A 51,892-nucleotide genomic window follows, 5' to 3' on the forward strand; every position below is an offset into this window, starting at 1 on the left:
GCTGGTGATGGGCGACGTCATGGGCCACGGCGTGGAGGCGGCGGTGGCGATGAGCCACTACCGGTCCATGATCCGCGCACTCGCCGTCTCCGGGCACCCGCCGCGCGAGATCCTGCGGTACGCGGACGCGATGGTCGCGCGCTCCGGGTTCGACCGGGTGGCCACCTGTCTGCTGGTCAGCGTGGACACGCGCCAGGGGCTGTGTACGTACGCCAGCGCGGGCCACCTGCCGCCGGTGGTGCTGCGGCCGGAGGAGGCGTCGGTGCTGGTGCCGGTGGAGCCGGGGCCGCCGCTCGGTTCGGGCCTGGGCGAGTACGCGGAGATCCGGTACGGGCTGCGGCCCGGGTGCGTGCTGCTGATGTTCACCGACGGCCTGGTCGAGCGGCGCGGGGAGGACATCGACCGCTCGCTGGCCCGGCTGGTCGGTCTCGAGGTGGCCCCGGATCTGCCGCTGGCTGAGGCGCTCGACCGGGTGCTGGCCGACCTGTCGGCCGCCCGGGCCGAGGACGACATCGCCGTGCTGGCCGCGCGGGTCACAGCGTAGTCAAGGACCGCACCCCGCCCGGGATCCTCGATCAGGATGCCCCCATGACGCCACCGCCGCACCGGGCGCCCCAGCCGCCCCGCCTCCCCGAGCCCTCGCTGCCGTCCCGCTCGTCCCTGCCGTCCCCCTCATCCGGGGGCGTCGGCGGCCCCGGGGCACCTGCCACGTCCGCCGCCGACTCCCGCCGGCTCGATGTGACAGGTGACGTGTTCCTCCGCGGCGGCCGGCCGCACCGCATCGTGTCCGCCGCGATCCACTACTTCCGGGTGCGCCCCGAGCTGTGGCGGGACCGGCTGCTGCGGCTGCGGGCGATGGGCGTCAACACCGTGGAGACGTACGTCGCCTGGAACTTCCACCAGCCCGCGCCCGGGCGCGCCGACTTCGACGGGGACCGCGACGTGGCCGCCTTCGTCCGGCTCGCCGGCGAGCTGGACCTGGACGTGATCGTCCGCCCGGGCCCGTACATCTGCGCCGAGTGGGAGGCCGGCGGACTCCCCGGCTGGCTGCTCGCCGACCCGGCGGTCCGGCTCCGCCGCAGCAACGGCCCCTACCTGGCCGCCGTCGACGCCTGGTTCGACCTGCTGGTGCCCCGCCTGCTGCCGCTGCTCGCCTCCGCGGGCGGCCCGGTCGTCGCGATGGCGGTCGAGAACGAGTACGGCAGCTACGGCAACGACACCGGCCACCTGGAGCACCTGCGGGACGGCCTGGTCCGCAGGGGCGTGGACTGCCTGCTGTTCACCGCCGACGGCGCGGCGGACGGCTTCCAGCTCGGCGGCAGACTGCCCGGGCTGCTGACCACCGGTACCTTCGGCTCGCGCCCCGACGCCGCGCTCGACTGCCTGCGCCGCCACCAGCCGCGGGGCCCCCTGGTCTGCATGGAGTTCTGGCACGGCTGGTTCGACCACTGGGGCGGCCCGCACCGTACCCGGGACGCCAAGGAGGCCGCCGGCGTGCTCGACCGGCTGCTGTCCGCCGGTGCCTCCGTGAACATCTACATGGGGCACGGCGGCACCAACTTCGGCTGGTGGAACGGCGCCAACCACGAGGACGGCCACTACCGCCCCGACACGACCAGCTACGACTACGACGCGCCGGTCGGCGAGGCCGGCGAACTGACCGAGAAGTTCCACCTCTTCCGCGAGGTGATCGCCCGTCACCTGCCGGGGGCCGCACACCCGTTGCCCGAGCCGCCCGCCCGGCTGGCCCCGGCGTCCGGCTCCGTCACCGGCAGCGCCCCGCTGGGCGGGGCGCTGGACGCGCTGGCCGACGTACACCACCGCCTCGAACCGGAGCCCATGGAGGCCTTCGGCCAGAACCTCGGCCTGATCCACTACCGGACCCGGCTGCGCGGACCGCTCGGCGGGGCGGAGCTGCGGGTGGACGGGCTCGCGGACCGGGCGCTGGTCTTCCTGGACGGGCAGCCGCTCGGCGTACTGGAGCGGGACCGGCCGGAGGAGGCGCTGCCGGTCGCCGTGCCGGAGGGCGGCGCGGTGCTGGAGCTGCTCGTGGAGAACATGGGCCGGATCAACTACGGGCCGCTGCTGGCCGACCGCAAGGGGATCACCGGCGGGGTGCGGCTGGACAACCAGTACCAGTTCGGCTGGGAGGTACGGCCCCTCCCGCTGGCGGACCTGTCCGGCCTGGAGTTCGGTGCGCCCGGCGCGGTGGCGGGGCCGGCCTTCCACCGGCTGGAGCTCGACGTCGCCGCGCCCGCCGACGGGTTCCTCGCGCTGCCCGGCTGGACCAAGGGGGCGGTCTGGCTCAACGGCTTCCACCTGGGCCGGTACTGGGACCGCGGGCCGCAGCGCACGCTGTACGCGCCGGCCCCGCTGTGGCGGGCCGGCGTCAACGAGCTGGTGGTGCTGGAGCTCCACGAGCGGGGCACGCAGGTGGAGCTGCGGGACCGGCCCGACCTGGGTCCGGAGGAGGCGGCCGACATCCCGGTCTGGTGAGGTGGGGCCCTCCGCCCGGGCTTGGCAGCCCGGCCGGAGGCGGCCCGGCCGGGTCCGGCCCGGGCGAAGGCGGCCCGGGCGAGGGCAGCCCGGGCGAGGGCAGCCCGTCCGGGTCCGGCCGGGGCGAGGGCAGGCCGTCCGGGTCCGGCCCGGGCGAGGGCAGGCCGGCCGAGCGGACGCAACCCGGGCGGAGGAAGCCGGCGTCGGTCAGACGGAGATGACGATCTTCCCGTGGACGTGTCCGGTCTGGCTGAGGGCGAAGGCGTCGGCCAGTTCCTCCAGCGGGAAGACCTGCGCCACGGGTACGGTCAGCCGTCCGCTGTCGGCGAGTTGGCCGAGTGCTTCGAGGTCCTTGCCGACGGGACGCACCCACATCCACTGGCCGCCCTCGGCCAGTACCGCGTGGTCGGCGATGGAGGCGTGCCGGCCGCCGTCGGCGAGCACGGCGCGCGTCACGTCCACCACCCCGCCGACGAAGTCGGCCACCACGCTCACCCCGTCGGGCGCGAGCGCGCGCACCCGGCCGACCAGGCCGTCCCCGTACTCCACGGGCTCGGCGCCGGCCTCGCGGAGCCGGTCGTGGTTGCGGGGCGAGGCGGTGCCGATGACCCGGGCGCCGAGGGCGCGGGCGATCTGTACGCCGAGGTAGCCCACTCCCCCGGCGGCGCCGTGGATCAGCACGGTGTCGTCCCTGCCCACGCCGAGCCGGGTGAGCAGCTGGAACGCGGTGAGCCCGGCCAGCGGCAGGCCGGCCGCCTCCTCCCAGCTCAGCGCGGCGGGCTTGGGCGCGAGGGCGCGGACCGGGACGCTGACGAACTCGGCGAAGGTCCCGCCGTGCACGTAGTCCTTGCGGGCGTACGCGATGACCTCGTCGCCCGGCGCGAACTCGGGCACGTCGATGCCGACGCGTTCGACCACCCCGGCCACGTCCCAGCCCGGCACGACCGGGAAGAGGGTGTCCATGGCGCCGTCGAGGCCGCCCGACATCAGCTTCCAGTCGACCGGGTTGACCGCGGCCCGGCGCACCCGGACGAGGACCTCGCCCGGTGCCACCTTGGGCAGCGGACGCTGCGTCAGTTCCAGTACCTCCAGGCCTCCGAAGCGGTCGTAGGTCATGGCGCGCATCGTGTCGGTCATGGTGGGGCGGCCTTTCCTGGTGCGGGGCGGCGGCGGGCGTCGCACGCCGCCCACCCTATGCGCGGGGTGCGGCTTTCGCAGGGCGGCGCTCGGCGGGCCGCGCGATCCGGCCGGGCGCACGGGGCGGCCGGGCGCGCCCAACAGCCGGTCCCAGCCGCCCCATTGACGCGAGCACGCCACCCCCACCAGACTGACAGGAAAGTTTCCTGTCAATCACCGGAGGTACGCGTGACAACCCCCCACCGGCGCCCGAACCCCTCCCGTCGGACCCTGCTCACCGGAGCCCTCTTGGGCGCCACCGCCCTCGCCGTGCCGGCCACCGCCCTGGCGGCCGGCACGAGCACCCCGCAGGCCGCCGCGCTCGGCCTCGACGACCCGGCGAAGAAGGAGATCGCCATGAAGCTGGTCTCCAGCGCCGAGAACTCCTCGCTCGACTGGAAGGCCCAGTACAAGTACATCGAGGACATCGACGACGGCCGCGGCTACACGGCGGGCATCATCGGCTTCTGTTCCGGCACCGGGGACATGCTCGACCTGGTCGAGCTGTACGACCGCCGCAAGCCCGGCAACGTCCTGTCCCGCTACCTCCCCGCGCTGCGCGAGGTCGACGGCACGGACTCCCACGACGGCCTGGACCCGAACTTCCCGCGCGACTGGCGCACCGCGGCCCAGGACTCCGTCTTCCGCAAGGCCCAGGACGACGAGCGCGACCGCGTCTACTTCAACCCGGCCGTGCGGCAGGGCAAGGCCGACGGCATCGGCGTACTCGGCCAGTTCACGTACTACGACGCCATCGTGATGCACGGCGACGGCTCGGACTCCACCAGCTTCCGCAACATCCGCAAGCGGGCGCTGCGTTCGGCCAAGCCGCCGGCCCAGGGCGGCGACGAGGTGACCTGGATCGGCGCGTTCCTCGACGCCCGCGTCTGGGCCATGCGGCAGGAGGAGGCCCACAGCGACACCAGCCGCGTGGACACCGCCCAGCGCGTCTTCCTCCGCAAGCGCAACCTGGAACTGCGCACCCCGCTGGACTGGAAGGTCTACGGGGACAGCTACCACCTCGACTGACCCCGCCCCGCCCGAGCCGGCCGCCGCGCGAGACCGGCGGCGGCCGGCGCGGCGACCTGCTCGGCGGCCGGCGCGGTGGCCGGCTCGGCGAGCGGCGCGGTGGCCGGCTCGGCGAGCCGCGCGGCCCGCGGCGAGTGCCCCTTCCGCTCAGCCGCGGTAGGTCTCCAGGAGGCGGAGCCAGACCTCGCTGACGGTCGGGAAGGCCGGGACCGCGTGCCAGAGGCGGGACAGCGGGACCTCGCCCGCGACCGCGATGGTCGCCGCGTGCAGCAGTTCCCCGGCACCGGGACCCACGAAGGTCGCCCCCAGCACCGTCTCGCGGTCCAGGTCCACGACCAGCCGGGCGTGCCCGCGGTAGCCGTCGGCGTACAGTCCCGCACCGGAGACCCGGCCGAGGTCGTAGTCGACCGCCCGCACCCGGCGCCCGGCCTCCTCGGCCGCCGCGAGCGTCAGGCCCACCGAGGCCACCTCGGGGTCGGTGAACACCACCTGCGGCAGCGCCTCGGTGTCCGCGGTGGCCGTGTGCGCGCCCCAGCGGTCGGTCTCCAGGACCGGCACCCCGGCCGCCCTGGCGGCGATGGCCGCGCCCGCGATCCGGGCCTGGTACTTGCCCTGATGGGTCATCAGAGCCCGGTGGTTGACGTCCCCGACCGCGTAGAGCCAGTCGTGGCCCGGCACCCGGCAGCCGTCGTCCACGGGCAGCCAGTCGCCGGGCGTCAGGCCGACCGTCTCCAGCCCGATGTCCTCGGTGCGCGGGGTGCGGCCGGTCGCGAAGAGGAGTTCGTCCGACTCGATCGTCTCGCCGCCCGCCAGGACCACCGTGACGGGCCCGGTGCTGCCGTCGCGCACCACCGCCTCGACCGTGGTGCCGGTCCGCACCACCGTGCCCGCCTCGCGCAGGCCGTCCGCCACCAGCTCGCCCGCGAAGGACTCCATCCGGGGCAGCAGCCCGGAACCGCGGGCCAGCACCGTGACCGCGGAGCCCAGCGCCTGCCAGGCGGTGGCCATCTCGACGGCGACCACCGAGCCGCCGACGACCGTCAGGCGCCCCGGCACGTGCTGGGCGGAGGTCGCCTCGCGCCCGGTCCACGGCCGGGCTCCGGTCAGGCCCGGCAGGTCGGGGAGGCGGGCGCGGCTGCCGGTGGCGACGACCACCGCGTGCCGGGCGGAGAGCACGTGGTGCTCGCCCTCCGGGCTGGTGACGGCGACCTTCCTGGTGCCGTAGAGGCGGCCGTGGCCGCGGTAGACGTGGGCGCCGATGGAGGCGAGCCAGTCGACCTGGCCGTCGTCCTTCCAGTGGCCGGTCCAGTAGTCGCGGTGGGCCAGCGCGGCCGCCGCGTCGAGCGGTCCCGAGACCGCGTCCCGCAGCGCCGGCACACGGCGCGCGTCCGCCCGCGCCAGGGCGGGGCGCAGCAGCGCCTTGCTGGGGATGCAGGCCCAGTACGAGCACTCGCCCCCGATCAGTTCCGCTTCCACCAGTGCGGTGCTGAGCCCGGCGGCGCGGGTCCGGTCCACCACGTTCTCGCCGGCCGGTCCCCCGCCGAGCACCACGACGTCGTACTCCACAGCTTCCGACATAGACACCTTCCAGGGGTTCCAGGAGGTCCACCAGGACCCTAAGGAATCCCGGTCAGGGGCTCATAGCCCGTCACCTTACGTGTGGTCTGTGAGACATGCGTGAGACGCGGGCGGCCCCGGCGTGGTGACGCCATCACCCGCCGGGGCCTTGATCCAGATCCTTCTGTGTCAAGGAGTCCAGACCCATGCCTGAAGCTACACGTCTGCCCGACGCGGACACCCGCGTCCTTCTCCTCGCCCTCGCGGCCCGCCTGAGCGCCGAGCGGCCGACCGAGCCGATGCGCCGCAGCGTCCTCGATGCGCTCGCCCTCACCTTCGCTGTCCGCCGACACGGCCAGACGCACCGGGCCGACGTCGCGGAGGCCAGCCTTCTGAAGCACGCGCCCGACGTCCCGGACGGAGCCAGCCGGGGCCAGTACGCCCGTCTCCTCCGCCTCGCCGCCGGCGGTGAGGGATGACCGCTCCCCGCACCGTCGTGGTGGCGACCCTCGACCATGGCCCGGTCACCCTCACGTGCCCGGCCTGGTGCGTCGAGCCGCACACCACCCCCGAGTGCCGCGCCGACATCGCCCACACTGGCCCCGAGCACCGGTTCGCCTTCGGTGGGACCCCTCTGCTGGTGGCGATGCTGTCCGCCGACCCCTTCGGGCCGGCCTGGCGCCGCCCTACGGCGCTGTACGTCGAGCAGCAGGACTTCGCCCGGACCCTCGACCCGGACGGCCTGCGGCAGCTCGCCGCCGCGTACGCGGTCCAGGCGCATCGCCTGCGGACCCTCGCGGATGAGCTGTCCGTCCTGCTTTCCGGCGGTGGCCAGTGACCACGCCAGCGGAGATCGCCAACCGGTGCGCCAAGGTGCGCCGCCTGGCGCAGGGTGGCGCATCCACGCGCCAGATCGCGGCGCAGCTCGGCGTGTCGAAGGACACCGTCCGCCGGGACCTCGTCAGGCCGGGCGCTCCACCGCAGACGCCGGCGGAGCGACGGGCGGCCCGGGTGGCGCAGTCGGAAGCGGCGGTGCGCCAGGCTGGCGACGCAGTTCAGGCGGTTGCCGCCGCTCAACCGGCGTACACGATCGCTGACGACGCGACGGCGCAGCGCTGGTGCGCCGAGCTGCGCGCCGCGGGCGAAGAGCTGCTGGCGCACGCCGCGCGGTTCGCGGACTACTACCCGTCCGCCACCGCCTGATGGTCACCGCTCTGTTCGCCGCTGCGACGGTTGGCGGGTTCGCGGGGTTGGTCCTCGCGGGTCCGCCCCGCGGCCGCGGCCTCTACGCCGCGCCTGCCGTCGGCACGTGCGCCTTCATCGTCCTGCTCGCCGCGCTCGGCGCGGCTCTCCTCCCGTGAGGACCCCCTCATGAACTTCCCCACGTACGGGATCGTCTCGCTCGGCGGCGTCACGGTCGGCCTGTCCCTGCTCGCCTGGGAGGTCACCCGCTGGTGGCCGGGCCTGAAGAGCGCCGGCAAGCCCAAGCAGCTGCTGAAGCTGGCACCGTTCCTGATCGTCTGGCTGTACGGCATGCTGCTGGTGCTGTCGGCCGGCGGACTCCTCGGTGCCGGGGCCGACTGGAGCCTGTGGGGCTCCTCGGCCATCGGGGACGCCGCTCTCGCCTACGGTGTCGGCGGCGGCACTCCCACCGTCACCCGGTCCTCGCACCTCGTGTTGTCGGACGGCGGGCACGCGGTCGTCATCATCGCCACCGTGGCTCTGATCGCTTTGTGGACCAAGCGGCGCGGCATCAACTGGATGGTGGTCCGGGCGCTGCTGTCCGGGATCAGCCTCGGCCTGGCCTCGGGTGTCGCCGGGGCCGCCGGGTACGTCCTCTCGCCGGTCGTCTCCACCGCCGGCGACTACGTGGCGGGCCTGCTGTGACCGCGGCCCGCCAGGCGAGGAAGGACGCTCGGGCGGACGCGGGGCGGCGCCTCGCTCATGGGACCGGCCTGCTGGTGGGACTGCCCTCCCGCTGGTTCGACGTCCACACCACGGGCGCGCTCCTGGTGCGCCTGGCCGTGCCGGTGCCGGTCCTCGCCTTCGCCGGCAAGGTGCTGGAGCGTGGCCCTCACCTGATCTACGCCGTGCCGGTCGTGTGGTGCCTGGCCGCTTGGCAGCTGTCCGATTCGTCCGCCACTCCCCCACCGGAAGCGGCCGCCCCTCTTGGCGACGAATTCGCAGGTGAGACGGGCGAGATCGCGAGAGTGGTGCGCTCCCTAGAAGGGGTCATGTGCACCTACCACCCGGTGAGCGAGGAGGTGTCCCAGCCCGGCGCTTGACCGGCATTGCATCGAGTTGCACAACGGCTCCCGGCGCGGGTTGTACGCGTCGGGAGCCGTTGGGGCTTCACTGCTCAGCCGTCAGACGGGCTGCACGCTCCGCACGCGACGTTCAGGGGCGTGCGGTTCACCGGGTCGACCATGAGGGTCACGCCGAGCCCGTGCGGACAGACCCGGCGGGGCCTCCTCCCGCGGCGTCGCTCAACTCGGGTCGTGGCCCAGCTCGCTACGACGGCACTCAGCCGCGGGTCGACCCAGCTCTTTCCGGGATTGCTCACCGCAACGTCCTCCCTCACGGAATGCAGTCGACTGTAGCGAAGCGGAGTCGGGCACGGCAGCGTTCTACGCGGCCGGCGGCGCAGTGCAGGCCGATCCGCCCTCGGTGCACTCGCTGTGCATGCAGTCGCCCGCGTGGATCTCGGCGTCGGCCAGTGGCCCCCACAGGTAGGCGTCCGGCTCGTAACCGGCGTCGCGGATGGCGTCCATGGTGAGGTCGAGCGTGTCAGCGTCGCGGCGGAGCGTCTCCGGCCCCTCGGGCCGGTGGTCCACGAACCGGCCGAGCGACGCGCACAGCGAGCGGTACATCGCGGTGTGGAGGATGAGCGCGTGCCAGCCCATGTCAACCGTCTTGGAGGGGCGCAGGTGCCGACCCGTCGTCGTCGCGGCGGCCGCGACGAACTTGAGCGCCTCGTCCACGATCCGCACCGCCACCGGTTCATCAACGCCGTCGTTGTCGCGCATCACGAGGTGGACGACTCGGTCGAAGCCCTCGTCAGAGAGCAGCTGCCGGGCGGACGTTTCCGGGATAGTGGGAGTTGCCATCGGTCCTCCAGTAGTTGGTGCTGGTGGTGTGGCCCGCTCCGGTCGTGGTCCTGGCAGATGCGCGGCCGGAGCGGGGTGTCGCCCGGCTCTCCCGGTCGGCGTCACGGGAGAGCCGGAGATCAGTGGATGCCTGCCGGGTCCTGACTGGTGATCGGCCGGCACCTCGGGTCGCCCTTGGGGTGGGCGTACACGTCCGGGCGGGCGCCGGACGCGGACTGCGGGGTGCTCACGCGGGCCTCGCCGCGGATCGTGCGCTGGCAGTAGCAGCAGATGCGCATGGCTCTACCGGACCTGCTGCCAGCAGCTCACCGGGTCGTGCTGGATGCCGAACCCGTGCTGGCACGGGGTGCAGTAGACGAGGTTGGAGCCCCACCGCTGTTCGAGTCTGCCCGGCCGGCGGCAGACCGGGCACGGCAGGGTCGTGGCGCGGCAGACGCCTCCGGGGTGGGCCAGCGACGGGCGGACCTCCAGGCCGAGGCCCGTCACATGAAGGTTCACTGCCTCGGCCTTCATCTGGGCCAGGCTCCGCCACCCGCTCACTGGGCGGCCCGCACGGCGTCGATCGCGGTGTCGAACTCGCGGTGATCGTCGCCGCGGATGTACGCCACCCGCTTGCCGTTCTCGACCAGGACGGCCGCGAGGATGCCCTCGCGGAGCGAGCGGGTGTCCACCACACGCCGCTTCAGGAGCGGGTGGTCAACGTGGTTAAAGGTCAGCGCATCGGCGGCCATCCTCGGTGCTCCCTACCGTCGTCTGCCATGGTGAGGCGAGCGTGTCGGCGTTGGGGACAGCCCCTGTGCCTCTCGCCATGCCGAGCACCGTAGGAAGGCGGGCGCAGGCCGGTACGGCGGATTGCGCGCGATTGCTCGGGCTCTTCGACGGGTTGGGGCGGGTTGCTCACGCGGGCGTGATCGCGTGCCTGGCGCGGGCGATGAGCCGGTGGGCTTGGGGCCCGTGGACGGCGGCCGAGTGGAGTCCGTCCCATACGCGCGTGTACAGCGCGAGGTCGTCGGCGGAGTCGTACGACAGCTCGGTGTTGACGGTCTCCACGATGACGCGTTGCTCGTCGAAGATCCAGAACCCGTGCTTCGGGGTGAGAGGTAGCGGGGCGCCGAGCGGCACGATGCCGAGTTCCACCGTGCTCATTCCGATCAGCCCGACGAGGCGGTCCAGCTGCCCGGCCATGACCTCGCGCGGGCACACGAGGACGTGCAGCGCGGCTTCCCACAGCAGGACCCGGAACAGCTTGCCCGGCTCGTACAGGACCTCTTGGCGGCGCATTCGGGCGGCCACGGCCGCCTCGGTGTCCCGTGGGGACTGCATGAGCGTCGTGTTCGCGTCGATCAGGTACCGAGCGTAGTCGGGGGTCTGGAAGAGGCCCGGGATGACCGTGGCTTCGTAGCCGCGCATCGTCGCGGTCTGCTGGTACTCGACGACGTACCGGTCCTGGACTGGCCGGTGCCCGGCCGCCAGTTGGCGGCGCCAGGAGCGCTGTTGCGACTCCAGGCCGCGCAGGCGGCTCCGGAGGTCGGGAGCCTGCTCGGGTACGCCGGCGGCCGCGGCCCACGCGTCGGTGTCGGCCTCGGTGGCGGTCTGCTTGCCGTTCTCCAGCCGGGACACCTTCGAGCGCTGCCAGCCAATCCGGGTAGCGAAGTCCTTCCCGTTCAGGCCGGCCTCGGCACGCAGTTCCCGCAGGCGCGCGCCGAGGGCCACCCGGGCGTTCTGGAAGTCCGTGGTCACGCGGACGAACGTACCTGCGCCCACACCTCGGCTGAAGGTGTGGCGGCGGGCCAGGCGCGATCCCGGGCCCGGCATGCGGCAAGCACCTCGGCAGGGTCCGTGACGACTTCCACGCCGATGGTGGTGTCGGTGTGGTCGATGTCGAAGCGGACGAGGGTCCTGGAGTCGAAGAGCCAGAAGTCGTAGGCCGGCAGCTCCAGTCGCTCGGCCTCGGCGCGGGCAAGGACGCGGATGTCCTCGCCGGGGTTCGCGGCGGCCGCGGCCATGAGGAAGCGCTGCCCGTCCGTGGGCGGCTGGTCGATGATGCGCACCCGGGAGAACTGGGCGCCCTGCTCTGCCTTGCGGCGGACGTTGACGTGCCACGGGTTGTCCGGCTCCGGGGCCGGGTCGGTGCCGCGGGTGAAGGCCTGGAAGCGGGCGCCGGCCCGGTCGGAGGCATACCCGCGGCGCGTCTCCAGCCGGAAGGCGGTGTGCTCGAACTCGGCGAACAGGTGGGTGATGTCCTCGAAGGGGACGAGCACGGGTTACTCCTTCGGCGCGAACCGCGTCAGCAGCTCACGCGGGATGACCACGAACGTCTCGTGTTCACCGACGTCGCGCAGCTGGGCCAGGTGCTCGGGGTCAGTGAGCTGGTCACCCTGGACGACGATGTCGCCGGTCTCGACGACCTCGTAGAGGGTGGGGCAGTTGCCGTACTCCGAGGTGGTGCCGATGAACCGCAGGGTCATGACTGGCTCCGTTCAGACTGGTCGGGGAACCCAGCATGCGGCGAAACATTGTTGCCCGGGTGCTGGTTGCGCAAGATTGCGCGGCAAGCAGGCACGGCCAGCCGCGCGCAGTCGCTAACGCCCGGGACCCGGGCTGAAATAGCAGAGCGTCAGAGTCTCGCCGACCGTGAAGCCATCGCCAGGAACTTTGACCGTCCGACTCGGAAGTGATCCCTTTGGGCAACCGAGAGGGCCCTCGATCACGTAGCTCCCCACGAGGGTGGGCACCGTCTGGCGGACATCGGCCTCGCTGATGGCCGGGCCGGCCGGGCCTTGCGGGCCAGCGGGCCCCTGCGCTCCCCGCTCGCCAGCGGGCCCTACCTCCCGTTTGCCGTCGAGCAGGGAGACAGCGCCCGCCATCGTCAGCAGGGACCCGACGACTCCACCGAGGATGGCCGATATGAGGTGCACGCGCGCAGGTATTCCAGTCATGGCCGGATCGTAGAGCGTCTACGTCGACTGCAACGCCGACCAGCTGTGCGGAGGCTAGGTGACTGACTACCCTTCCTGGGCATGAGCAGCTACCGCGGTCCAGCCATACTGATAACGGACGAAGGCCGGGAGTTCCAGGTCACCGCGAACCTCCAGGGTATGTCAGCAGGCCTCCGAACTTCGTGGGCGGGGACTCTGTCCGTCCCAAACATCAGCCAGCCAGCCGAAATGACCAACCTGCCTGCCGGACGGATCCGCATCGGCGAGCACGAGGGGGCGTTCATCCGCCCCAACATCCGTGACTGGCTGGGGTCACCGCCCGGAACCTTCCAAATCACCATCGAGGGGAACGGCGACGCGCCGTTCTGACCGCTGTCGTAGCCGTGCCCGGTCCCTAGGGTGAGGGGCCCGGCACGGGGGCACACGCCTTACTGCTTAGGTGGGTTACCTTCCCTGCCCCACCGAGTCGCCCAATAACGGTCTCGAAGCGGGACGTAGACGGCCAGCGCCTGGTGGACCGCGTTGTACGCGTCGCGTTCTTCCTTCGTTATGACCGGCGGTTCACCCGCGCCAAGCGGCTTCGGATCGCCGACTACTTCTCGCAGGTCCGTGTAAGCCTTGCTGACGCGATTCGTGGCGTCCTTGTACTGCTGCTCAAGCACTTCGAATGACTCGCTCATGGCGAGGATGCTAGGCCCCCCGCCAAGGATTCGCCGAGGATTCCGACAGGCACTTCGAATGTCCCGATGCTCAGGCGAGGCGGCCGGGCCGGGGGAAGCGCGAGTGCGAGGCCGCATACGCCTGTGAGGCAGCGGAAGAACGCTGTCCCGCGGTCTGAGCGGCGCCCCGCATGGCCAGCAGCCGGGGCAGCTCGACCACTTCGGCTGGCGGGCGGACGGGGGAGCACTCGCGGACGGCGAAACGGGCGGTCGTCTCACTCGAGGTTCCGGTTAGTGCCGAACGGAGAGCGACGACCTCCTCGACGTAGCCGGCGGTGGTCAGGTGCTGTTGCGCCCATGCCTTGATCGTGTGCCAGTCGGAGGCGTCCACGATGGCAGTGAGGGCGCCGCGGCGGGCAGCGTCGTCGTCCCAGCGCTCGGCGTCGTGGAGCATCTTCGCGCGGCCGGCCCGGTCGAGTGCCTCGGCGCGCTCCAGGGCGGCGCGGAAGGCGGTCATGAGAACGGCGCAGTCTGCGGGCGTGGCGTCGGCGGGGATCCCGGGGCCGATCGGTACGAGGTTCTCCAGGTGCTCCAAGCGCGCCTTGCGGCGGCCCTGGATGCGGTCCCATGCGCCTTGGAGGGCGGTGCGGTACGTCGTGTACGCGGCGTCCACGGCCTCGGCCTTGGCAAGGTCGGACAGGCGGTAGTCGGCGCGCGCCGTCTGGAGGGCTTCCAGGTACTGAGCCTGCGCTTCGCGCGCGGCTTTGATGTCGGGGTCCTGGTCGTGCGTGGGCATCGGCTCGGGTGCCATCAGGCGGCCTTCCGGTAGGTGCGGACGAGGTGCTCGGCGTCGTCGGGGTGCCACAGCCCACGGGCGGCGGGCCGTACGTCCTCGGCGGTGGCGAGCCGTCGGGCATGTCGTCCGGTCACCCCGAGGCGGCCGGATAGCTCCGCGGTGGTGACCAGGTCACGTGTCGAGGATCCGTCGGTGTCCGCCGATGTCCGGTTGGGATGTCCGTTCGCGGTCTCGCGGGTGAGGTGGTCGAGGCCGGCGGCTCGGAGCGCGTCCAGGGCGGCGGCGATCTCGGGCCGGATCTGCCCGCCGTCCGCGCGGCGGCCGGCGAGGTGTGTGCGCAGGGCCAGCCAGAGGGGGTGGCAGACCTCCGCGGGCAGGAACACCCCGCCAGCAGCGATGACCGCGGGCGGGGTGTGCGGTGCGTCAGAGCGCGGGCTCATGGATGGATGCTCCGAGCGGGGCGCGGCGGGTGGCGACGGCGCGGCTCTGCTCCTTGCGGTCCATGGCCGCCCACTCCTCGTCACTGTGGCGCCACTCGTCGGCGAGGGCCGGCACGGCCTTGAGGACCCGGGCGAGGGTGGCGTCGGGGTGGTTGAACGCCTCCATGACGTCTGCTTCCGTGACGTCCCGCAGGCCGGTACCGAGGCGTACGGCAGCGGCGACCAGCTCGGCCGCCGAGAGGTACACCACGCGCGTGGGGGGACTGTTCACGATGATGCCTTCGGGATGCCGGACGATGCCGTAGGACGACAGGGGCCGCGATGCTCCGGCCACGGTCAGTTCGTGGTCCAGGTCGCGGACGGCGTTGCCGATGCTGCGGATGCGGTCGTTACGGGGCAGGGCCACGGCGACCAGGCCGGCAACAGCCTCGGCCAGCGTCCGCACGGCGGAGGCGAGGGTCTCGGGGTCATCCTGGTCGGCGACCTGTCGGGCTTGGGCGGCGAGGTGGCGGGCTCGGGCCTGGCGGTCCGCCTCTGCGGCTTCCTCGGCCTTCCGCTGTGCCGCAGTGACCCTCAGGTCGGCGAACTCGGCCAGCTGGCGGGCTTCGGCGAGCTGGGCGGGGGTGACCGTAGCGTCTCCGCCGCGAATTCGCTCGGCCAGGGCCTCGGCCAGGGCTCGGGCCTCGCCGGTCTCGGTACGGGCCTGCTCCAGGTCGGCCAGCGCCCTTGCGGGGGTGAGGGTGTCGGGGTTGGTCATGACGTCGGCTCCTGCTGTGCGGTGCGGGCGGTTTCCAGGGCCCGGGCTGCGAGTCGGTCGCGGTACGCGGGCGGGAACGCGTCGTAGGCAGGGGTTCCGTACAGCGCGGCGTCCGCGTCGAGGCGGGCCAGGAAGCTCGCGTCGGCCGGCCGTGCGGCGGCCCTGTCCTGGTCGGCCTTCAGGTGAGCGCCGACGGCTTCGCCGAGGCTGGGACGTTCGTTCGTGCTGGGGTCCATGGCTTGCCCTTTCGGTAGGCGTCCAGTGACGCGGCATCTACGAGCCAGACCGGGCCGACACGGCGGGCATGCAGCCGGCCCAGCCGGGCCAGGCGCCGCGCGTACTCGGCGCTGCACTCCAGGAGTTCAGCGGCCTGCTGCGCGGTCACCTCCACCGTGGCAGGGGCCTGCTCGGGGGTTCCGTTGCCGGAACCGGCCTGCCGGCCGTGCTGCTCGTTCGCCGCGTGCAGGGCGTAGAGGAGGAGGCGGACCCCCGGGGAGACCTCGCCGCCGTCGGCTCGCACGCGGGCGGTGAGGTCCCGCACCAGCGCCCGGAGCACCTCCCCGGCAACGGCCGCCGGGACGAGGACCGCCCCGTCCGGGCGGAGCAGGCCGGCCAGTGGCTCGTTACGCGGCGCCGTCACCGTGCTGCCCGTGCTGCTGCTCGCGGCGCCGCTGCCGCTCATCCAGGCGGGCCAGCAGAGCAAGTGCTCGCTGATCACCGCGGCGGGCCTGCGGCCGGAGTACGCGACGCATCTTGTCCTCAGCGGCGGCCAGCTCGCGACGGTTCCGGACGCTGCGGCCCTCCGCCACCTCGGCCGCGCCGGCGAGCCGGTCGAGGTGCTGCGCCGCCTCGGTGACGATCTCCGACAGGGAAGGCATCAGCTCGGGGTCGTGCCGGACGGCCTCCTTCAGGAGGCGGGTCACGGCACGGCGGAAGCGGGCGTTCGCGGTGTCGAGTTCGGCGCGGCCGGGGTACGGGCCGCGCTTGGCGGGGGTGTCGGGCATGGCGGTGTCCTCTCGTACATGTACGCGCGCGATGTGCGCGAGGGGCTAGGAACCGGATGCGCGGCGGTCAGCGGGCCCGGAAGGCGTCGGGGATGCCAGCGGCGCGGAGCGTGTCGGGGATGGCGGGGAGGGTGCCGGCGAGGACGGGGCATCCGTCGTCGTGGTGGATGGTCAGGTGGGGATTGCCGTGCTGATCGGTCCAGGCTTCGGTGTCGCTGTTGCAGTGGCCGCAGCGGTAGTTGGCGGTGATGCGGTTGATCAGCTCGGTGGGTCCTGCGGCGTAGGTGGTGCGGTGGGGCTGCATGGGTTCTCCGCTTCAGCACATGACGTGTCGGTCGTGGCCCTGGCGGGCCCATTCGGCGTCGAGTTCGTCGCCACACGTGACGCAGACCGGACCCGGGTGCCCCACCTGCCCCCTCCTTAGAGAGAGGGAGGGGGCAGGCAGGTTGGACAGCTCCTGCCTTACGCCTGCCTTCGGACCTGCGGGGCGGGTCCTACCTGCGGCAATGCCGCTAGCTGCCCCGGCCTTGGGGGCAGGTTGGCTGCCGTCGTCCAGCATGGGCGGGGGCAGGCTGGGGGGCAGGTTCTGCGTGCGTGCCTTTCGGACGCGGGCGACCTCCTCCAGCTTCGTGGTCCCGGCCTCGATCTCCAGCCGCGTGCACTCGCTGCGGAGCCGGTCCCGGCCGTACGATGTGGGCACGCCAGCACGGTCCAGCTCTCGGATGATCCAGTCGACGGACCCCCTCACCGGCTCCCTGTCGGGAACGGCGCCCAGGGAGACCAGCACCAGCGAGGTGACCGGCCGGCCGTCGGGCTTGAACTCCCCGTCGATGGAGATCTTCTGGAGTCCGAACGTGTGGGCGTCGCCCTCCTCCTCGTCCTTCTGCTTGCCGCTCTGGACACTCAGCACGAAGTTGCTCAACCGGTCGCCCTTGCGGTTGATCTTCAGTTCGGATTGGAGGGCTCCTTTGACGGCGGAGGCGCCGCGGCCGTGTTCGCCGAGGTGTCCGGTGTGGTGGACGAGCGTGACGCAGGCGCCGGTGACGTCGCGGAGCCGGTCAAGTCGGGCGACAACACGGCCCATCTCGGTGTTGGAGTTCTCCTCGATGCCGACCGTGACGCGAGCCTGGGTGTCTACCACGATCAGGACGGGCTCCATGCGGCGCATCAGCTCGGTGAGGACATCCCACTCAGGGTCCATGGCCTGTACTGGGCGGGGTAGGAAGCGCACGTTGTCCATGCGTACGCCGTGGTGTTGCTCCCACGCCCGGACGCGCTTGCGGATGCCCTCGGCGCCCTCGGCGACGAGGTAGACGACCAGCCCTTGGCGCACGTATTGGCCGTGCCAGTGGAGGCCGGTGCCGACGTGCCCGCACATGTCGATCATCACGAACGACTTGAAGGTCCCGGACGGGCCGATCACCCGAGCAAGCGTGTTCAGGTGGAGGAGGTCCCCGACGAGGGGTTGCAGAGGGCGGATCTTGTCCAGCCCCTCGGTGTCGAGGAGTTCACCAGCCATGGCGACCACGCGCTGCTCGAAGTGCTCTTCTGAGGTCAGCTCGCCCCGCGGCTCCGGCACCCACAGCTCCCCCGCTGGCAGCGCTGCGGTGGGCTCGCTGGGGAGCCACAGGGGCGCGAGGTCATGGGCTTGCCTGGAAACGCCCTGGAGGCCCGCCGCGCGGATGTGCTCCGGCGGCAGGCCAACGGGGCCGTGCATGGTGGTCACTCGGTGGCCTCCTGGCCATGGACGAGGTAGCGGCCGGGCTGGCCCGGGATCGCGATCGGCGGCCACCCCGGGGTGGCCTTGAGGACGTGAGCGGGCCGCGGCCGGGCGCGGGCGTCCCGGATCTCGCGGGCGGTCCGTACGCGGCTGGTGGCGGCGACGACGCGGGCGGCGAGGGCCCGAGCGTCGGCGTAGACCGCAGCGCACCACTCGGCCGGCGGAAGATCGGGGTCTACGTCCTGCCGTCGAAACTGCTCGGCAGCTTCGAGGGTGGCCGCGTAGGTGCGCGGGTCCTCCGGGGCCATCTGGAGCCAGGCGGCGGAGCCGTAGGGCGGCCAGGTGGTGACCCGGAGCGCTGCGATCTGCGCCTCGGCACGGAGGGCGGTGGCCTGTCCGGGAGTGATGTTGTCGGGTACGACGCGGAGGGCCCGCGCCCGCCCGGCCGACACCGGGCGGGGGCGGTCCTCGGAGCGGCTGGTCACCGGATGGCCGAGGTCTCGGCGGTGTCGATCAGGGCCTCGACCGCGTCGAGGTGGGCGCGCAGCTTGGCGACCTTGCCGCGGGCTTCGGCGGGGGTGAGGTCGAGGTCCAGGAACCCGATCACCGGTGCACCGCCGTTCAGCTCCTCGTACGCAAAGATCGCCGCGTACAGCGGGGAACAGCTGCTCGGTCCCTCCAGGCCGAGCTGGTCCGCGGCCTCGACGTATGCGGAACGGTGCTCCTTGTGGGCGCCCCGTTCTGCGCACCAGCCGAAGCGAGCGCAGGGCTCTGCGGCAGGCGGCTCCTCGGCGCCGGAGAGGAGCGTGGTGACGCGGTCGAGGACGGCGGCGGAGTCTCCGGCCTTGCGGATCTGGCGGGCGACGGTGTCCCAGAAGGTGCAGACGTTGCTGGGCTGTCCCTGCTTGGCGTCCTCGATGCCCGCGAGGACGCGGGCGGCCCTCGGGGTGAGCGCCGGGGTGCCGGCGGCCAGTTCGTCGGCGCGGTGGCGGACCCGGTCCACGGCGTCCGCGGTGAACGTGTGCTCCCCGATCGAGACGGGGGCCGTAGCCATGCGGGCGATGGCCTCGCAGGCGGGGAGTCGGCGGCGCTGGTCAGCGTCGAAGATGTCGAGTTCCGTCCTCGCGAGGACGGGCAGGGAAGAGGTAGCGTTGTTCATCGAAGCTCCTTCACGGCCGCGCACATGGGATTGCGACTCCCGCGCGGCCGTCTGGCTGTTCCGGACAGGACGGCAGTGCTTCGGGCCCCCAGCGACCGGTGTTAGCGCACCTGCTGGGGGCCGTTCTCAAGCGGCTTCGAGCAGCCGCACCAGCGAGGCCGTAACGACTCGCTTCGACCCGAAGTCGAGGACGCGCACGGGCGCCTCGTTCCGCTTGATCAGGGCGTAGAGCTGACTGCGCGAGATCCCCAGGGCCATCGCGGCACGGTTCACGTCGACCGTGGCGGGCCATGTGCGCAGTTCGTCGAGCGTCGGGGACATCAGACACCCTTTCGATTGCGTGATCATTCCACATTTTCGATGTCCGGCTCATCGCGCAGACGATCTGGAAGCAGGGTGCACCATATGGAATGTCGAGTCAACCGGCAGACGAAAAGCCAAGCCGGTGCGTTGTCATTACGCAAGCGATGTGGCAGGCTCGGGGCATGGCAGAAGACTCGGAAGTACCTCCCACGGTGGGGAAGGTCGTGGGGGAGAACCTGAAGGCCCTACGGCAGGAGCGTCACATCACGCAGGGGGCTCTGGCCGCTGAGCTGATGCGGGCTGGCCTGAAGTGGAAGCGCACCCAGATCTCCGATCTGGAGAGCGAACGGCGCGAGACGGTAGACCTCGGCAGTCTCGTCGTGCTCGCGCAAGCCCTCGGCGTTCAGCTTCGCGACTTCTTCGCTGGCGAGGGCAACGTGATGATCACCCCACGGTCGGAGTTCCCGCAATCCTGGGCGCAAGCCACGCGAGCCGAGCTGAGAGCGTGGCTGTCAGCGGAGGACGCCAGCCTCACGGTCATGGGCACCGAGAACGTCAAGGCGGCCCTCGACCATTTCCGATGGCAGGGGCGAGACATCCCAGTCGAGGCCGACCGCGCCTTCGCCGAGCGTCACGGCGTCCACGTCCGGGATGTCGTCGCGGCCGCCGAGCAGATGTGGTCCGGCAGCCTGACGGAGGAGCGCGACCGTCGCGTTTCGGCTCTTGGGCAGCTCCCCGTAGGAGAACGCCAAGCCAAGCAAGGGCACATCACGCGCCAGCTGACCGCCGCCCTCGTGAAGTGGATGCGGTTGGACAGTCCAGCTAGCCCCGAAAGCTAGCCAGTCACACGAGGGGAGGGGTGGCGTGGCGGAGATCAAGAAAGTCACGCTGAAGAGCGGCAAGACGCGGTACCGGTTCGTCATCGACGTCGGCACCGACGAGAACGGCCGGCGCAAGCAGCTCACCGTCACGAAGGACACCGCGAAGGAAGCACGCGACGAACTCGCGCGGCTACAACACCAGCGGAGCACCGGCCAGCTGGTCATGCCGAGCAAGGTCACCGTGTCAGAGATGCTCGACTTGTTCATCGCGAGCAAGGCCGACGATCTTGAAGAGACCTCCATCGTCGGATACAGGAACTCGCTCATCCACGTGCACGCTTACCTGGGCCACAGGCGTCTCCAGGAGTGACCGAGGACGACGTCGAGTCGCTCGTCGCGTGGCTGCTCGTCAGCGCGCGACGCCGCGGCGGGAAGCCGGGCACTGGCCTGCGGACCGTCACGGCGAGCGGGGTCCTTGGTCGCCTGCGCTCGGCGCTCAACCTCGCGGTGCGGCGGCGGCTCGTCGGCCGGAACGTCGCCGAGCACATCACCATCCCACGGAAGGCCCGCAAGGCCGAGAAGCGGGACAGCCCCCGCGAGAAGCCGTGGAACGTCGTCGAGGTCAAGGAGTTCATCCTCGGCATTCGCGACGACCGGCTCTTCGGCCCGCTCCTACTCAGCCTTATGGGCCTGCGGCCGGCCGAGGTCTCGGGGCTGCGGTGGGACGACGTCGACTTCGAAGAGGGCACGCTCAGCATCACCAACACCCGGACCCTGATCGGGAACACCCGGGTCGTCGAGAAGGACACGAAGAGCGAAGCCGGGGAACGCACGCTCCCGTTGCCGGACCCGGTCCGCCTGGCCCTGCTGAGCTTCAAGGTGCTCCAGGCCGCTGAAGCCGCTACGGCGGGCGAGGCCTACACGGCGAGCCCGTACGTGTTCGTGGACTCGCTCGGCCAGCCCATGAACGGCCGGCTGTTGCGCGAGCACGCGTACCACCTCATGACGGGTCTCGACCTGCGCAAGGTGCGGCTGTACGACGCGCGGCACTCCTGCCTGACGTTCCTGGCCGTGAACGGGGTGCCGGACACGATCCTCGCCGCGTGGGCCGGCCACACGAACGCGAACTTCACGAAGCGCGTCTACGTGCACCCGACGGCGGCCGACATGCGGTCGGCGGTCGTGCATCTGAACGCACTGCTGGGGGTCGGAGGCGACGCCTCCGACCCCTCTGTGTGAGATTTTGTGAGACTTCCGCTTTCCAGCGGAGCAACAAACAGCCCCTGACCAGGGAAGCAGCCGGACGCCGTAGAACACAGCTTCGGTCATACGGTCAGTCTGGCGGCCGGGGCCGGCCGGCGGGGGCACAACGCGCCGCCGCCGGGGGCCGCGGCGGGGCGCGGGGCGGGGTCGGGTCTCGGCGGGCGGGGTCAGGCCTCGGTGGTGCCGCCGCCCGCGCCCGCCTGCTCCGCCTCGATCTTCTTGCGGACCTCGTCCATGTCCAGGGCGCGGGCCTGGCCGATCACGTCCTCCAGGGCCGCCTCGGGGAGCGCGCCGGGCTGGGCGAAGATCGCCACGCGGTCCCGGACGATCATGAGGGTCGGGATGGAGGAGATCCCGAAGGCCGCGGCCAGCTCCTGCTGGGCCTCGGTGTCGACCTTGCCGAAGAGGAGGTCGGAGTGGGTCTCGGAGGCCCGCTCGTACACGGGGGCGAACTGCCGGCACGGGCCGCACCAGGACGCCCAGAAATCGATCAGGACGAAGTCGTTCTCACTCACGACCTGGTCGAAGTTGTCCTTGGTCAGCTCTACGGTGGCCATCGCGTCGTCCCTGCTTTCGTCAACCGCGGGCCCCGTTCCGGGGCCCTGCTCAGGCGTCCCCGTCAACCACTGGCGGGTGCCGGGTATTCCGGTTCGTCCCGGGGGTCGCCCGGCACGCCCCGTACGGAGCTCTCCTCAGAACGGGTACCCGGCCGGCTCGCGCCTCATCGTGGTCCAGCGCAGTTCCGTGAAGGCGTCCAGGTTGGCCTCGCCGCCGAAGCGGGCCCCGGTGCCGGAGGCGCCGACACCGCCGAAGGGCGCGACGGCCTCGTCGTTCACCGTCTGGTCGTTGACGTGCGCGATGCCGGTGGGGATGCGGTCGGCCAGCTCCAGACCGAGTGCGATGTCACGTGTGACGATGCCCAGCGACAGCCCGTACGGGCCCGCCGAGGCCAGCTCCGCCGCCTCGTCCAGGGTCGCGAAGGACCGTACGGGTGCGACCGGCCCGAACACCTCCTCGCGGTAGGCGGGGGTGTCGTCGGTGACGCCCGCCAGCACGGTCGGCCGGTAGAACAGCCCCCAGTACGTGCCGCCCGCGACCAGCTTGGCGCCCTGGGCGGCGCTCGCCTCGACCAGCGCGTGCACCCGGTCGAGCTGGCCGCGGTCGATCAGCGGCCCGAGGTGGACCTGCTCGCGGTGCGGGTCGCCGACGGCCAGCGACTCGGCCCGCTCGGCGAGCCGCTCGACGTACTCCGCGTACAGCGACTCGTGGACCAGGTGGCGTCCCGCGGTCATGCAGATCTGGCCCTGGTGGAAGAAGGAACCCCAGGCCGCCTGGCCCACGGCGGCCTCGACGTCCGCGTCCGCCAGCACGACGAGGGCCGAGTTGCCGCCCAACTCCAGGTGCGCGCGCTTGAGTTCCCGCCCGGCGGCCGCACCGACCGCCCGCCCGGACTCGGTGGAACCGGTGAACGACACCACCCGCACCCGGGGTTCGGACACCAGCGCCGCCCCCGTGTCCCGCCCGCCGGGCAGCACGTGCAGCAGCCCCTCGGGCAGGCCGGCCGCGGCGAGCACGGCCGCCAGGGCCAGGCCGCCGGAGACGGCGGTCCGCGCGTCCGGCTTGAGCAGCACCGCGTTGCCCAGCGCCAGCGCCGGCGCCACCGAGCGGACGGCCAGCACCAGCGGCACGTTGAACGGGGCGATCACCCCGACCACCCCGGCGGGCACCCGCCGCGTGTACGAGAGCCGGGGCTCGGCGGACGGCAGCACCTGGCCGCCGGGACGGGAGGCCAGGGCGGCCGCCTCGTAGCACTCCTGGGCGGCGGTGGCCAGCTCGAAGTCGGCCTTGCCCGGTATGGAGCCGGTCTCCCGCACGATCCAGGTGCGCAGCTCGGCCGCGTGCTCGGTGAGCAGGTCGCCGGCCCGGCGCAGCACGGCCGCCCGCTCGGTGTACGGGGCCCGGCCCCACGCGCGCTGCGCTGCGGCGGCGCGGCCTGCCGCGGCGGACACGTCGGCGGGGGCGGCGAGTTCGACGGTGGCCAGGGTGTCGCCGGTGGCGGGCTCGACGACCGGGGCGGTGCCGCCCGTGAGCGGAGCGGCGGACTGCCAGGTGGCGGGGTCGAGCAGCGGCATGACGGCGCCTTTCGGGGGTGGGCGCCCGGGCGGCGGGGGCCCGGCCGGGCTGCGGGCACGCGTCATGCTAGCCACGGCCGGTCCCCATATCAGGCCGGTTATCAGGCAGTTGGTGACCGGAAACGTTCGCCGGCCGGTCGCCTGCCGGTCAGCGTTCCAGGACCAGCGCGATGCCCTGGCCGACGCCGATGCACAGGGCCGCGAGGCCGGTGCCGGAGCCGGCCGCGGCCAGCTGGTGGGCGACGGAGCCGGCGAGCCGGGCGCCGGAGGCGCCGAGCGGGTGGCCGATGGCGATGGCGCCGCCGCGCGGGTTGACCAGGGCGGGGTCGAGTTCGGGCCACTCGGCCAGGCAGCCCAGGGCCTGGGCGGCGAAGGCCTCGTTCAGCTCGAAGGCGGTCAGGTCGCCGAAGCCGCGGCCGGCCTTGGCGAGGGCGCGCTGGACGGCGTCCACCGGGCCGAGCCCGAACAGGTGCGGCTCGATGCCGGTGACGGCGGAGGTGCGGATGCGGGCGAGCGGCTCGCGGCCGGTGGCCCGCAGCCCCTCCTCGTCGGTCAGGAGCAGGGCGGCGGCCCCGTCGTTGAGCGGGGAGGCGTTGCCTGCCGTCACGGTGCCGTCGGGACGGAACGCGGGCTTGAGCCGGGCGAGGGCCTCGGGGGTCGAACCCTCCCGGATGCACTCGTCGCGCACCAGCTCGACGCCCGGGTACGGGACGACCTCGCCGTCGTACAGGCCAGCCGACCAGGCGGCGGCCGCCTTGCGGTGGCTCTCCAGCGCGAAGGCGTCCTGGGCCTCGCGGGTGATGCCGTGCTTGTCGGCGACGAGCTCGGCGCCCTCGCCGAGGGAGACGGTCCACTCCTCGGGCATCCGGGGGTTGGTCATCCGCCAGCCGAGGGTGGTGGACCACAGCTGCTGGTGGCCGGCGGGGAAGGCCCGCTCGGGCTTCTGCACCACCCAGGGGGCGCGGGTCATCGACTCCACGCCGCCCGCGACGGCCACGGAGGCGTCGCCGAGGGCGATGGCGCGGGCGGCCTGGACGACGGCCTCCATGCCGGAGCCGCACAGGCGGTTCACGGTGACGCCGGGGACGGACACGGGCAGGCCGGCGAGGAGCACGGCCATCCGGGCCACGTCGCGGTTGTCCTCGCCGGCGCCGTTGGCGTCACCGAAGACGACGTCGTCGATCCGGGCGGGGTCGAGGTCGGGCGTACGGTCCACCAGAGCGCGTACGACGTGGGCGGCCAGGTCGTCGGGGCGGACCCCGGCCAGCGCGCCGCCGAACTTGCCGATCGGGGTGCGGACGGCGTCGACGATGTACACGTCGCGGATGCTCATCGGGGTCTCTCCTGGGCCGGTCCGTGCGGGGACTGCGGGGCGCGTGCGGGGGTGCCGCTGCGCGGGGGCGCGTCTGGTCAACGCGCCCGCAGTCTCCGCCCGCCACCGCCGCGTGTCAACGGTGACCCCCGCTGACCTGCGGGTTCAGCTGGATTCGCGGGGGACCAGCCGGGCGGCCATCAGGTCGTGGCGCTCCTGGGGCTCGGCGGGTTCGCGGACCACCCGGTCGACCAGCTCGGCGAGGCTGTCGCCGGTGGGCATCTCCAGCCGGACGGTGCTCAGCCGGGGGCGCAGCAGCCGGCCGATGAGGAGGTCGTCCGCGCCGACGACGGCCACGTCCTCGGGGACGCGGAGGCCGGCGTCCTGGAGGGCGCGCATGAGGAGCATGGCGTACTCGTCGTTGTAGGCGAAGACGGCGTCGAGGGCGGGCCAGCGGGCGGCGAGGCGTTCGGCGGAGACCTCGGTGTAGCTCATGGGGAGCGGTTCGACGTGCACGCCGGTGGTGGCGGCGACGGCGCGGACGCCTTCGAGGCGGGGGGCGGAGAAGAGTTCCAGGCCTTCTTCCTCGGGGACGACGACGCCGATCCGGCGGCGGCCGCGCTCGGCGAGGTGGGCGGCGGCCCGGGCGCCGACCTCGGTCTGGTCCATGAGGAGGGCGTGGGCGCCGGCGACGGTGCGGGGGCCGAGGGTGATGACGGCGCGGGCGCCGGCGCGCTTGAGGGTGGCGACGTTGCGCGGGGAGAGGGTGATCTCGCCGAGGGAGATCACGGCCACCGGGCGGAGCTCCGCCCAGGCGCGGGCGGCCTGGTCGCCGCTGAGGCCGAGGCTGCCGTACTGCACGACGGTGTAGTCGAGGCGGCGCAGGGCCCACTGGAGTTCGTTGAGGAACCGGCTGTAGAGCGGGCCGATCGGGATGTGCGAGGTGGGCAGCAGGACGATCCGGGTGTGTCCGGCGCGGAGGCTGCGGGCGGCGGCGTGCGGGACGTAGCCCAGTTCCTCGGCGGCCTCGCGGACCTTGCGGCGGGTCGGTTCGCTGATCCGGACCGCTTCGGCGTTGTTGAGCACGTACGAGACCGTGGCGCGGGAGACGCCGGCCAGGCGGGCGACGTCGGCGCTGGTCGGAACGGAGGGGGCGGCGGCGTCGGCCGGCTGCGGCTTCGATGACTGTGACATTGCGCTGGCATCCTTCCAGACCGGTCGGGTCCGGGGTCTAGCGGATGGCCGGAAACGAATGCTACACAGTGGTTACACGAGTCATTGACACGTGTAACCAACCTGTGGACCGTGGCATACCCCCGCCCCCGCCACCACGCCTCCCCGTGCCATTGCAATGTCACCCATGACCCGGCAGCGGCACGCCCCTCGTCCGCACACTCCCCCCTGCCCTGGAGGGCACCGTGGCCCTTTCCTCCCCCGGCACCGGCACGTCCGAGGCCGGCGCCACCCCGTCCCGCCCCGCACGCGGGCTGCTCCCCCTGCTCCTGGCCGGCAACACCGCGATGTACGCCCTGTACGTCGGCGTCGCGGGCGTCCTGCTCGCGCTCCAGGTCGCCGAGATCGACCCGGCGCACAAGGTGGCCAACTTCGGCCTGATCGGAGGGGTCTCCGCGATCTTCGCGACCGTCTTCAACCCGGTCGCGGGGGCGCTCTCCGACCGCTCGGGACGGCGCAACCCCTGGATCCTCGGCGGCGGTCTGCTCGCCCTCCCCGCGATGTTCCTGCTCGGCCTGGTCGACACCATCCTGCTGATCATGATCGCCTGGTGTCTCGGGCAGGCGGTGATGAACGTCTACCAGGCCGCCCTCACCTCCGTCGTGCCCGACCGGGTGCCGGTCTCCGCGCGCGGCAGGGCCTCCGCCGCCGTCGGGCTCGGCCTGCCGTTCGGCTCCACGATCGGCGCACTGCTGGGCGCCGCGTTCTCCGACGACTACCGCACCGGCTACCTGGTGTTCGGCGCGATCGTGGCCGGCGCCGCCGTCCTGTTCACGGCCTGCACCCGGGAGGAGCGCCTGCCGGCCCGCGTGCCGGTGCCGGTACGGGCCCAGCTCGCCGCGTTCACCGCGGCCCTGCGGGACCACGACTTCCGGTGGGCGTTCATCGGCCGCGCCCTGCTGGTGCTCGGGTACTTCGCGGTGAGCGCGTACCAGCTGTACATCCTCCAGGACCACACCGTGCTGCCCGCGGGCATGGAGCCCGAGGAGGCGGTGGCGCTGCTGATGCCCCTCAACAGCGTGGCCATGGTGGTCTCCACGGTGCTCGGCGGCTACCTCTCCGACCGCTTCGACCGGCGCAAGCTGTTCGTCGGCGCCTCGGCCCTGCTGTCCGCGCTGGCGCTGCTGATCCCCGCGTTCTCCTCCGGCTGGACCGCGATGCTGGCCTTCTCGGTCGTCAACGGCCTCGGCTTCGGCTGCTACATGGCCGTCGACACCGCGCTGGTGACCATGGTGCTGCCGGCCGCGGAGGACGCCGCACGGGACATGGGCGTGCTCAACATCGCCAACGCCGGCCCGCAGATCGTCGCCCCGTTCATCGCCTCGGTGGTGGTGTCCGTGAGCGGCGGCTACACCGCGCTGTTCCTGGTGGCCGCGGTGCTGTCGGTGGCGGGCGCACTGGCTGTGAAGCCGATCCGCTCGGTGCGCTGACGGCCCGGCATCCCCCCGACCGCACCCACCACCCCACCCCCCCCAACACTCCACCCCAACCCACCCCAACCCACAACAACCGGAAGAGGCACCACGGTGCAACTGCACACCCACACCTGGGGCGAAGGCGACCGCGTCGCCCTGCTCGTCCACGGCATCATGTCCGACCACCGCACCTGGCGGCGGGTCGGGCCCGCACTGGCCGAACACGGCTACCGGGTCATCGCGGTGGACCTGCGCGGGCACGGCCGGAGCGGGCGCGGCGAGTACGGCCCGGCGCTGTTCGCCGACGACCTGGCCGAGACCCTGCCCACGGGCGCGGACCTGGCCATCGGCCACTCGCTGGGCGGCCTGACCCTGCACCTGGCCGTCGAGCGGCTGGCGCCGAAGCGCGCCGTGTACTCGGACCCGGCCTGGCACCTGGCGCTCCCCCGGGAAGGCTTCGGCCCGGAGATGTTCGCGCGGTTCAAGACGGAGGCCACCCGGGAGTCCGTGCGGCTGATGAACCCGCGCTGGGAGGAGACCGACGTCGAGGTCGAACTGGCCACCCTCGCCCTGTGGGACGAGACCACCGCGCACTGCCTGGGCCCGCTCGCCGGCACCGACCTGCTGCCGGCCGCACCGGTCGTCCCGTCACTGGTCCAGCTCGCGGACCCGAGCTTCCTGGTCGACGCCGAACGGTCGGCGCTGCTCGAGGAGCGCGGCTTCGAGGTACGTACGGTCCCGGGCGCCGGACACACCATCCACCGCGACGACTTCGACGGCTTCATGACCTCCCTGGCCGGCTGGCTCTGACGGCCCCCGCCCGACAGGCCCCAGCCCGGACCGGCCGGTCCCCCCACCCACCCCGCCAGGGACCGGCCGGTCCGTACCGTGCGGCGCCCGGGCCGCCGAGCGGGACGCCCGGGGGAGGCGCTGTCGGCTCCCGATCGGCCTCACCGCACGGCCTCGTCAACGCCGCCCCGCGGTTCGCAGCTTCCATAAATTGCAGAAGTCTGCAATTTCATAGATGCTGTGATTGCTGTGTCGAGCCGCGGATACGGCACCAGGCGTTTGCCCCGTTCGGGGTGGTGAGAAGGGTGCGAGACCGTGCCGGTTCCGCTGTACCAGGCGAAGGCCGAGTTCTTCCGGATGCTCGGGCACCCGGTGCGGATAAGGGTTCTGGAGCTGTTGCAGGGCGGGCCGATGCCGGTGCGGGACCTGTTGGCGGCGATCGAGGTCGAGCCCTCCGCGCTGTCGCAGCAGCTCGCGGTCCTGCGCCGTGCGGGGATCGTCACCTCGACCCGTAACGGTGCGACGGTCCTCTACGCCCTGGCGGGCGGGGACGTCGCGCAGCTGTTGCTGGCGGCGCGACGGATCCTCACCGAGGTCCTGACCGGGCGGAGCGAGCTGTTGGAGGAACTCCGCGAGTCCGAGGTCCCGGCCTCGTGAGCGTGAGCACGTCTCTGGCGGCCGTGCACGGCCGGATCCGTTCCGTGCTGCCGGCCCGGGCCGACTATGCGGTCATGGCCCGCAGCCCGCGCCGGGATCTTCTGGCCGGTCTCACGGTGGCGATCGTCGCCCTGCCGCTGGCCCTCGGTTTCGGGGTCTCCTCCGGGCTGGGTGCGGAGGCGGGGCTGGCCACGGCCGTGGTCGCCGGCGCGCTCGCCGCCCTGTTCGGCGGGTCGAACCTTCAGGTGTCCGGGCCCACCGGTGCGATGACCGTGGTGCTGGTCCCGATCGTCGCCCAGTACGGGCCCGGCGGCGTCCTCACCGTCGGTCTGATGGCCGGAGTGCTGCTGATCGGGCTCGCCCTGCTGCGGGCCGGACAGTACATGCGGTACGTGCCGGCGCCTGTGGTGGAGGGCTTCACCCTGGGAATCGCGTGCGTGATCGGCCTCCAGCAGATACCCAACGCGCTCGGCGTCGACAAGCCGGAGGGCGAGAAGGTCCTGGTGGTGGCGTGGCGGGCGGTCGTGCAGTTCGCCGCCTTCCCGAACTGGACGGCGATCGGCCTGTCGCTGGGTGTCGCGGCGGTGATGCTGGCCGGCGCCCGGTGGAAGCCGGCCATCCCGTTCTCGATCGTCGCGGTGATCGCCGCCACCGCACTCGCGCAGCTCTTCCAACTGGACCGGGCGACCCCCATCGGTGACCTGCCCGCCGGGCTCCCCGCACCGTCCCTCGCCTTCCTCGACCCGTCCGCGTTCGGCTCGCTGCTGGCGCCGGCGGTCGCGGTCGCGGCGCTCGCCGCGTTGGAGTCCCTGCTGTCGGCTACCGTGGCGGACGGGATGACGGTGGGGCAGCAGCACGACCCGGACAAGGAACTGTTCGGGCAGGGCGTCGCCAACCTCGCAGCCCCCCTGTTCGGCGGCGTCCCGGCCACCGCCGCGATCGCCCGCACGGCGGTCAACGTACGTACGGGCGCCTCCTCACGACTCGCCGCCCTCACCCACTCCGCGATACTCGCGGTGATCGTGTTCGCAGCCGCCCCCCTGGTCTCGGCGATCCCCCTCGCCGCGCTGGCCGGCGTACTGCTGGCGACGGCGGTCCGCATGGTCGAGGTCGGCTCGCTGCGCGCGATGGCGAAGGCCACCCGCTCGGATGCCGTCGTCCTCGTCCTGACCGCCGCCGCCACGCTGCTCCTCGACCTCGTGTACGCGGTGATCATCGGCCTCGTCGTCGCCGGTGCGCTCGCCTTGAAGGCGGTGGCGAGCCAAGCCCGGATGGAGCAGGTCGACTTCCGCCCCGACCTGCCCGGCGAGCACAGCGACGAGGAACACGAGCTCCTCGCGGAGCACATCGTGGCCTACCGCATCGACGGCCCCCTCTTCTTCGCCGGCGCCCACCGCTTCCTCCTCGAACTCTCCGAGGTCTCCGACGTCAGGGTGGTCATCCTGCGCATGGCGCGGGTGACCACCCTGGACGCCACCGGCGCACTCGTCCTCAAGGACGCGGTCGAGAGACTGAACCGCCGCGGCATCGCGGTCATGGCCTCCGGTATCCGGCCCGGGCAGCGCCAGGCCCTGGACGCCGTCGGCGCCCTGGAGCTGCTGCGCCTGGAGGGCCGCGAGTACGCCACCACCCCGGAGGCCATCGCCGGCGCCCGCAAGCAGCTGGAACAGGCGGGCCTGCTGCCCCGACCGCACCACCGACCCCACCGCACCCGGAGAGCACGATGACCGTCCCCGCCGACCTGCGCATGACCGAGGTCTCGGGCACCGAGGCCCTCTGGCTCCTCGAAGGCTCCACCCAGGGCCGACTCGTATACGTCCAACGGGAGCTCGCCGTCATCCGCCCCGCCACGCACGTCATGGAGTACGGACGCCTCATCGTCCGCGCCCCCGTGCAGGCCGCCACGGTCCCCGGCCGGGCCCTGCTGACCTACCAGGTCGACGAGATCCGCGCTCCGGCCGGGACCGGCTGGACGGTCAGCGCCCACGGCCCTGCCGACGTCATCACCAACCGGGACGAGGCCGCCCACTACCGGCGCACTCTGCGCGGCTGGGCCCACGGTCCGCACGACACCCTGCTGCGGCTGCACCCGCAGCAGGTGTCCGGGTTCCGCCTGGCCCGTCCGGCGTCCGGGGCGGGCCGGTGAGCGTCCAGGCCCCGGCGATGCCGTACCGGCACGTGCTGGACGTACCGGCCGTGGGCTCGGCCGTCCGCATCGCCCGCGAGACCACCGAACTCGTCCTCGTCGAATGCGGGGTGGGCCTTCGTCATCCGAACGTCGGTCCGGCGCTGCTGATCCTGGCCGAGCTGGTCACCAACGTCGTCCGCCACGCCGCCGCGACCTCGCCGATGATCACCGTGACCTACGCTCACGGGCCGGGGGCGTTCGCGTTCGCCGTGCACGACCGGCACCCCTACCAGCCCGCCCTGCTCGGGGCGCTCGCCACCGCCCCGGGCAGCGGCCTGGCCATGGTGGTGGAGCTGACGATGGAGCTCGGAGGCACCGCCGTCGTACGGGCGGACGCGGACGGGCGTGGCAAAGCCATCTGGATCACCCTTCCCCTGTGAAGCCGAGGAGCTGACGATGACGATCGAATGGCGCTACACGACACGCCAGGAGCTGAGTGTGCTGTCCCTGGCGGGGTATCTCGGCGCGGATGCCACCGACCGGTTCAACGGAGCCGTCGGCTGGGCCCTCGCCCGGGGCACCGGACCGGTGATCCTCGACCTGACCAGGCTGCTGGGCTGGTCGGCCGGCGGGCAGATCGCGGTCGCCCAGGCCGCCCGCCGGCTCGCCGAGCGCGGCCGCCGGCTCGAACTCGCCGCGATACCAGCCGACGGCTCCCTCGTGCCCGACGCCACCTGCCCGCCCGTGCCCGTCCACTGCGACCTCGCCCACGCCTTGGCCGCCCACGGTGCCCGCGGCACGGTCAGGCAGTGGACCACCGATGAGTGGCCTGCCGAGCAGTCCCCCAAGGCGCACGCCCGCACCTGAGACCCCGCTCCGGCGCGGTCGCGTGCACCGCCAGGAAGGTCGAGGGCCTGGTCCCCTGGTCCCGAAGGCCGAATTCCGCAGGAAAGCCCGACCGGCGCCCGCAGGGGGAGCCGAACGTCATGAACGGCGCCCCGCAGGGCGCGCGAGTTGCAGGCATCTGCAATTGTGGAGGTCACAAGGCGTGAAGAGGGGCAGACAGATGCCCCGGCGAAGGAGCGGTTCCGGGTGGGCGAGATGGGCAGTCACGGCAGGGCTACGCAGGCGAGCACACCGCTGTACCAGCTGAAGGCGGATTTCTTCAAGACGCTGGGGCACCCGCTCCGCATCCGCGTGCTGGAGCTCCTGTCCGTACGGGAGCACGCCGTCGCCGAGATCCTGGCCCAGGTCGAGGTGGAAGCCGCGAGCCTGTCGCAGCAGCTGGCCGTCCTGCGCAAGGCGAACCTGGTGGTCACCCGCCGGGAAGGTTCGAACGTGTACTACAGCCTCACCCACCCCCAGATCGCCGAGCTGCTGCGGGTCGCCCGCGGCATCCTGTCCGGCCTCCTGGAGGGGCAGGCGGAACTCCTGGCCGACCTCAAGGCCGGCCGCCACGGCTGAGTGACGGGCCGGCACCCCCCACACGGCGGCCGTCTGCCGTCGGTGCGGGTTCAACGCGCTGCCGGCACCGGAAGACGGCCGCTCCCGCCACGCGCCGAAGCTGCACCCCCTGCGGCGGTACCGGTGTCACTTCTGGGCGTGCTGCCCGAGCTGGAACAGCAACCAGACGAACCCGGCGAACAGATGCGTGCCGAAGATGTAGAAGAAGGCCCGCATCGCGACGCCCCTCTCCTTCCACTTCTCGTGATCCGCGGCCGTGTCCTTCTCGGGCAGGTTGTCCGTCATGACGCGTCTTCCTTCCTGGTACCCGGCTGGACGGCCGTCTGGGCCCTGCTTGCTCACGGCGTGCCCTCCGGCAGGATGAGGCGGACGACCACCGTCTTGCCGTTCCTCCACACCTGGGCGGCCGACTGCCCGCCGGGGTGGCGGGCCATCACCGGCTGCTTTGCCACGCCGCGCCCTCCGCCCACCACATCCAAAACTAGCAAATTGCATAACTCTGCAAGTTTAGCCGGGTGTGGGCCCGCCGGGAAGTTCACCGGCCGCGGTGCGCGGTCGGGCAGCCGGATCCCCCGCCGCGCCCGGCCCCCGGAACCGGCCCCGGGGCCGGTCAGGACACCTCGTGCACCCGCCGGCTGGTCAGCTCGTACCGGGCGCCGACCACCGCGAGGCGACCGTGGGAGATCCGGGCGGCGAGGTCCGGCTCGGCGGCCAGACGGGCCCGCACCCGGCGCACGTGTTCGGTGACCGCCGCGTCCACTCGCGCCTCGCCCTGGAGCCGGTGGTCGATCGCCGGGCGGATCCGGTCCGCCAGGAAGCGGATGTGGGCCGGAAGCTCCGCGCCGTCGTCGGCATGGACGGCCGCAGCCCACCGCCGGCCGCCGGTTCCGTCCGCGCGCCGGACGCCGCCGGCGGCCCGCACACCAGCCCGGCAGCCAGCGCCGCCGCCCCGCCGAGCCCCGCACGCGCCAGACGGCGCCGTCCCCCGAACACCCCGGATCCGCTGTCACGATCGACACTCATGTCCGGACAAACCAGCCCTAGCCCGAGTCCGGACTCCGCGCTCCGGGCCGGCCTTGAGCAAGATTCGGCAGGGCCGTTCCCGGACGGTCGAGAACCATTGCGAAGACGCGCTACCACAATCTCCCGTAAATCATCACGAAGACTGGGATTCCGGCTCCACCCTCGCCCACGGTGCGTAGTCTCTTCGTCGCACAACCGGCAGGCACTTGCCGGAAGCAAGTGCCACGAGAAGTGAGGAAGAAGTCATGGCCAACATAGAAACCTCCCTCAAGGAGATCGTGACTTCGATCGAGGGCAGCCTGGGCGCCGCCCTGGTCGACTACACCAGCGGCATGGCGCTGGGCACGATGGGAGGCGACAAGGACCTCGACCTGGCGGTAGCCGCGGCAGGCAACACGGACGTGATCCGCGCAAAGACGCGCACCATGGAACTCCTCGGTCTCGACGACGAGATCGTCGACGTGCTCATCACGCTCGGCAGTCAGTACCACCTCATCCGGCTACTCAAGGGCCGCGGCAACAACGGGCTGTTCCTCTACCTCGTCCTGGACAAGGCGAAGTCCAACCTGGCCATGGCCCGCCATCAGCTCGGCCGCATCGAAGCCCAACTGGAGTTCTGACCGGCCTCGACAGTCCGGGCTCAGCATGCCCACAAGTTGAAGACTTCTTCAATTAAACACATGCCAAATTTGCGTGTGCCGGTACGGGCGGGCGGGGTCCGATGACGCCACGTGCGGCGGCCACCGCGGCCGCCGCACTGCAGCACGGCCCGGCTCGAACCACAGCCGTGGGGTGCGGCCGGTGAATGCGGAGTGTGACCGCGGCGGCTGTCCTGCGCGCCGGGAAACCAGTAATCTCCCCGCAATGACGGCACTTTCACAGCAGAGCAGCGACCACACGGAGCAACCGGGCCGGGGTGACCCCGCGGCCACCGCCGAGGTGGACCCCGTCGCGATCGGGCCCGTGCGGACCGAGTACTCCCCCGCGTACGACGGGGATCCGGACCCGGGCGAGATCGTGTGGACCTGGGTGCCGTTCGAGGAGAACGACGGGCGGGGCAAGGACCGGCCGGTGCTGGTGGTGGCGCGGGAGGCGGGCGGGACGCTGCTGGCCGTGCAGCTGTCCAGCAAGCGGCACGACCACGACCGGGAGTGGGTGGCGATCGGCGCCGGGCCCTGGGACCGGGAGGGGCGGGAGTCCTGGGTGGACGTGGACCGGGTGCTGCGCGTGACGGAGGCCGGGATGCGGCGCGAGGCGTGTGCGCTGGACCGGGGGCGGTTCGACCGGGTGATCGGGCGGCTGCGGGAGCGGTACGGCTGGTCCTGACGGGCCGTGTACCGGCGGTCCGGACGGGCCGTATGCCGGGTTCGTCCTGTGCCGGTCCTGCGGGGTTCCTGAGGGGAACCTTAAGTACGCTTCCCGGGGCGCCCTTTGGCCGGTCGGGGTCCTAGGGTCGGGGGAACTCCCCTCCACTCCTCCCCCTTTGAGGTGCGACCGGCATGAGCCCGAGCAGAACTTCCGAACCGCTGTCCCGAGCCGAGGCCCGGCGGAAGCGGCGGATGCGTACGCGCGTCGTCCTGTCCGTCACCGCGGCGGCCACGGTCGTGGCCGTCGGGGTGGCGGTGGCCGGGGCCGGCGGGGACGGCGGGGCGGACGCGCGGGCCGACGGCGCGTCCGGGCCGGCGTCCGCGAAGGCCGCCGCCGGTGACGCGGCGGGGGCGGGATCCGTGCCCGGCGCCGGCACGTCCGGTGCGGGCGGCGGGGCCACACCGGGGGCCGGCTCTTCGGCGACGCCCGGAGCCGCGGGGGTCACGCCGACGGCTTCCGCGACTCCGGGCACCGCCACTCCGACTCCGTCGGCCGCGAACCCCGCCAAGCCGTCGAAGTCCGCGAAGCCCACCCGCAAGCCGGCCGGGACCGTGGGCGGCGGATCGGGAAGCTCGGGTGGTTCCGGCAGTTCGGGCGGGTCCGGCGGCTCGGGCGGGACCGCCGACGGCGCGACCGAGTCCGCCGTGCTGGCGATCGTCAACAAGGAGCGGGCGGCGGCCGGTTGCGGCGCCCTGACCGCGAACGACAGGCTGACCGCCGCGGCACGCAAGTACAGCGACACCATGGCCCGCAGCGGGGTCATGTCCCACACCGGCCCCGACGGGTCCACCATGACCAGCCGGGTGGAGGACGCGGGGTACGCCTGGTCGGGCCTGGGCGAGAACATAGCCCGCGGCCAGTCGGACGCGGCCGAGGTGATGAAGGCGTGGATGAACAGCCCCGGCCACCGCGCGAACATCCTCAACTGCAGCTTCCGGGAGATCGGCATAGGCGTGCACAAGGGCGACGGCGGCCCGTGGTGGACGCAGGACTTCGGCACCCCGCGGTAGTCCCGGGCCAAGGCCCTCATCCCCCAGACGTTCCCTGGCGCCCGCAACACCCCGAGGCGCGCTCCCCCACGTCCTCCGGCCCCACCGCGGGCCGGGGGACGTCGGCGTTCCGGGCGTTCCACGTTCCGGAGGGGGGCAGGTGACGGGACGGCCGGGGCCTCGGCCACTATGGGGCCGTGCCCCGTTTCCCGCGTTACCTGCTCATCTGGCTGTCGTGCACGGCCGCCAGCGTGACGGCCGTGCTCGCCACGGTCCAGTTCGTGGTCGGCACGACCCGGCACACTCCGCCCGTGGCCCGCTCCGCGCCCGGCGTCATCGAGACGCCCCCGGCCGTCCAGGCCGGCCTGGACGGCGCGCCCGCGTCGGTGTCGCCGAGCGCCCCGGTCGGCGGCACGCCCACGTTGACGCGGCGGCCCTCCCCCTCGTCCGCCGCCCCCACTCCGGGCCGGCCCACGCCCAGGCCCGCCCGTTCCGCGACCCCCGGCACCCCCGTGGACTGCACGGGCGGGGCCGGCCTGCACACCGTGCCGTCGCAGGGCGGCAAGGTCACGGTGCGGTACGGCTCGAAGGGCGTCTGCCTGATCTCGGCGGTGCCCGCCCGCGGCTTCAAGGCGGCCACCTCGCAGCAGGACGACGACACCCTCACGGTGACGTTCACCGGTTCCGACCACGAGTCGGTGGTCACCGCGACGGTCGACCCCCGGGCGCGGGCGAGCGTCCGCGAGTCCTCCTTCTGACCCCGGGCACCGGCGCCGTCCCCTTTGCCCGGTTCACCTGCGTACGCACCACCCGGTCCGGGCCCGGGCGCGCGCTCCGGCGAAGCGGAATCTGAGCTGTTCCTTAGGGCAAGCTGAAGATCGCTCCGAGGCGGTTGCAGGGGCGTCCGGCGGTCCTATGCTCGCCGTCAGCCGAGCGGCCTCCGTTCGCCGGGTACGACACCCCGGCGCACCGTCGCACCGCCGGCGCCACGTGCCGGAGGGCCGTCCCGCTCTCCCCGCGTCCCACCGTCCCACCGTCCCCTGGGGTGCTTCGCCATGAGTTCTCGCCGTTCCCGCACGCTCCGAGCCGTCCGCGCCGCTTCCGGCGCCCGTACCCGGCGGCTGCCGCTGGTCGCCGCCGCCGTGGTCGCGGCGGCCCTGACCGCGGCGTGCGGTCCGGCCTCGGAGTCCGCCGGTTCCGCGGCACCGCCCGCGGCCGTGGAGACCTCGGACGACTCGGGCTCGGCGGCCGGCGCCGCGGCCGGGTCCACGCCGGGGTCCACCGAGGCCTCCCCGAGTGCCCCGGCTTCCGCGCCGGCGTCCGCCTCGGCGTCCGCGGCCCCGTCCGTACGTCCCTCCTCCCCCGCGCCGAAGCGCGCCCCGGCCAAGACCGCCGCCCCGGCGCCCAAGCCCGCCAAGCCGGCCCGTACGAGCGCGGCGCCCGAGCCGGCGCCGGTGCCCGGCTCCGGGTACCCCACGGCCGACGCGACGGCACGGATCGACGCGGCGCTGCGCGCGGCCAAGAGCGACGGGCGGATGGTGCTGCTGGACTTCGGCGCGAACTGGTGCGGCAACTGCAAGGCCGCGGACCGGGTGTTCGCCCAGTCGAAGACCTCGTCGATCCTCGGGTCCTCGTACCACATGGTGAAGATCGACATCGGCGGCGACAGCTCCGCCAACTCCCGTCTGCTGCGCACGTACAGCCCCTCGGGCGGCACGTACAAGATGCCCGTCCTGGTCGTCGTGTCGCCCTCCGGCACGGTGCGCACCGACACGCACGTCACGGGCAACCCGCCGCTGACGGCCGACGGCCTGAACTCCTTCCTCCGCCAGTGGGCGTCGTGAGACGGTCGCTCCGCTCCTCCGTGGCCGTCCCCGTCGTGGCGGGGCTCGGGGTGACGGCCGGCCTGGTGCTGGCCGGCGGGGTCACGGACTCCGGAGGCACGGACGCCGGCGCGGGGCCGCGCGCGGGGGTGAGGACCGCCGCCACCGCGGCGGTCCTGGACCCGGCCGACCGGCAGCGGGCGCCGGACGTGGCGGGCGACGACCTCGACGGGAGGCCGGCCTCCCTCGCCTCGCTGGAGGGCGAGGTGGTGGTCGTCAACGTCTGGGGCTCGTGGTGCGCGCCCTGCCGGGCGGAGGCCGACGGCCTGGCCCGGCTGAGCGGCCGGGTGCGGGGTGACGGGGTCCGGTTCCTGGGCATCAACACCCGGGACCGGGACCGGTCGGCCGCGCGGGAGTTCGTACGCGCGCACGGCCTGGGTTTCCCCAGCATCCACGACCCCGCCGGGGACCTGCTGCTCCGCTTCCCGCCGTCGCTGCTCAACCCGGGTGCGATCCCGTCGACGCTGGTGGTGGACCGGCGGGGCCGGATCGCCGCCGCCATCGGGGGGCCGGTGACCGAGGCCCAACTGGAGCCCCTGGTACGGCGCGTGGCGGAGGAGGCGTCGTGACGGCCCTCCCCCTCGGGTACGCGCCGGCGGGGGTCGCCGGCTCCTCCGCCGCCCTGGCGGTCGCGGACGCCCCGGAGCTGCTGAACGGGACGCTCGCCGTCGCGGCCCCGGTGGCGTTCGCGGCGGGTCTGGTCTCCTTCCTCTCCCCGTGCGTGCTGCCGCTCGTGCCGGGCTACCTGAGCTACGTGACGAGCCTGTCGGTGGCCGACCTCGCCGACGCGCGGGGCGGCAGCCGGGGCCGCATGGCGGGCGGTGCGCTGCTGTTCGTCCTGGGCTTCACGGCCGTACTGGTCTCCGGCGGCGCCCTGTTCGGCCACGCGGGCCGGGCGCTGCTGGCCCACCAGGAGACGGTGAACCAGGTGCTCGGGGTGTTCACCGTGCTCATGGGGCTGTCGTTCATGGGGCTGCTGCCCGGTTTCACGCAGCGGGAGTTCCGCAGTCACCGGCGGCCCGCGCTGGGGCTGGCCGGGGCGCCGCTGCTGGGTGCGGTGTTCGCGGTCGGCTGGACGCCGTGCATCGGGCCGACGCTGGCCGCCGTGCAGGCCCTGGCGTGGACCGAGGCGAGCGCGGGGCGTGGTGCGCTGCTGATGGCCGCGTACTGCCTGGGGCTCGGGCTGCCGTTCGTGCTGGCGGCGCTGGCCTTCCGCCGGGCGCTGGGGGCCTTCGGGCTGGTCAAGCGGCATTACGCGTGGGTGCTGCGGGCCGGCGGCGGGATGCTCGTGCTGGTCGGCGTGCTGCTGGCCACGGGCGCGTGGGGCGGGCTGGTGTACCGGCTCCAGGTGTGGAGCGCGAACTTCACCGCCGTGCTGTAGGGCACGCCTTCGATCCTTTTCCATCTCTTTCGCCCTCTTTTGATCCTTCTCGAACCTTCTCGAACCTTGAGGCAGGCAGAACAGACATGAACATTCCGATGCGGGCGCGGCGTTCCCGGACGGCCCGGGTGGCGGCCGGGCTGGTGTGCCTGGCCGCGCTGGCCGCGCTGGCGGGCTGCGGGGCCGAAGGGACCGGCGAGACCGGCGGCTCCGGAGGGTCCGCCGGCGGTGAGGCCGCCCCGGCCCCCACCACGCGCTTCAGCGAGAACGGCGTCACCGTCACCCTGACCGTGACCGACTGGCGGGACTCCGCGGGCACGCTCAAGGCCGTGTTCACGCCCGAGGAGCCGGGCTTCCACCTCTACAGCACCGCCCTGCCGGCCTCCGGCGTCGACGGGGTGGGCAGGCCGACCTCGGTGACGGTGTCCGGGGCGCTCCGGGCGCGGGGCGCGCTGACCGCGGGGGCGCCGGTGCGTTCCGTCCGGCTGCCCGGGGTCGACGCCCCGGTGCCGGTGTACCCGGACGGGCCGGTCACCACGACGCTGCCGGTGCGCGCCGGCGCGGAGGGCGAGGCGACGGTGCTGGTCGGGTACGCAAGCTGCAGCACGACGGAGGGGTGCACCATCCCGGTCGCCGACCGCCCCGTACGCCTGCACGTCACCGCGGACGGCCCGGCCTTCCACGCCCCGTAGACCCCGTGGACCCTGTAGCCCCGTGTCCCCCGTAGACCCGTGTCCCCCGTGGACCGGGGCTCGGCCCGGCCTCCCCGCGTCCGCGACCCCGTCCCCGCACGGCCTCCCGTGCACCCGGGGCCGGGGTCCCGGCGCACCGGGCCGGGCCCCCACGAGCCCTCACGAGCCCCCCACGAGCCCCTCATGGGGGCGCCGTCGGCACCTTGCGGGCACCCCCTAGGGTGTCCCCCATGCCCAGCGTCCTCGTCGTGGAAGACGACCCCAGCATCCGCCAGTCGCTCATCGAGGTCCTGGCGGAGCACGGGTACGCCGTGCGCAGCACGGGCGACGGGTTCGGTGCCCTCCGCGAGGTCACCCGGACACCGGTCGACGCGGTGGTCCTCGACCTGGGACTGCCCGATCTGGACGGAGGAGACGCACTGCGCATGATCCGGGGCATTTCCTCCGTGCCGGTGCTGGTGGCCACCGCGCGCGACGACGAGGCCGAGATCATCTCGCTGCTCAACGCGGGGGCGGACGACTACCTGGTGAAACCGTTCTCCGGGGGGCAGCTCGTCGCCCGGCTCTCCGCCGTGCTGCGGCGCAGCGGCCACGTCCCTCCCGGTTCCCCGCTGGCGCCCGTGCACCCCGTGTCCCCCGTGCGTCCGGCGCACCCGCTGCCCTCGATGCCGCCGGGCTCCCCGGTGCCGTCCGCGCCCCCGGTCCCCCCGGCCGCGGGCGGCGGGCCGCGTGCCGTCACCGTCGGCGAGCTGTCGGTGGACCCGGGGGCGCGGACCGCGCACCTGGCCGGGGTGGAGCTGCGGCTGACCCGGCGCGAGTTCGACCTGCTGGCGTACCTGGCGCTGCACACGGGCCAGGTCGTCTCCAAGCGGCGGTTGCTGACCGAGGTGTGGCGGGAGCCGTACGTGGACGACCAGACCGTCGACGTTCACCTGTCGTCGCTGCGCCGCAAGCTGGGCGAGCGGGCCGCGGCGCCGCGCTACCTGCTGACCGTCCGCGGGGTCGGCATCAAGCTGGTGGCGCCGCGGTGAGACGTTCCCTGGCCGGTGTGGCGCTCGCCGCCACCTCGATGGTCGCCCTGTCCTTCCTGATACCGCTGGCCGCGCTGGTGATGTCGCTGGTGCGGGAGCAAGGGGTGACCGTGGCCGAGCAGCAGGCCGCCGCGCTGGCTCCGGTCCTCACCCTGACGACGGATCCGGCCGCGCTGCGGGAGTCCGCCGCGAGCCTGGACGGGGCCGAGCACCTGGTCGTGCACCTGCCGGACGCCGGTGCGCTGGGCCGGTCGCGGGCCCCCGCCGACCTGCTCGAACGGGCCCGGGAGGGCCGGGAGTCGATCTCCCAGGAGATCCCGGACGGCTGGATCCGGCTCCAGCCGGTGGTGCTGCCGGGCGACCGGGTGGCCGTCATCGAGAACTTCGTCCCCGAGGGGGAACTGACCCGCGGGGTACGGGAGTCGTGGGCGGTGATGACGTTCCTCGCGGTGGGGCTGATCGGCGGTTCCGTGCTGGTGGCCGACCGGCTCGCCGGCAAGGTCGTACGGTCCTCCAAGCGGCTGGCGCAGGCGTCGCGCGCGCTGGGCCAGGGGGACCTGGAGGCGCGGGTGGAGCCGATGGGCCCGCGGGAACTGCGGGACGCGGGCGTCGCCTTCAACGCGATGGCCCAGCGGATGACCGAACTGCTCGCCGTCGAGCGGGAGCTGGTGGCGGACCTGTCCCACCGGCTGCGGACCCCGCTGACCGCGCTCCACCTGGCGTCGGAGCGGATGGCGGGCACCCCGGAGTCGGCCCGGGTGGAGGCGGCGGTCTGCGCGCTGGAGCGGGAGCTTCAGGCGATCATCGCGGCCGCGCGCACGCCGCTGGCGGTGGGCCCCATGGGCCAGGGCATGCTCGGGACCCCGCCGGCCGGGGGCGCGGACGGTGCCGGGGCGGGCCGGCCGAGTGGCGCGGGGGGCGACGGGCCGCGCAGCGAGGCGGCCGAGGTGGTGCGGCGGCGCACCGCCTTCTGGTCGGTGCTGGCCGAGCAGCAGGGCCGGGACTGCGCGCTGGACCTGACCGGGGAGCCCACGGCCGTGGGGCTGTCCGAGGACGACATCGCGGCGGTCGTGGATGCCCTGATCGGCAATGTGTTCCGGCACACCGCGCCCGGCACCCCCTTCGGGGTCCGGGTCGTGCGGACGGCGCAGGCGGTGGAGCTGGTCGTGGAGGACGGCGGGCCGGGCATTCCGGACCCGGAGCGCGCCCTGTCCCGGGGGAGCAGCACCGGTTCGACCGGGCTGGGGCTGGACATCGCGGCCCGGGCCGGGGGCGCCACGGGCGGGGCGATGCGGATCGGCCGCAGCGAGCTGGGCGGGGCGCGGATCTCGGTGACGTTCGCGCTGGCCACGGCGGCGGCCGGGGCGGGCCGCCGCCCCCGCATCTCGCGCCGCCGCACGGCCCGGGTGCGCAAGCACTGACGGGCGGTCCCTGCGGCCGGTACGCGGGCTGTCCCTGCCGCCGGTACGCGCACGGGCGGCCGGAGCCACCGACCCCGGAGCCACCGACCGGCCCGGGACCGGCACCGACCCGCCGGGGACCGACCGGGCCCCCGGCGCGCCGCTACGCCTCCTCGCCGCCCTCCGGGCGCACCGCTTCCGGGAAGGCCGTCGCGAAGGCGGTGCGGGGGGGCCGGGGAGCGGTCCAGTACGGCGAAGACCACGCGGTCGAAGGTGTCCCCGAAGCGGGCGCCGGGGGCGAGGTGGGTACGGAAGGCCGCCGCGACCCGTGCCGGTTCGTTGCGGAACACCCCGCAGCCCCAGGCGCCGAGCACCAGCTGCGGGTAGCCGTGGCGGGCGGCGACCTCCAGCACGCGTTCGGCGCGGCGGGTGAGGGCCGCCGGGATCTCCCCGGCCCGCTCCGGCTCCTGCTCCCGGATGACGCCGGCGTTGGGCGCGGCGGCGGTGAGGAAGCCGGCCTCGAAGGGGTCCTCGAAGAGGGTGCCGCGGTCGTCCCGGAAGACCGGCACCCCGGGTGAGTGGATCACGCGGTCGCTGTAGAAGGCGCTGCGTTCCGCGCGGTGCACGGCGTAGTAGTCGGGGGCCCGCAGCAGCGTCTGGTAGAGGGCGGAGGCCCGGCAGAGGGCTTCCTCCTGCGCCTTCGCGCCCCGTACGTAGCCGCCTCCGGGGTTCCGTGCGGACGCGAAGTTCAGCACCGCCACCCGTCCGGCCGATGCCAGCCGGCGGGCCGCGTCGGTGCTGGACTCGCCCGTGACCTCGAAGGCCGTGGGGCCGGGCACCGAGCGTGGCGCTCCTTCACCAAGAGCGACAGGTTCGGGGCCATATATCCTGGTTTGCGCCATGGCTCCCGCCACGGCGGCAGCGAGGGACACCTCACGCCCCGACGGCGCCCGGTACCCGCCGGACGCCACGATGTCCGCGTTCTCCTGTGCGATTGCCCGAAGCCGACCGCTCACCGATTTCCCTCCACGCGCTCGTCGTTCCGGCGCCATCGTCCGAGACCAGATCCGGAGGCCGCAAACCCTTTAACACCCGGCGGTTGCCGCCCGCTTGGCGCAAACGGATCTTGTGAGGGTTCGTTCGCACCGGCTTGGGTAGCCGTGGCCCGTCGGCACACGGCCTGCGACAGGAGGATCCGGCCATGCCACAGGAGTCCCGTCCGCGCGGCGCACCCGCGCTGCGCGAGTCCGAGACCGAGGAGCTGGTCCGCGGCATCTGTTTCAAGACGGGTCCGCCCCGGTACCTCGGCGCCGAGCTCGAGTGGCTGGTGTACGACGCGGAGGCGCCCGACGAGCCCGTGCCGCCCGGCCGGCTGGAGGCCGCCCACGCCGCGGCCCGCGCCCTCCCCCTAAGCTCGCGGCTCACCGTCGAGCCCGGCGGACAGCTGGAGCTCAGCTCGCGGCCCGCCCGGTCGCTGACCGAGTGCCTCGACGGACTCCAGGCCGACCTGACCGCCGTACGGGCGGCCCTGCGCCACCAGGGCCTCTACCTCTGCGGCCTGGGCCAGGACCCCCGGCAGGAGCCCCGCCGACTGCTCCGCGAGCCGCGGTACGACGCGATGGAGCGCTTCTTCGACCGCACGGGTCCCGCCGGCCGGGCCATGATGTGCTGCTCGGCCTCCGTGCAGGTGTGCGTGGACGCCGGGTACGAGGAGCCGGGCCCGCTCGGTCACGGGCGGCGCTGGCTGCTCGCCCACCTGCTGGGCGCGGTCCTCGTCGCCGCCTTCGCCAACTCCCCCGGATCCAGGGGGCCTTACGCGGGCTGGCGGTCGGCCCGGCAGGGCGTGTGGAGCGACCTGGACGGCCGCCGCACCCTCGCACCGCCCCTGGACGCCGAGCCCCGGGCGGCCTGGGCCCGGCACGCGCTGGACACCGACGTGATGTGCGTACGGCAGGACGGCGAGGGCCCCTGGGAGGTGCCGGAGGGCCTCACCTTCCGCGAGTGGACCCGGGGCGCGGGCCCGCGGCCGCCCACCCGCCAGGACCTCGACTACCACCTGACCACGCTGTTCCCGCCGGTGCGGCCCCGCGGCCACCTGGAGCTGCGGATGATCGACGCGCAGCCGGGGGACGACGGCTGGCAGGTGCCGGTCGCGGTGACGGCGGCGCTCTTCGACGACCCGGAGGCGGCGGAGACCGCGTACCGCGCGGTCAAGGTGCTGGCCGACTCCGCCGGGGCGCCGGCCGCGCCGCGCAACCCGCTGTGGCGGGCCGCGGCCGTGCACGGGCTCGCCGACCCGGAGCTGCGGGCGGCCGCGGAGGTCTGCTTCCTGGCGGCCCTGGACGCCCTGCCCCGCATCGGGGCGCGCCCCGAAGTCCTCTCCGCCGTCGCCGGGTTCCACGAGCGCCACGTCGCCACGGGCCGCTGTCCCGCCGACGACCGGGCCGCCCCGCCCGACCGGGCCGCCGCGCCCGACCGGGCCGCCGCGCCGGCCGCCGCCCCCGCCCACCCGTACGGGAAGGAACCGCGAACGTGAACGAGGCCCCTCAGGACCCGCGGGAGCGTGCCCTGACCGCTCTGACCGCGGCGCGCGCCCGCACCACCGCGCTGACGGACTGCGTCGACGACCCCGATCTCACCGCCCAGCACTCGCCGTTGATGTCGCCGCTGGTCTGGGACCTGGCGCACATCGGCAACATGGAGGAGCTGTGGCTGCTCCGGCACGTCGCCGGGCGGGAGCCGATGCACCCGGAGATCGACCCGATGTACGACGCGTTCGAGCACCCCCGCGCGGAGCGGCCGCGGCTGCCGCTGCTGCCGCCGGACCAGGCGCGCCGGTACACCGCCGAGGTGCGGGGCCGGGTGCTGGACGTACTGGAGCACGCGCCGCTGGAAGGCAGCGAGCTGGTCGAGGCCGGCTACGTCTTCGGCATGATCGCGCAGCACGAACAGCAGCACGACGAAACGATGCTGATCACCCATCAGCTGCGGAAGGGGGCTCCGGTGCTGACCGCGCCGGAGCCGGAGCCGCCCGCCGGTCCGCCGCCCGCGGCGCCCGAAGTGCTGGTGCCGGGCGGGCCGTTCACGATGGGCACCTCGGCGGAGCCCTGGTCGCTGGACAACGAGCGGCCGGCGCACGAGCGGGAGGTGGCGCCGTTCTGGATCGACACGGTCCCGGTCACCTGCGGGGACTACCTGGAGTTCATCACCGCGGGCGGCTACCGCGAGCGCCGCTGGTGGGCCCCGGAGGGCTGGGAGCAGATACGCACGCACGGGATCGGCGCGCCGCTGTTCTGGCGGCTGGAGGGCGGGGAGTGGGTGCGGCGCAGGTTCGGCGTCGTGGAGCCCGTACCCGCGGCCGAGCCGGTGCTGCACGTGAGCTGGTACGAGGCGGACGCGTACGCGCGGTGGGCGGGGCGGCGGCTGCCGACGGAGGCGGAGTGGGAGAAGGCCGCCCGGTACGACCCGGTCTCGGGCCGGTCGCGGCGCTACCCGTGGGGTGACGAGGAACCGACGCCGGAGCACGCCAACCTGGGGCAGCGGCACCTGCGGCCGGCCGGGGCCGGCAGCTACCCGAAGGGGGCCTCGCCGCTGGGGGTGCGGCAGCTGATCGGCGACGTGTGGGAGTGGACGTCCAGCGACTTCACCGGCTATCCGGGCTTCCGGGCGTTCCCGTACCGGGAGTACTCGGAGGTGTTCTTCGGGCCGGCGCACAAGGTGCTGCGCGGCGGGTCGTTCGCGGTGGACCCGGTGGCGTGCCGGGGGACGTTCCGCAACTGGGACCTGCCGGTGCGCCGGCAGATCTTCTCGGGCTTCCGCACCGCGCGGGATGCCTGATGTGCCGTCATCTGGCGTACCTGGGACCGGTGGTCAGCCTCGGGCGGGTGCTGGCGGAGCCGGAGCACGGCCTGTTCCGGCAGTCGTGGGCGCCGCGCCGCCAGCGGTACGGCACGGTCAACGCGGACGGCTTCGGGGTGGGCTGGTACGCGGAGCACGACCCGGTGCCGGCCCGCTACCGCAGGTACGGGCCGATCTGGGGCGACCAGTCGTTCCTCGACCTGGCGCGGGTGGTGCGCAGCGGGGCCGTGCTGGCCGCGGTGCGGGACGCGACGGTCGGCGGGGCGGACGGCGAGGCGGCGGCCGCGCCGTTCGCCGACGGGCGCTGGCTGTTCAGCCACAACGGGGCGCTGCGGGACTGGCCGGACGCGCTGTCCCCGCTGGCCGCTGCCCTGCCCCCGGCGGCGCTGCTGTCGATGGAGTGCCGGACGGATTCGGCGTTCGTGTGGGCGGTGGTGGCGCACCGGTTGCAGCGCGGTGACGATCCGGGGCAGGCGCTCGGGGAGCCGGTGCGGGAGCTGGCCGCCGCGTCGCCGGGATCCCGGCTGAACCTGCTGCTGACCGACGGCGAGCGGATCCTCGCCACCGCTTGGGGCGATTCGCTCTGGTACCTGGCGGATCCGGCTGCCGCGCGGGTGGTGGTGGCCTCGGAGCCGTACGACGACGACCCGGGCTGGTACGAGGTGCCGGACCGGACCCTGCTGACCGCCACGCGGACCCATGTCTCGCTGACCCCCCTCAAGGAGCCGACCCCGTGAGCCGTTTCCTGATGACCCGGACCCTGGACGAGTCCTCCGCGGAGGCCGCGCTCGGCGCGGACGTGCTGCGGGGGCTGACGTCGGTGCCGAAGACGCTGCCGCCGAAGTGGTTCTACGACACCCGGGGCAGTGAACTCTTCGAGGAGATAACCCGGTTGCCCGAGTACTATCCGACGCGCGCCGAGCGGGAGATCCTGCTGGAGCGGGCGTCGGAGATCGCGGCGGCGAGCGGGGCGCGGACGCTGGTGGAGCTGGGGTCCGGGTCGTCGGAGAAGACCCGGCACCTGATCGAGGCGATGCCGGCGCTGGACCTGTACGTGCCGGTGGACGTGAGTGCCAGCGCTCTGGAGGGGGCGGCGGAGACGCTGCTGGCCGAGCACCCGGGGCTGCGGGTGCACGCGCTGCTGGCGGACTTCACCCGGCCGCTGGAGCTGCCGGAGTCGCCGGGGCCGCGGCTGGTGCTGTTCCTGGGCGGCACGATCGGCAACCTGCTGCCCGGGGAGCGGGCGGGGTTCCTGAAGGCGGTGCGGGCGATGCTGTCGCCGGGTGACGCGCTGCTGCTGGGGACGGACCTGGTGAAGGACGAGGCGACGCTGGTGGCCGCGTACGACGACGCGGCGGGGGTGACGGCCGAGTTCAACCGGAACGTGCTGGCGGTGATCGACCGCGAGCTGGACGCGGACTTCCACGCGGCGGACTTCGACCACGTGGCGGTGTGGGACCGGGAGCGGGAGTGGATCGAGATGCGGCTGCGGGCGCGTCACGAGCTGAGTGTGAAGATCCGGGCGCTGGATCTGGTCGTGCCGTTCGCGGCGGGTGAGGAGATCCGTACGGAGGTGTCGGCGAAGTTCCGTCAGGAGGGCGTACGGGCGGAACTCGCCTCCGCCGGGCTGGAACTGACGGAGTGGTGGACGGACGCGGCGGGCCGGTTCGCGCTGTCGCTGGCGACGGCGGCCTGAGCGGCGCGGGCGAGGGAGCGCCGGTCGGGGTGGCGTCCGGCCGGGATCCGGGGCAGCAGGCGGATCTCGGCCGTGACGCCGCGGGCGCGGACGACCCGCCAGAGCGAGGTGCCGAGCGGGTCGTCGCCGACGAAGGCGGGGGCGGTGGCGGTGCTGCCGTCGGGCAGCCGGTAGTCGATGCGGACGGGCTGCACGGGGACCCGGGCGTCCAGGGCGGCCTGGAAGGCCGCGGGCCGGAAGCGGCCGCCGGCCCGGCCGCACCAGGTGCTGCCCTCGGGGAAGACGGTGACGCGGGTCCCGTCGAGCAGTGCGGTGGTGATCCGGCCGACGGTGGCGGGCAGGGCGCGGAGCCGGTCGCGGTCGATGAAGAGGGTGCCGGCGCGGGCCGCGAGGGCGCCGAGGACGGGGTAGCGGCGGACCTCGCTCTTGGCGAGCATCCGGCCGGGGAGGGCGGTGGCGACGAGGGGGACGTCGAGCCAGGAGATGTGGTTGGGGACGACGAGGCGTCCGCCCGGGGGGCCCGGGTGGCCGTGGACGCGTACCCGGATGCCGAAGGCGCGGACCACGGCGGTGGCCCAGCGGCGGACGGCCGCCTCGCGGCGGGGGCGGGCGAGGGGCCGTATCAGCAGGGCGCCGGGTATGCCGAGGAGGACCACGGCGATCCCGGCGGCCAGCCGGAGGGCGGCGCGCGGCACGGGGACGGGCCGGTGGAACGGCTGGTCCGCGCATCCCACCGGGGTGCAGGGGGCGGTGGGCAGCCAGGCGCTCATGCGGAGGGCGCCAGGGAGAGGAAGTGCCGCAGGTAGCGGGGGTTGGTGCGGCGCAGGGAGAGCAGTACGTACAGGTCGGCCACGCCGAACGCGGCGTCGTGGGCGGGCTCGCCGCAGACCCAGGCGCCGAGGCGGAGGTAGCCGCGGAGCAGCGGGGGGAGTTCGGCGCGGCCGGGGCGGAGGATGCCGTCGGAGTTCCAGGGGTGGTGGGGGGTGACGCGGTACTCCTCGGGGGCGAGGTGGCGTGACATTGCAGTGTCACGTGTGACGGCCGCGAGTGCGCCGCCGTCGGCCAGCGGCACGGAGCAGCAGCCGGCCAGCCAGTTGTGGCCGCTCTGCTCCATGTAGCGGGCGAGTCCGGCCCAGATGAGGGCGATGACGGCGCCGTTGCGGTGGTCGGGGTGGACGCAGGAGCGGCCGACCTCGACCAGGTCGGGGCGGATGGGCGCGAGGGCGGAGAGGTCGAACTCGCCCTCCGAGTAGAGGCGGCCGGCGACGGCGGCCCGTTCGGGCGGCAGGAGCCGGTAGGTGCCGACGACGGTGCCGGTGGTCTCCTCCAGGACGAGGAGGTGGTCGCAGTAGGCGTCGAAGGCGTCGGAGTCGATGCCGGGTTCGGGGCCGTCGAGCCGGGCGCCCATCTCGCCGGCGAAGACGTCGTGGCGCAGCCGCTGGGCGGCCCGCACCTCGTTCTCGTCGCGGGCGAGGCGGACGGTGTAGCGGGCCTCGCCGGCCCCGGCGCCGGCGGGGGCGCCCTGGGCGGGGATCGGGGAGGGGACGGGGGCGGCGGCCGGGGCGTGGACGGGGGACAGCGGGGCGATGGTCATGGCGGCTCCTGGTCCGGGCACGGGGGCCTGGCCGGGGTGGGTCGGCCTGGCTCCTTACTTCTTCCGTGACCGGCTGGATTCGACATGACGGTGCAGGGGACCGTGGATGTGCGGATGCTGAATGGGTGGTTCGCCCCGGGGGCGGGGCGGGGCGGGGCCGGGTCAGCGGTCGGCGCTGAGCACCCGGGTGATGGTGGCGTCGGCCGCGGCGGCGGCCCTGCGCGGGTCCTCGCCGGTGAGGACGGCGGTCATGTAGGGCTTGATGGGGTTCTTGGCCTCCACGTCCGCCCAGCGGGGCGAGGTGGGCGTGGCGCGGCCCTGGGCGGCCCCCTTGGCCATCGCGGAGGTGCCCTCGTTGTCGTCGATGACGTGGGCGAGGGTGGTCTTGTTCGGCACGTAGCTCATGGTGCGGGCCAGGTCGGTCTGCCACTTCTCGCCGATGAGGGCGGAGACGACCTCGATGGCGGCGCGGCGCCGCTCGGTGGACTTCGGGATGATCAGGTCGGAGCCGCCGGTGAAGACCGCGCCGGGCTTCGCGGCGGTCTTGCCGGGTATCGGGAAGTAGCCGAGCTTGCCGCGCAGCGCGGGGTTGAGCTCCTCGATGAGGGCGGCGCTGCCGGGCGGGGCGATGATCTGGGCGACCTTGCCGCGGGCGAACACCTCCGCCTGGGGCGGGGTTTCCTCGTCGGCGTCCTTGGGGCCGTCGCCGAGGGCCTGGAGCTCCTTGTAGAAGGCCATGCCGCGCTGGGCCTCGGGGGTGCCGAGGGCGCCGTTCCACTGGCCGTCGCCCTCGACGGCGAGCTCGCCGCCCTCGTCCCAGATGAAGCCGGCGAGCACGTACCAGTTCTGGCCGGCGAGGTAGATGCCCTGCCGGTCGCCCTGGTCCAGGCGTTCGGTGGCGCGGATCCAGTCGCGGCGGGTGGCGGGCTCCTTGGTGACGCCCGCGGCGGCGAAGAGGTCCTTGTTGTAGAGGACGACGCGGTTGGCGGCGTACCACGGGACGCCGAACTGCGCCCCGTCGATGCTGCCGGGGTCGGCGAGGCCCTTGAGCCAGTCCTTGCTGCCCCAGTCGCGCAGGCCCTCCAGGGTGAGTTCGGTGAGGCCGTCGGTCTGGGCGTACTGGGCGACCTGGGTGTTGCCGACCTCGATGACGTCCGCGGTGTCCTCGCCGCGCAGGACCTTGTGGACCTTCTCGCCGATGCCGGTCCACTCCTGGATCTCGATCTCCAGGTCGATGTCCTCGTGCTCGGCCTCGAAGGCGGTGGTGAAGCGCTTCAGGAAGTCCTCGGAGGCGCTGCCCTTCATCAGCCAGACGGTGACCTGCTGCCGGCCGGCTCCCTCGCCGGGGAGGACGCCGCAGGCCGTCAGGGCCGTGGCGGCCAGGACGGCGGTGCACGCGGCGAGGGGGAAGCGCATCTTCACGAATGCCACCTTCGGGTCGATCGGAGATGGCTCGAAATTGGCATGGACCAATTGAACGGGTCAAGGGTCTCCGACCAGGTTTTCTTCACCAAAGCCTCACGCATCGCCATTCGACTCACGGACAGAGCGCCCCAATTGGGATGATTCACCGCGATGAAGAGGGAGCCGGCAGGCAGGAGGTAAGGTCCGGACCTGCTGTACGAGACTCACATCGACCGGCGGCTGCGCGGGTACGGGCCATCCGTCACCCGGACGGCCGTGCGCCGGCGCCGCCGCGCCGGGGCGGCGCGGCCGACGCCTCGCGGGACGACGGCGCGTGGGGCACCGTGGAGTGAGGCACCAGCTCACCCCACCGGGAGTGTCACATGTCCAATCACACCTACCGCGTGACCGAGATCGTCGGCACCTCCCACGAGGGAGTGGACCAGGCGATCCGCAACGGCATCGCGCGGGCCGGCCAGACGCTGCGCAACCTGGACTGGTTCGAGGTCACCCAGGTCCGCGGGCACATCGAGGACGGACAGATCGCGCACTACCAGGTGGGGCTGAAGGTCGGCTTCCGCCTCGACGGCGAGGACTGACCCCGGGCCGCGCGGCCCGCACGACCGGCCGCGGTCCGGCCCGCACGCCCGGCCGCGGTCCGGCGCGTACCCGGGCCTCGGCCCGGCGTACCGGCGATCGCGGCCCGGCGCGTACGGCGGATCGCGGTCCGGTACGGCCGGACCGCGGCCGGCGCTCAGGTGCGGCCCTCGCGCTCCTGCGCGTCCTTCAGCTCCGCCGAGGCCGCCGCCCAGTCGGCGCGCACCACCGGGAAGCCGGCCCGCCGGGCCGCGTCGCAGACCAGCTCGTCGTCGTCGACGAGCATCCGCACCTCCCGCCCCCGTGCGATCCGCTCCAGCGTCTCCAGCTTGGTGACCCGCGCCGGGCGGCGGTCCTGGTTGCCCCGCATCCACACCCGCCCCTCGGGCAGCTCCTGCGCGGCCAGCCAGGCGAGGGTGTCCCGGCGGCAGCGCTCCGGCCTGCCGGTCAGGTAGACCACCTCGCAGTCGCCCGCCGCCTCCACGGCCATCCGCACCCCGCGCTCCAGCGGCGGGTCCTGGGGTGCCGCGCCGAAGAACCCGGACCAGTCCCGGGGCTTGCGCTCCAGGAAGTGCTGGCGGTGCGCGGTGTCCGCGAGCGTGCCGTCGAGGTCGAAGACG

At 73.5% G+C, this 51,892-nt stretch carries 67 protein-coding genes and 1 pseudogene (2 of these 68 cut by a window edge); 36 read left to right on the forward strand and 32 right to left on the reverse strand.

Annotation, left to right across the window (positions count from 1 at the left end; translation table 11 throughout):
• On the forward strand, positions 1-544 hold the end of the coding sequence (locus ACIQUR_RS00625; RefSeq protein WP_403656288.1) for a SpoIIE family protein phosphatase. 1,208 nt of this gene lie to the left of the window's left edge; only the last 544 of its 1,752 coding nucleotides appear in the window; the start codon falls outside the window, past its left edge; the stop codon is at positions 542-544.
• 44 nt (positions 545-588) lie between these two features.
• The gene (locus ACIQUR_RS00630) at positions 589-2,496 is read left to right on the forward strand and encodes a beta-galactosidase family protein (RefSeq protein ID WP_403656291.1); all 1,908 of its coding nucleotides are present in this window, start codon (positions 589-591) and stop codon (positions 2,494-2,496) included.
• Between the two features lie 207 nt (positions 2,497-2,703).
• On the opposite strand, the gene ACIQUR_RS00635 is transcribed toward ACIQUR_RS00630, so the two are convergent.
• Entirely contained in the window at positions 2,704-3,621 is a 918-nt protein-coding gene (locus tag ACIQUR_RS00635; RefSeq protein WP_403657910.1) for an NADP-dependent oxidoreductase, read from the reverse strand.
• A 240-nt stretch (positions 3,622-3,861) separates the two neighbouring features.
• Between ACIQUR_RS00635 and ACIQUR_RS00640 the strand changes: the two genes are divergently transcribed.
• On the forward strand, positions 3,862-4,701 hold the full coding sequence (locus ACIQUR_RS00640) for a chitosanase (protein WP_403656294.1): 840 nt from the start codon (positions 3,862-3,864) through the stop codon (positions 4,699-4,701).
• A 147-nt stretch (positions 4,702-4,848) separates the two neighbouring features.
• Here ACIQUR_RS00640 and ACIQUR_RS00645 read toward each other — a convergent pair whose 3' ends face one another.
• The gene (locus ACIQUR_RS00645) at positions 4,849-6,279 is read right to left on the reverse strand and encodes a dihydrolipoyl dehydrogenase family protein (protein ID WP_403656297.1); all 1,431 of its coding nucleotides are present in this window, start codon (positions 6,277-6,279) and stop codon (positions 4,849-4,851) included.
• A gap of 185 nt (positions 6,280-6,464) precedes the next feature.
• Here ACIQUR_RS00645 and ACIQUR_RS00650 point away from each other — a divergent pair, with 185 nt between their 5' ends.
• The 6 genes from ACIQUR_RS00650 to ACIQUR_RS00675 all read left to right on the forward strand — a co-directional run bounded on the left by ACIQUR_RS00650 (position 6,465) and on the right by ACIQUR_RS00675 (position 8,543).
• A complete protein-coding gene (locus ACIQUR_RS00650) occupies positions 6,465-6,737 on the forward strand; it encodes a hypothetical protein (protein WP_403656300.1) in 273 nt (90 codons plus the stop codon).
• Positions 6,734-7,096 (forward strand): DUF6907 domain-containing protein, encoded by a 363-nt coding sequence (locus ACIQUR_RS00655; RefSeq protein ID WP_403656303.1) that lies wholly within the window; start codon positions 6,734-6,736, stop codon positions 7,094-7,096. Before ACIQUR_RS00650 ends, ACIQUR_RS00655 begins: the two co-directional genes overlap by 4 nt.
• Positions 7,093-7,461 (forward strand): helix-turn-helix domain-containing protein, encoded by a 369-nt coding sequence (locus ACIQUR_RS00660; RefSeq protein WP_403656306.1) that lies wholly within the window; start codon positions 7,093-7,095, stop codon positions 7,459-7,461. Before ACIQUR_RS00655 ends, ACIQUR_RS00660 begins: the two co-directional genes overlap by 4 nt.
• Positions 7,461-7,619 (forward strand): hypothetical protein, encoded by a 159-nt coding sequence (locus ACIQUR_RS00665; RefSeq protein ID WP_403656309.1) that lies wholly within the window; start codon positions 7,461-7,463, stop codon positions 7,617-7,619. The genes ACIQUR_RS00660 and ACIQUR_RS00665 overlap by 1 nt, the downstream gene beginning before the upstream one ends.
• A 10-nt stretch (positions 7,620-7,629) precedes the next feature.
• Positions 7,630-8,145: a hypothetical protein gene (locus ACIQUR_RS00670; protein WP_403656312.1), complete on the forward strand. Its 516-nt coding sequence runs from the start codon at positions 7,630-7,632 to the stop codon at positions 8,143-8,145.
• Between the two features lie 74 nt (positions 8,146-8,219).
• Positions 8,220-8,543 (forward strand): hypothetical protein, encoded by a 324-nt coding sequence (locus tag ACIQUR_RS00675; protein ID WP_403656315.1) that lies wholly within the window; start codon positions 8,220-8,222, stop codon positions 8,541-8,543.
• Between the two features lie 342 nt (positions 8,544-8,885).
• On the opposite strand, the gene ACIQUR_RS00680 is transcribed toward ACIQUR_RS00675, so the two are convergent.
• The 7 genes from ACIQUR_RS00680 to ACIQUR_RS00710 form a co-directional block, all read right to left on the reverse strand.
• A complete protein-coding gene (locus tag ACIQUR_RS00680) occupies positions 8,886-9,365 on the reverse strand; it encodes a hypothetical protein (RefSeq protein ID WP_403656318.1) in 480 nt (159 codons plus the stop codon).
• Positions 9,366-9,484: 119 nt separating this feature from the next.
• Positions 9,485-9,643, reverse strand: coding sequence for a hypothetical protein (locus ACIQUR_RS00685; RefSeq protein WP_403656321.1), 159 nt, complete (start codon positions 9,641-9,643; stop codon positions 9,485-9,487).
• Positions 9,644-9,647: 4 nt separating this feature from the next.
• Positions 9,648-9,878, reverse strand: a complete 231-nt coding sequence (locus ACIQUR_RS00690) for a hypothetical protein (protein ID WP_403656324.1) — start codon at positions 9,876-9,878, stop codon at positions 9,648-9,650.
• 23 nt (positions 9,879-9,901) lie between these two features.
• Positions 9,902-10,039: a hypothetical protein gene (locus ACIQUR_RS00695; protein ID WP_403656327.1), complete on the reverse strand. Its 138-nt coding sequence runs from the start codon at positions 10,037-10,039 to the stop codon at positions 9,902-9,904.
• A 223-nt stretch (positions 10,040-10,262) separates the two neighbouring features.
• Complete coding sequence (locus ACIQUR_RS00700) at positions 10,263-11,105, reverse strand: helix-turn-helix domain-containing protein (protein ID WP_403656330.1); 843 nt, start codon at positions 11,103-11,105, stop codon at positions 10,263-10,265.
• Positions 11,102-11,626 carry a DUF6879 family protein gene (locus ACIQUR_RS00705; RefSeq protein ID WP_403656333.1) on the reverse strand — a complete coding sequence of 175 codons (525 nt, stop codon included), beginning with the start codon at positions 11,624-11,626 and terminating at the stop codon, positions 11,102-11,104. The genes ACIQUR_RS00700 and ACIQUR_RS00705 overlap by 4 nt, the downstream gene beginning before the upstream one ends.
• A gap of 3 nt (positions 11,627-11,629) precedes the next feature.
• On the reverse strand, positions 11,630-11,833 hold the full coding sequence (locus ACIQUR_RS00710) for a hypothetical protein (protein WP_369778047.1): 204 nt from the start codon (positions 11,831-11,833) through the stop codon (positions 11,630-11,632).
• A 552-nt stretch (positions 11,834-12,385) separates the two neighbouring features.
• On the opposite strand from ACIQUR_RS00710, the gene ACIQUR_RS00715 reads away from it, so the two are divergent.
• Complete coding sequence (locus tag ACIQUR_RS00715) at positions 12,386-12,673, forward strand: hypothetical protein (RefSeq protein WP_403656337.1); 288 nt, start codon at positions 12,386-12,388, stop codon at positions 12,671-12,673.
• 59 nt (positions 12,674-12,732) lie between these two features.
• Here the strand turns inward: ACIQUR_RS00715 and ACIQUR_RS00720 are convergent, their stop codons facing one another.
• The 12 genes from ACIQUR_RS00720 to ACIQUR_RS00775 all read right to left on the reverse strand — a co-directional run bounded on the left by ACIQUR_RS00720 (position 12,733) and on the right by ACIQUR_RS00775 (position 19,160).
• Positions 12,733-12,984, reverse strand: a complete 252-nt coding sequence (locus tag ACIQUR_RS00720; RefSeq protein ID WP_403656340.1) for a hypothetical protein — start codon at positions 12,982-12,984, stop codon at positions 12,733-12,735.
• 70 nt (positions 12,985-13,054) lie between these two features.
• A complete protein-coding gene (locus ACIQUR_RS00725; RefSeq protein ID WP_403656343.1) occupies positions 13,055-13,774 on the reverse strand; it encodes a hypothetical protein in 720 nt (239 codons plus the stop codon).
• A complete protein-coding gene (locus ACIQUR_RS00730; RefSeq protein WP_403656346.1) occupies positions 13,774-14,199 on the reverse strand; it encodes a hypothetical protein in 426 nt (141 codons plus the stop codon). The genes ACIQUR_RS00725 and ACIQUR_RS00730 overlap by 1 nt, the downstream gene beginning before the upstream one ends.
• On the reverse strand, positions 14,183-14,956 hold the full coding sequence (locus ACIQUR_RS00735) for a hypothetical protein (RefSeq protein WP_403656349.1): 774 nt from the start codon (positions 14,954-14,956) through the stop codon (positions 14,183-14,185). The genes ACIQUR_RS00730 and ACIQUR_RS00735 overlap by 17 nt, the downstream gene beginning before the upstream one ends.
• Positions 14,953-15,192, reverse strand: coding sequence for a hypothetical protein (locus tag ACIQUR_RS00740; protein ID WP_403656352.1), 240 nt, complete (start codon positions 15,190-15,192; stop codon positions 14,953-14,955). Before ACIQUR_RS00740 ends, ACIQUR_RS00735 begins: the two co-directional genes overlap by 4 nt.
• A complete protein-coding gene (locus ACIQUR_RS00745) occupies positions 15,135-15,638 on the reverse strand; it encodes a helix-turn-helix domain-containing protein (RefSeq protein ID WP_403656355.1) in 504 nt (167 codons plus the stop codon). Before ACIQUR_RS00745 ends, ACIQUR_RS00740 begins: the two co-directional genes overlap by 58 nt.
• Positions 15,580-15,960 carry a hypothetical protein gene (locus ACIQUR_RS00750; protein WP_403656358.1) on the reverse strand — a complete coding sequence of 127 codons (381 nt, stop codon included), beginning with the start codon at positions 15,958-15,960 and terminating at the stop codon, positions 15,580-15,582. Before ACIQUR_RS00750 ends, ACIQUR_RS00745 begins: the two co-directional genes overlap by 59 nt.
• A 67-nt stretch (positions 15,961-16,027) precedes the next feature.
• Positions 16,028-16,264 carry a hypothetical protein gene (locus ACIQUR_RS00755; RefSeq protein ID WP_403656361.1) on the reverse strand — a complete coding sequence of 79 codons (237 nt, stop codon included), beginning with the start codon at positions 16,262-16,264 and terminating at the stop codon, positions 16,028-16,030.
• A 12-nt stretch (positions 16,265-16,276) separates the two neighbouring features.
• The gene (locus tag ACIQUR_RS00760) at positions 16,277-17,677 is read right to left on the reverse strand and encodes an AAA family ATPase (RefSeq protein WP_403657913.1); all 1,401 of its coding nucleotides are present in this window, start codon (positions 17,675-17,677) and stop codon (positions 16,277-16,279) included.
• 5 nt (positions 17,678-17,682) lie between these two features.
• On the reverse strand, positions 17,683-18,165 hold the full coding sequence (locus tag ACIQUR_RS00765) for a hypothetical protein (protein ID WP_403656364.1): 483 nt from the start codon (positions 18,163-18,165) through the stop codon (positions 17,683-17,685).
• Positions 18,162-18,839: a hypothetical protein gene (locus ACIQUR_RS00770; RefSeq protein ID WP_403656368.1), complete on the reverse strand. Its 678-nt coding sequence runs from the start codon at positions 18,837-18,839 to the stop codon at positions 18,162-18,164. Before ACIQUR_RS00770 ends, ACIQUR_RS00765 begins: the two co-directional genes overlap by 4 nt.
• 126 nt (positions 18,840-18,965) lie before the next feature.
• Positions 18,966-19,160 carry a DNA-binding protein gene (locus tag ACIQUR_RS00775; RefSeq protein ID WP_403656371.1) on the reverse strand — a complete coding sequence of 65 codons (195 nt, stop codon included), beginning with the start codon at positions 19,158-19,160 and terminating at the stop codon, positions 18,966-18,968.
• A gap of 164 nt (positions 19,161-19,324) precedes the next feature.
• Here ACIQUR_RS00775 and ACIQUR_RS00780 point away from each other — a divergent pair, with 164 nt between their 5' ends.
• From ACIQUR_RS00780 to ACIQUR_RS00790, 3 genes are read left to right on the forward strand one after another with little or no spacing between them, the layout of a single operon-like run.
• Positions 19,325-19,981, forward strand: coding sequence for a helix-turn-helix domain-containing protein (locus ACIQUR_RS00780; RefSeq protein ID WP_403656374.1), 657 nt, complete (start codon positions 19,325-19,327; stop codon positions 19,979-19,981).
• Between the two features lie 25 nt (positions 19,982-20,006).
• On the forward strand, positions 20,007-20,333 hold the full coding sequence (locus ACIQUR_RS00785; RefSeq protein ID WP_403656377.1) for a hypothetical protein: 327 nt from the start codon (positions 20,007-20,009) through the stop codon (positions 20,331-20,333).
• Positions 20,330-21,202, forward strand: a complete 873-nt coding sequence (locus ACIQUR_RS00790) for a site-specific integrase (RefSeq protein ID WP_403656380.1) — start codon at positions 20,330-20,332, stop codon at positions 21,200-21,202. Before ACIQUR_RS00785 ends, ACIQUR_RS00790 begins: the two co-directional genes overlap by 4 nt.
• 191 nt (positions 21,203-21,393) lie before the next feature.
• Here ACIQUR_RS00790 and trxA read toward each other — a convergent pair whose 3' ends face one another.
• The 4 genes from trxA to ACIQUR_RS00810 all read right to left on the reverse strand — a co-directional run bounded on the left by trxA (position 21,394) and on the right by ACIQUR_RS00810 (position 25,864).
• The gene (gene trxA, locus ACIQUR_RS00795) at positions 21,394-21,783 is read right to left on the reverse strand and encodes a thioredoxin (RefSeq protein WP_403656383.1); all 390 of its coding nucleotides are present in this window, start codon (positions 21,781-21,783) and stop codon (positions 21,394-21,396) included.
• Positions 21,784-21,918: 135 nt separating this feature from the next.
• Positions 21,919-23,358, reverse strand: coding sequence for an aldehyde dehydrogenase family protein (locus tag ACIQUR_RS00800; RefSeq protein WP_403656386.1), 1,440 nt, complete (start codon positions 23,356-23,358; stop codon positions 21,919-21,921).
• Positions 23,359-23,506: 148 nt separating this feature from the next.
• Positions 23,507-24,691: a thiolase family protein gene (locus tag ACIQUR_RS00805; RefSeq protein WP_403656389.1), complete on the reverse strand. Its 1,185-nt coding sequence runs from the start codon at positions 24,689-24,691 to the stop codon at positions 23,507-23,509.
• Positions 24,692-24,835: 144 nt separating this feature from the next.
• Positions 24,836-25,864 carry a LacI family DNA-binding transcriptional regulator gene (locus ACIQUR_RS00810; protein ID WP_403656392.1) on the reverse strand — a complete coding sequence of 343 codons (1,029 nt, stop codon included), beginning with the start codon at positions 25,862-25,864 and terminating at the stop codon, positions 24,836-24,838.
• Positions 25,865-26,088: 224 nt separating this feature from the next.
• Here ACIQUR_RS00810 and ACIQUR_RS00815 point away from each other — a divergent pair, with 224 nt between their 5' ends.
• The 8 genes from ACIQUR_RS00815 (at position 26,089) to ACIQUR_RS00850 (ending at position 32,356) form a co-directional block, all read left to right on the forward strand.
• Entirely contained in the window at positions 26,089-27,333 is a 1,245-nt protein-coding gene (locus ACIQUR_RS00815; RefSeq protein ID WP_403656395.1) for an MFS transporter, read from the forward strand.
• Positions 27,334-27,429: 96 nt separating this feature from the next.
• Positions 27,430-28,128, forward strand: a complete 699-nt coding sequence (locus ACIQUR_RS00820) for an alpha/beta fold hydrolase (protein WP_403656398.1) — start codon at positions 27,430-27,432, stop codon at positions 28,126-28,128.
• 294 nt (positions 28,129-28,422) lie between these two features.
• Positions 28,423-28,764: an ArsR/SmtB family transcription factor gene (locus ACIQUR_RS00825; protein ID WP_403656401.1), complete on the forward strand. Its 342-nt coding sequence runs from the start codon at positions 28,423-28,425 to the stop codon at positions 28,762-28,764.
• A 74-nt stretch (positions 28,765-28,838) separates the two neighbouring features.
• Positions 28,839-30,491 (forward strand): SulP family inorganic anion transporter, encoded by a 1,653-nt coding sequence (locus ACIQUR_RS00830; RefSeq protein WP_403657916.1) that lies wholly within the window; start codon positions 28,839-28,841, stop codon positions 30,489-30,491.
• On the forward strand, positions 30,488-30,910 hold the full coding sequence (locus tag ACIQUR_RS00835; protein ID WP_403656404.1) for a pyridoxamine 5'-phosphate oxidase family protein: 423 nt from the start codon (positions 30,488-30,490) through the stop codon (positions 30,908-30,910). Before ACIQUR_RS00830 ends, ACIQUR_RS00835 begins: the two co-directional genes overlap by 4 nt.
• A gap of 17 nt (positions 30,911-30,927) precedes the next feature.
• Positions 30,928-31,332 carry an ATP-binding protein gene (locus tag ACIQUR_RS00840; protein WP_403657919.1) on the forward strand — a complete coding sequence of 135 codons (405 nt, stop codon included), beginning with the start codon at positions 30,928-30,930 and terminating at the stop codon, positions 31,330-31,332.
• Positions 31,333-31,348: 16 nt separating this feature from the next.
• Complete coding sequence (locus ACIQUR_RS00845; protein ID WP_403656407.1) at positions 31,349-31,759, forward strand: STAS domain-containing protein; 411 nt, start codon at positions 31,349-31,351, stop codon at positions 31,757-31,759.
• 234 nt (positions 31,760-31,993) lie between these two features.
• Complete coding sequence (locus ACIQUR_RS00850; RefSeq protein WP_403657922.1) at positions 31,994-32,356, forward strand: ArsR/SmtB family transcription factor; 363 nt, start codon at positions 31,994-31,996, stop codon at positions 32,354-32,356.
• 126 nt (positions 32,357-32,482) lie between these two features.
• Here ACIQUR_RS00850 and ACIQUR_RS00855 read toward each other — a convergent pair whose 3' ends face one another.
• Complete coding sequence (locus ACIQUR_RS00855; protein WP_403656409.1) at positions 32,483-32,641, reverse strand: DUF6126 family protein; 159 nt, start codon at positions 32,639-32,641, stop codon at positions 32,483-32,485.
• Positions 32,642-32,966: 325 nt separating this feature from the next.
• The gene (locus ACIQUR_RS00860) at positions 32,967-33,278 is read right to left on the reverse strand and encodes a hypothetical protein (RefSeq protein WP_403656412.1); all 312 of its coding nucleotides are present in this window, start codon (positions 33,276-33,278) and stop codon (positions 32,967-32,969) included.
• 346 nt (positions 33,279-33,624) lie between these two features.
• Between ACIQUR_RS00860 and ACIQUR_RS00865 the strand changes: the two genes are divergently transcribed.
• The 10 genes from ACIQUR_RS00865 (at position 33,625) to ACIQUR_RS00910 (ending at position 42,144) form a co-directional block, all read left to right on the forward strand.
• Positions 33,625-33,999 (forward strand): hypothetical protein, encoded by a 375-nt coding sequence (locus tag ACIQUR_RS00865; protein ID WP_403656415.1) that lies wholly within the window; start codon positions 33,625-33,627, stop codon positions 33,997-33,999.
• A gap of 244 nt (positions 34,000-34,243) precedes the next feature.
• Positions 34,244-34,705, forward strand: a complete 462-nt coding sequence (locus ACIQUR_RS00870; protein WP_403656418.1) for a type II toxin-antitoxin system PemK/MazF family toxin — start codon at positions 34,244-34,246, stop codon at positions 34,703-34,705.
• A gap of 233 nt (positions 34,706-34,938) precedes the next feature.
• The gene (locus ACIQUR_RS00875; protein WP_403656421.1) at positions 34,939-35,757 is read left to right on the forward strand and encodes a CAP domain-containing protein; all 819 of its coding nucleotides are present in this window, start codon (positions 34,939-34,941) and stop codon (positions 35,755-35,757) included.
• Between the two features lie 176 nt (positions 35,758-35,933).
• A complete protein-coding gene (locus ACIQUR_RS00880) occupies positions 35,934-36,494 on the forward strand; it encodes a hypothetical protein (RefSeq protein WP_403656424.1) in 561 nt (186 codons plus the stop codon).
• 297 nt (positions 36,495-36,791) lie between these two features.
• Positions 36,792-37,580, forward strand: coding sequence for a thioredoxin family protein (locus ACIQUR_RS00885; protein ID WP_403656427.1), 789 nt, complete (start codon positions 36,792-36,794; stop codon positions 37,578-37,580).
• On the forward strand, positions 37,577-38,188 hold the full coding sequence (locus tag ACIQUR_RS00890) for a TlpA family protein disulfide reductase (protein WP_403656430.1): 612 nt from the start codon (positions 37,577-37,579) through the stop codon (positions 38,186-38,188). Before ACIQUR_RS00885 ends, ACIQUR_RS00890 begins: the two co-directional genes overlap by 4 nt.
• Before the next feature lie 53 nt (positions 38,189-38,241).
• Entirely contained in the window at positions 38,242-39,000 is a 759-nt protein-coding gene (locus ACIQUR_RS00895; protein WP_403657925.1) for a cytochrome c biogenesis CcdA family protein, read from the forward strand.
• Between the two features lie 86 nt (positions 39,001-39,086).
• Entirely contained in the window at positions 39,087-39,692 is a 606-nt protein-coding gene (locus ACIQUR_RS00900; RefSeq protein ID WP_403656433.1) for a hypothetical protein, read from the forward strand.
• A 230-nt stretch (positions 39,693-39,922) separates the two neighbouring features.
• Positions 39,923-40,723 (forward strand): response regulator transcription factor, encoded by an 801-nt coding sequence (locus ACIQUR_RS00905; RefSeq protein WP_403656436.1) that lies wholly within the window; start codon positions 39,923-39,925, stop codon positions 40,721-40,723.
• Positions 40,720-42,144 carry a HAMP domain-containing protein gene (locus tag ACIQUR_RS00910; RefSeq protein WP_403656439.1) on the forward strand — a complete coding sequence of 475 codons (1,425 nt, stop codon included), beginning with the start codon at positions 40,720-40,722 and terminating at the stop codon, positions 42,142-42,144. Before ACIQUR_RS00905 ends, ACIQUR_RS00910 begins: the two co-directional genes overlap by 4 nt.
• A gap of 272 nt (positions 42,145-42,416) precedes the next feature.
• Here the strand turns inward: ACIQUR_RS00910 and ACIQUR_RS00915 are convergent.
• A pseudogene (locus ACIQUR_RS00915) lies at positions 42,417-43,175 on the reverse strand (TIGR02452 family protein); the annotation flags it as partial.
• A gap of 149 nt (positions 43,176-43,324) precedes the next feature.
• Here ACIQUR_RS00915 and egtA point away from each other — a divergent pair.
• From egtA to egtD, 4 genes are read left to right on the forward strand one after another with little or no spacing between them, the layout of a single operon-like run.
• Positions 43,325-44,659, forward strand: coding sequence for an ergothioneine biosynthesis glutamate--cysteine ligase EgtA (egtA, locus tag ACIQUR_RS00920; RefSeq protein ID WP_403656442.1), 1,335 nt, complete (start codon positions 43,325-43,327; stop codon positions 44,657-44,659).
• On the forward strand, positions 44,656-45,960 hold the full coding sequence (gene egtB, locus ACIQUR_RS00925; protein ID WP_403656445.1) for an ergothioneine biosynthesis protein EgtB: 1,305 nt from the start codon (positions 44,656-44,658) through the stop codon (positions 45,958-45,960). Before egtA ends, egtB begins: the two co-directional genes overlap by 4 nt.
• Positions 45,960-46,718, forward strand: coding sequence for an ergothioneine biosynthesis protein EgtC (egtC, locus tag ACIQUR_RS00930; protein ID WP_403656448.1), 759 nt, complete (start codon positions 45,960-45,962; stop codon positions 46,716-46,718). Before egtB ends, egtC begins: the two co-directional genes overlap by 1 nt.
• Positions 46,715-47,677 (forward strand): L-histidine N(alpha)-methyltransferase, encoded by a 963-nt coding sequence (egtD, locus tag ACIQUR_RS00935; protein WP_403656451.1) that lies wholly within the window; start codon positions 46,715-46,717, stop codon positions 47,675-47,677. Before egtC ends, egtD begins: the two co-directional genes overlap by 4 nt.
• Here egtD and ACIQUR_RS00940 read toward each other — a convergent pair.
• The 3 genes from ACIQUR_RS00940 to ACIQUR_RS00950 all read right to left on the reverse strand — a co-directional run bounded on the left by ACIQUR_RS00940 (position 47,572) and on the right by ACIQUR_RS00950 (position 50,687).
• Positions 47,572-48,447 (reverse strand): lysophospholipid acyltransferase family protein, encoded by an 876-nt coding sequence (locus tag ACIQUR_RS00940; protein WP_403656454.1) that lies wholly within the window; start codon positions 48,445-48,447, stop codon positions 47,572-47,574. The two genes, egtD and ACIQUR_RS00940, sit on opposite strands and share 106 nt — an antisense overlap.
• Entirely contained in the window at positions 48,444-49,271 is an 828-nt protein-coding gene (locus ACIQUR_RS00945) for a GNAT family N-acetyltransferase (RefSeq protein WP_403656457.1), read from the reverse strand. Before ACIQUR_RS00945 ends, ACIQUR_RS00940 begins: the two co-directional genes overlap by 4 nt.
• Positions 49,272-49,433: 162 nt before the next feature.
• A complete protein-coding gene (locus ACIQUR_RS00950; RefSeq protein ID WP_403657928.1) occupies positions 49,434-50,687 on the reverse strand; it encodes an extracellular solute-binding protein in 1,254 nt (417 codons plus the stop codon).
• A 371-nt stretch (positions 50,688-51,058) separates the two neighbouring features.
• Here ACIQUR_RS00950 and ACIQUR_RS00955 point away from each other — a divergent pair, with 371 nt between their 5' ends.
• On the forward strand, positions 51,059-51,274 hold the full coding sequence (locus ACIQUR_RS00955; protein ID WP_399941902.1) for a dodecin: 216 nt from the start codon (positions 51,059-51,061) through the stop codon (positions 51,272-51,274).
• Between the two features lie 155 nt (positions 51,275-51,429).
• Here ACIQUR_RS00955 and ACIQUR_RS00960 read toward each other — a convergent pair whose 3' ends face one another.
• A protein-coding gene (locus ACIQUR_RS00960) for a hypothetical protein (protein WP_403656460.1) crosses the window boundary here: on the reverse strand, positions 51,430-51,892 show its 3' portion. 29 nt of this gene lie beyond the right edge of the window; 463 of the gene's 492 nt are visible here — the last part of the coding sequence; its start codon lies beyond the right edge, outside the window — the gene reads right to left on this strand; its stop codon occupies positions 51,430-51,432.

It is taken from the genome of Streptomyces sp. NPDC101132 (genome assembly GCF_044759225.1).
In the GTDB taxonomy this organism is placed as follows: domain Bacteria; phylum Actinomycetota; class Actinomycetes; order Streptomycetales; family Streptomycetaceae; genus Streptomyces.

Bases quoted from the DNA above. Each gene is read 5' to 3' on its own strand.
- ACIQUR_RS00630 (WP_403656291.1), top strand. From the start codon at position 589: ATGACGCCACCGCCGCACCGGGCGCCCCAGCCGCCCCGCCTCCCCGAG.
- ACIQUR_RS00635 (WP_403657910.1), bottom strand. From the start codon at position 3,621: ATGCGCGCCATGACCTACGACCGCTTCGGAGGCCTGGAGGTACTGGAA.
- ACIQUR_RS00645 (WP_403656297.1), bottom strand. From the start codon at position 6,279: ATGTCGGAAGCTGTGGAGTACGACGTCGTGGTGCTCGGCGGGGGACCG.
- ACIQUR_RS00650 (WP_403656300.1), top strand. From the start codon at position 6,465: ATGCCTGAAGCTACACGTCTGCCCGACGCGGACACCCGCGTCCTTCTC.
- ACIQUR_RS00655 (WP_403656303.1), top strand. From the start codon at position 6,734: ATGACCGCTCCCCGCACCGTCGTGGTGGCGACCCTCGACCATGGCCCG.
- ACIQUR_RS00665 (WP_403656309.1), top strand. From the start codon at position 7,461: ATGGTCACCGCTCTGTTCGCCGCTGCGACGGTTGGCGGGTTCGCGGGG.
- ACIQUR_RS00670 (WP_403656312.1), top strand. From the start codon at position 7,630: ATGAACTTCCCCACGTACGGGATCGTCTCGCTCGGCGGCGTCACGGTC.
- ACIQUR_RS00680 (WP_403656318.1), bottom strand. From the start codon at position 9,365: ATGGCAACTCCCACTATCCCGGAAACGTCCGCCCGGCAGCTGCTCTCT.
- ACIQUR_RS00685 (WP_403656321.1), bottom strand. From the start codon at position 9,643: ATGCGCATCTGCTGCTACTGCCAGCGCACGATCCGCGGCGAGGCCCGC.
- ACIQUR_RS00690 (WP_403656324.1), bottom strand. From the start codon at position 9,878: ATGAAGGCCGAGGCAGTGAACCTTCATGTGACGGGCCTCGGCCTGGAG.
- ACIQUR_RS00710 (WP_369778047.1), bottom strand. From the start codon at position 11,833: ATGACCCTGCGGTTCATCGGCACCACCTCGGAGTACGGCAACTGCCCC.
- ACIQUR_RS00715 (WP_403656337.1), top strand. From the start codon at position 12,386: ATGAGCAGCTACCGCGGTCCAGCCATACTGATAACGGACGAAGGCCGG.
- ACIQUR_RS00720 (WP_403656340.1), bottom strand. From the start codon at position 12,984: ATGAGCGAGTCATTCGAAGTGCTTGAGCAGCAGTACAAGGACGCCACG.
- ACIQUR_RS00725 (WP_403656343.1), bottom strand. From the start codon at position 13,774: ATGGCACCCGAGCCGATGCCCACGCACGACCAGGACCCCGACATCAAA.
- ACIQUR_RS00730 (WP_403656346.1), bottom strand. From the start codon at position 14,199: ATGAGCCCGCGCTCTGACGCACCGCACACCCCGCCCGCGGTCATCGCT.
- ACIQUR_RS00735 (WP_403656349.1), bottom strand. From the start codon at position 14,956: ATGACCAACCCCGACACCCTCACCCCCGCAAGGGCGCTGGCCGACCTG.
- ACIQUR_RS00740 (WP_403656352.1), bottom strand. From the start codon at position 15,192: ATGGACCCCAGCACGAACGAACGTCCCAGCCTCGGCGAAGCCGTCGGC.
- ACIQUR_RS00745 (WP_403656355.1), bottom strand. From the start codon at position 15,638: ATGAGCGGCAGCGGCGCCGCGAGCAGCAGCACGGGCAGCACGGTGACG.
- ACIQUR_RS00750 (WP_403656358.1), bottom strand. From the start codon at position 15,960: ATGCCCGACACCCCCGCCAAGCGCGGCCCGTACCCCGGCCGCGCCGAA.
- ACIQUR_RS00755 (WP_403656361.1), bottom strand. From the start codon at position 16,264: ATGCAGCCCCACCGCACCACCTACGCCGCAGGACCCACCGAGCTGATC.
- ACIQUR_RS00760 (WP_403657913.1), bottom strand. From the start codon at position 17,677: ATGCACGGCCCCGTTGGCCTGCCGCCGGAGCACATCCGCGCGGCGGGC.
- ACIQUR_RS00770 (WP_403656368.1), bottom strand. From the start codon at position 18,839: ATGAACAACGCTACCTCTTCCCTGCCCGTCCTCGCGAGGACGGAACTC.
- ACIQUR_RS00775 (WP_403656371.1), bottom strand. From the start codon at position 19,160: ATGTCCCCGACGCTCGACGAACTGCGCACATGGCCCGCCACGGTCGAC.
- ACIQUR_RS00780 (WP_403656374.1), top strand. From the start codon at position 19,325: ATGGCAGAAGACTCGGAAGTACCTCCCACGGTGGGGAAGGTCGTGGGG.
- trxA (WP_403656383.1), bottom strand. From the start codon at position 21,783: ATGGCCACCGTAGAGCTGACCAAGGACAACTTCGACCAGGTCGTGAGT.
- ACIQUR_RS00800 (WP_403656386.1), bottom strand. From the start codon at position 23,358: ATGCCGCTGCTCGACCCCGCCACCTGGCAGTCCGCCGCTCCGCTCACG.
- ACIQUR_RS00805 (WP_403656389.1), bottom strand. From the start codon at position 24,691: ATGAGCATCCGCGACGTGTACATCGTCGACGCCGTCCGCACCCCGATC.
- ACIQUR_RS00810 (WP_403656392.1), bottom strand. From the start codon at position 25,864: ATGTCACAGTCATCGAAGCCGCAGCCGGCCGACGCCGCCGCCCCCTCC.
- ACIQUR_RS00830 (WP_403657916.1), top strand. From the start codon at position 28,839: ATGGCCCGCAGCCCGCGCCGGGATCTTCTGGCCGGTCTCACGGTGGCG.
- ACIQUR_RS00835 (WP_403656404.1), top strand. From the start codon at position 30,488: ATGACCGTCCCCGCCGACCTGCGCATGACCGAGGTCTCGGGCACCGAG.
- ACIQUR_RS00840 (WP_403657919.1), top strand. From the start codon at position 30,928: ATGCCGTACCGGCACGTGCTGGACGTACCGGCCGTGGGCTCGGCCGTC.
- ACIQUR_RS00845 (WP_403656407.1), top strand. From the start codon at position 31,349: ATGACGATCGAATGGCGCTACACGACACGCCAGGAGCTGAGTGTGCTG.
- ACIQUR_RS00850 (WP_403657922.1), top strand. From the start codon at position 31,994: ATGGGCAGTCACGGCAGGGCTACGCAGGCGAGCACACCGCTGTACCAG.
- ACIQUR_RS00855 (WP_403656409.1), bottom strand. From the start codon at position 32,641: ATGACGGACAACCTGCCCGAGAAGGACACGGCCGCGGATCACGAGAAG.
- ACIQUR_RS00865 (WP_403656415.1), top strand. From the start codon at position 33,625: ATGGCCAACATAGAAACCTCCCTCAAGGAGATCGTGACTTCGATCGAG.
- ACIQUR_RS00870 (WP_403656418.1), top strand. From the start codon at position 34,244: ATGACGGCACTTTCACAGCAGAGCAGCGACCACACGGAGCAACCGGGC.
- ACIQUR_RS00875 (WP_403656421.1), top strand. From the start codon at position 34,939: ATGCGTACGCGCGTCGTCCTGTCCGTCACCGCGGCGGCCACGGTCGTG.
- ACIQUR_RS00885 (WP_403656427.1), top strand. From the start codon at position 36,792: ATGAGTTCTCGCCGTTCCCGCACGCTCCGAGCCGTCCGCGCCGCTTCC.
- ACIQUR_RS00900 (WP_403656433.1), top strand. From the start codon at position 39,087: ATGAACATTCCGATGCGGGCGCGGCGTTCCCGGACGGCCCGGGTGGCG.
- ACIQUR_RS00905 (WP_403656436.1), top strand. From the start codon at position 39,923: ATGCCCAGCGTCCTCGTCGTGGAAGACGACCCCAGCATCCGCCAGTCG.
- egtA (WP_403656442.1), top strand. From the start codon at position 43,325: ATGCCACAGGAGTCCCGTCCGCGCGGCGCACCCGCGCTGCGCGAGTCC.
- egtC (WP_403656448.1), top strand. From the start codon at position 45,960: ATGTGCCGTCATCTGGCGTACCTGGGACCGGTGGTCAGCCTCGGGCGG.
- ACIQUR_RS00940 (WP_403656454.1), bottom strand. From the start codon at position 48,447: ATGAGCGCCTGGCTGCCCACCGCCCCCTGCACCCCGGTGGGATGCGCG.
- ACIQUR_RS00945 (WP_403656457.1), bottom strand. From the start codon at position 49,271: ATGACCATCGCCCCGCTGTCCCCCGTCCACGCCCCGGCCGCCGCCCCC.
- ACIQUR_RS00950 (WP_403657928.1), bottom strand. From the start codon at position 50,687: ATGCGCTTCCCCCTCGCCGCGTGCACCGCCGTCCTGGCCGCCACGGCC.
- ACIQUR_RS00955 (WP_399941902.1), top strand. From the start codon at position 51,059: ATGTCCAATCACACCTACCGCGTGACCGAGATCGTCGGCACCTCCCAC.